The 56,940-nt window shown below is 46.2% G+C and carries 56 protein-coding genes and 2 tRNA genes (2 of these 58 running past the window's edge); 41 read left to right on the top strand and 17 right to left on the bottom strand.

Annotated elements, in window-relative coordinates:
* On the top strand, positions 1-522 hold the 3' portion of the coding sequence (locus ICN30_RS00835) for an alpha/beta fold hydrolase (RefSeq protein WP_216272621.1). Its footprint begins 372 nt before the window's first position; the window shows 522 of its 894 coding nt (coding positions 373-894); its start codon lies beyond the left edge, outside the window; the stop codon is at positions 520-522.
* 5 nt (positions 523-527) lie between these two features.
* Here ICN30_RS00835 and ppk2 read toward each other — a convergent pair whose 3' ends face one another.
* Together ppk2 and ICN30_RS00825 are read right to left on the bottom strand one after the other, a co-directional pair.
* Positions 528-1,301 (bottom strand): polyphosphate kinase 2, encoded by a 774-nt coding sequence (ppk2, locus tag ICN30_RS00830; RefSeq protein ID WP_370626567.1) that lies wholly within the window; start codon positions 1,299-1,301, stop codon positions 528-530.
* A gap of 27 nt (positions 1,302-1,328) precedes the next feature.
* A complete protein-coding gene (locus ICN30_RS00825; protein WP_216272620.1) occupies positions 1,329-1,616 on the bottom strand; it encodes a serine/threonine protein kinase in 288 nt (95 codons plus the stop codon).
* A 145-nt stretch (positions 1,617-1,761) separates the two neighbouring features.
* Here ICN30_RS00825 and ICN30_RS00820 point away from each other — a divergent pair, with 145 nt between their 5' ends.
* Positions 1,762-2,946 carry an MFS transporter gene (locus tag ICN30_RS00820; RefSeq protein WP_216272619.1) on the top strand — a complete coding sequence of 395 codons (1,185 nt, stop codon included), beginning with the start codon at positions 1,762-1,764 and terminating at the stop codon, positions 2,944-2,946.
* 43 nt (positions 2,947-2,989) lie between these two features.
* On the opposite strand, the gene ICN30_RS00815 is transcribed toward ICN30_RS00820, so the two are convergent.
* The 3 genes from ICN30_RS00815 to wrbA form a co-directional block, all read right to left on the bottom strand.
* Positions 2,990-3,175 (bottom strand): hypothetical protein, encoded by a 186-nt coding sequence (locus tag ICN30_RS00815; protein ID WP_015420997.1) that lies wholly within the window; start codon positions 3,173-3,175, stop codon positions 2,990-2,992.
* A 113-nt stretch (positions 3,176-3,288) separates the two neighbouring features.
* Positions 3,289-3,687: a DUF2069 domain-containing protein gene (locus ICN30_RS00810; protein ID WP_216272618.1), complete on the bottom strand. Its 399-nt coding sequence runs from the start codon at positions 3,685-3,687 to the stop codon at positions 3,289-3,291.
* A 9-nt stretch (positions 3,688-3,696) separates the two neighbouring features.
* On the bottom strand, positions 3,697-4,293 hold the full coding sequence (wrbA, locus tag ICN30_RS00805; RefSeq protein WP_216272617.1) for an NAD(P)H:quinone oxidoreductase: 597 nt from the start codon (positions 4,291-4,293) through the stop codon (positions 3,697-3,699).
* Between the two features lie 30 nt (positions 4,294-4,323).
* On the opposite strand from wrbA, the gene ICN30_RS00800 reads away from it, so the two are divergent.
* The 4 genes from ICN30_RS00800 to ICN30_RS00785 all read left to right on the top strand — a co-directional run bounded on the left by ICN30_RS00800 (position 4,324) and on the right by ICN30_RS00785 (position 8,048).
* Positions 4,324-5,172 carry a YihY family inner membrane protein gene (locus ICN30_RS00800; protein WP_216272616.1) on the top strand — a complete coding sequence of 283 codons (849 nt, stop codon included), beginning with the start codon at positions 4,324-4,326 and terminating at the stop codon, positions 5,170-5,172.
* A gap of 77 nt (positions 5,173-5,249) precedes the next feature.
* A complete protein-coding gene (locus ICN30_RS00795) occupies positions 5,250-5,705 on the top strand; it encodes a CBS domain-containing protein (RefSeq protein ID WP_216272615.1) in 456 nt (151 codons plus the stop codon).
* A 42-nt stretch (positions 5,706-5,747) separates the two neighbouring features.
* Complete coding sequence (aroC, locus tag ICN30_RS00790) at positions 5,748-6,863, top strand: chorismate synthase (RefSeq protein WP_216272614.1); 1,116 nt, start codon at positions 5,748-5,750, stop codon at positions 6,861-6,863.
* 27 nt (positions 6,864-6,890) lie between these two features.
* The gene (locus ICN30_RS00785; RefSeq protein ID WP_216272613.1) at positions 6,891-8,048 is read left to right on the top strand and encodes an MFS transporter; all 1,158 of its coding nucleotides are present in this window, start codon (positions 6,891-6,893) and stop codon (positions 8,046-8,048) included.
* A gap of 15 nt (positions 8,049-8,063) precedes the next feature.
* Here ICN30_RS00785 and ICN30_RS00780 read toward each other — a convergent pair whose 3' ends face one another.
* Complete coding sequence (locus tag ICN30_RS00780) at positions 8,064-9,734, bottom strand: electron transfer flavoprotein-ubiquinone oxidoreductase (protein ID WP_216272612.1); 1,671 nt, start codon at positions 9,732-9,734, stop codon at positions 8,064-8,066.
* Between the two features lie 205 nt (positions 9,735-9,939).
* On the opposite strand from ICN30_RS00780, the gene ICN30_RS00775 reads away from it, so the two are divergent.
* The 9 genes from ICN30_RS00775 to ICN30_RS00735 all read left to right on the top strand — a co-directional run bounded on the left by ICN30_RS00775 (position 9,940) and on the right by ICN30_RS00735 (position 23,996).
* A complete protein-coding gene (locus ICN30_RS00775) occupies positions 9,940-10,638 on the top strand; it encodes a CoA transferase subunit A (protein ID WP_216272611.1) in 699 nt (232 codons plus the stop codon).
* Between the two features lie 50 nt (positions 10,639-10,688).
* Entirely contained in the window at positions 10,689-11,339 is a 651-nt protein-coding gene (locus ICN30_RS00770; RefSeq protein WP_215334880.1) for a CoA transferase subunit B, read from the top strand.
* A gap of 65 nt (positions 11,340-11,404) precedes the next feature.
* Positions 11,405-13,225, top strand: coding sequence for an alpha/beta fold hydrolase (locus ICN30_RS11720; protein WP_216272610.1), 1,821 nt, complete (start codon positions 11,405-11,407; stop codon positions 13,223-13,225).
* A gap of 15 nt (positions 13,226-13,240) precedes the next feature.
* The gene (locus ICN30_RS00760) at positions 13,241-15,277 is read left to right on the top strand and encodes a bifunctional (p)ppGpp synthetase/guanosine-3',5'-bis(diphosphate) 3'-pyrophosphohydrolase (RefSeq protein ID WP_216272609.1); all 2,037 of its coding nucleotides are present in this window, start codon (positions 13,241-13,243) and stop codon (positions 15,275-15,277) included.
* A 219-nt stretch (positions 15,278-15,496) separates the two neighbouring features.
* Entirely contained in the window at positions 15,497-16,045 is a 549-nt protein-coding gene (locus ICN30_RS00755) for a hypothetical protein (protein WP_216229425.1), read from the top strand.
* Positions 16,038-18,827, top strand: coding sequence for a hypothetical protein (locus ICN30_RS00750; RefSeq protein WP_216272608.1), 2,790 nt, complete (start codon positions 16,038-16,040; stop codon positions 18,825-18,827). Before ICN30_RS00755 ends, ICN30_RS00750 begins: the two co-directional genes overlap by 8 nt.
* Before the next feature lie 2 nt (positions 18,828-18,829).
* A complete protein-coding gene (locus ICN30_RS00745; RefSeq protein WP_216272607.1) occupies positions 18,830-22,219 on the top strand; it encodes a tyrosine-type recombinase/integrase in 3,390 nt (1,129 codons plus the stop codon).
* Positions 22,220-22,380: 161 nt separating this feature from the next.
* Positions 22,381-22,719 carry a helix-turn-helix domain-containing protein gene (locus ICN30_RS00740; protein ID WP_216272606.1) on the top strand — a complete coding sequence of 113 codons (339 nt, stop codon included), beginning with the start codon at positions 22,381-22,383 and terminating at the stop codon, positions 22,717-22,719.
* Positions 22,716-23,996: a type II toxin-antitoxin system HipA family toxin gene (locus ICN30_RS00735; RefSeq protein WP_216272605.1), complete on the top strand. Its 1,281-nt coding sequence runs from the start codon at positions 22,716-22,718 to the stop codon at positions 23,994-23,996. Before ICN30_RS00740 ends, ICN30_RS00735 begins: the two co-directional genes overlap by 4 nt.
* A 340-nt stretch (positions 23,997-24,336) precedes the next feature.
* On the opposite strand, the gene ICN30_RS00730 is transcribed toward ICN30_RS00735, so the two are convergent.
* From ICN30_RS00730 to ICN30_RS00720, 3 genes are read right to left on the bottom strand one after another with little or no spacing between them, the layout of a single operon-like run.
* Complete coding sequence (locus ICN30_RS00730; protein ID WP_216272604.1) at positions 24,337-24,894, bottom strand: GIY-YIG nuclease family protein; 558 nt, start codon at positions 24,892-24,894, stop codon at positions 24,337-24,339.
* A 2-nt stretch (positions 24,895-24,896) separates the two neighbouring features.
* Positions 24,897-26,147: an Arm DNA-binding domain-containing protein gene (locus tag ICN30_RS00725; RefSeq protein WP_216272603.1), complete on the bottom strand. Its 1,251-nt coding sequence runs from the start codon at positions 26,145-26,147 to the stop codon at positions 24,897-24,899.
* Entirely contained in the window at positions 26,140-26,364 is a 225-nt protein-coding gene (locus ICN30_RS00720; protein ID WP_071539103.1) for a hypothetical protein, read from the bottom strand. The genes ICN30_RS00725 and ICN30_RS00720 overlap by 8 nt, the downstream gene beginning before the upstream one ends.
* A 141-nt stretch (positions 26,365-26,505) precedes the next feature.
* Between ICN30_RS00720 and ICN30_RS00715 the strand changes: the two genes are divergently transcribed.
* The 13 genes from ICN30_RS00715 (at position 26,506) to ICN30_RS00655 (ending at position 35,672) form a co-directional block, all read left to right on the top strand.
* On the top strand, positions 26,506-26,682 hold the full coding sequence (locus tag ICN30_RS00715) for a hypothetical protein (protein WP_216272602.1): 177 nt from the start codon (positions 26,506-26,508) through the stop codon (positions 26,680-26,682).
* Positions 26,683-26,994: 312 nt separating this feature from the next.
* Positions 26,995-27,071, top strand: a tRNA-Val gene (locus ICN30_RS00710).
* Positions 27,072-27,184: 113 nt separating this feature from the next.
* Positions 27,185-29,107: a threonine--tRNA ligase gene (gene thrS / locus ICN30_RS00705; protein WP_216272601.1), complete on the top strand. Its 1,923-nt coding sequence runs from the start codon at positions 27,185-27,187 to the stop codon at positions 29,105-29,107.
* Between the two features lie 42 nt (positions 29,108-29,149).
* Positions 29,150-29,674, top strand: a complete 525-nt coding sequence (gene infC / locus ICN30_RS00700; protein WP_215387895.1) for a translation initiation factor IF-3 — start codon at positions 29,150-29,152, stop codon at positions 29,672-29,674.
* A gap of 139 nt (positions 29,675-29,813) precedes the next feature.
* Positions 29,814-30,011, top strand: a complete 198-nt coding sequence (gene rpmI, locus ICN30_RS00695) for a 50S ribosomal protein L35 (protein ID WP_011902674.1) — start codon at positions 29,814-29,816, stop codon at positions 30,009-30,011.
* A 25-nt stretch (positions 30,012-30,036) separates the two neighbouring features.
* A complete protein-coding gene (rplT, locus tag ICN30_RS00690; protein ID WP_015421011.1) occupies positions 30,037-30,402 on the top strand; it encodes a 50S ribosomal protein L20 in 366 nt (121 codons plus the stop codon).
* A gap of 29 nt (positions 30,403-30,431) precedes the next feature.
* A complete protein-coding gene (gene pheS / locus ICN30_RS00685; protein WP_216272600.1) occupies positions 30,432-31,478 on the top strand; it encodes a phenylalanine--tRNA ligase subunit alpha in 1,047 nt (348 codons plus the stop codon).
* A gap of 31 nt (positions 31,479-31,509) precedes the next feature.
* Positions 31,510-33,966: a phenylalanine--tRNA ligase subunit beta gene (pheT, locus tag ICN30_RS00680; protein WP_216272599.1), complete on the top strand. Its 2,457-nt coding sequence runs from the start codon at positions 31,510-31,512 to the stop codon at positions 33,964-33,966.
* Between the two features lie 40 nt (positions 33,967-34,006).
* Positions 34,007-34,330, top strand: coding sequence for an integration host factor subunit alpha (locus ICN30_RS00675; protein ID WP_216272598.1), 324 nt, complete (start codon positions 34,007-34,009; stop codon positions 34,328-34,330).
* The gene (locus tag ICN30_RS00670) at positions 34,308-34,658 is read left to right on the top strand and encodes a MerR family transcriptional regulator (RefSeq protein WP_215303472.1); all 351 of its coding nucleotides are present in this window, start codon (positions 34,308-34,310) and stop codon (positions 34,656-34,658) included. The genes ICN30_RS00675 and ICN30_RS00670 overlap by 23 nt, the downstream gene beginning before the upstream one ends.
* A gap of 25 nt (positions 34,659-34,683) precedes the next feature.
* Positions 34,684-34,760, top strand: a tRNA-Pro gene (locus ICN30_RS00665).
* Between the two features lie 22 nt (positions 34,761-34,782).
* Positions 34,783-35,184, top strand: coding sequence for a PaaI family thioesterase (locus ICN30_RS00660; RefSeq protein WP_216229170.1), 402 nt, complete (start codon positions 34,783-34,785; stop codon positions 35,182-35,184).
* A 203-nt stretch (positions 35,185-35,387) separates the two neighbouring features.
* Entirely contained in the window at positions 35,388-35,672 is a 285-nt protein-coding gene (locus tag ICN30_RS00655; RefSeq protein WP_216272597.1) for an H-NS family nucleoid-associated regulatory protein, read from the top strand.
* An 89-nt stretch (positions 35,673-35,761) separates the two neighbouring features.
* Here the strand turns inward: ICN30_RS00655 and ICN30_RS00650 are convergent, their stop codons facing one another.
* Positions 35,762-36,463: an excisionase family DNA-binding protein gene (locus ICN30_RS00650; protein ID WP_216272596.1), complete on the bottom strand. Its 702-nt coding sequence runs from the start codon at positions 36,461-36,463 to the stop codon at positions 35,762-35,764.
* Between the two features lie 297 nt (positions 36,464-36,760).
* Here ICN30_RS00650 and ICN30_RS00645 point away from each other — a divergent pair, with 297 nt between their 5' ends.
* From ICN30_RS00645 to bamC, 9 genes are all read left to right on the top strand, one after another.
* The gene (locus ICN30_RS00645; protein ID WP_216272595.1) at positions 36,761-39,616 is read left to right on the top strand and encodes a 2-oxoglutarate dehydrogenase E1 component; all 2,856 of its coding nucleotides are present in this window, start codon (positions 36,761-36,763) and stop codon (positions 39,614-39,616) included.
* 43 nt (positions 39,617-39,659) lie between these two features.
* Positions 39,660-40,874: a 2-oxoglutarate dehydrogenase complex dihydrolipoyllysine-residue succinyltransferase gene (gene odhB, locus ICN30_RS00640; protein ID WP_216272594.1), complete on the top strand. Its 1,215-nt coding sequence runs from the start codon at positions 39,660-39,662 to the stop codon at positions 40,872-40,874.
* An 11-nt stretch (positions 40,875-40,885) separates the two neighbouring features.
* Positions 40,886-42,322, top strand: coding sequence for a dihydrolipoyl dehydrogenase (gene lpdA, locus ICN30_RS00635; protein ID WP_216272593.1), 1,437 nt, complete (start codon positions 40,886-40,888; stop codon positions 42,320-42,322).
* Positions 42,323-43,426, top strand: a complete 1,104-nt coding sequence (zapE, locus tag ICN30_RS00630; protein ID WP_216272592.1) for a cell division protein ZapE — start codon at positions 42,323-42,325, stop codon at positions 43,424-43,426.
* Positions 43,427-43,435: 9 nt separating this feature from the next.
* Positions 43,436-44,284 carry a 3',5'-nucleoside bisphosphate phosphatase gene (locus ICN30_RS00625; RefSeq protein ID WP_216272591.1) on the top strand — a complete coding sequence of 283 codons (849 nt, stop codon included), beginning with the start codon at positions 43,436-43,438 and terminating at the stop codon, positions 44,282-44,284.
* A 57-nt stretch (positions 44,285-44,341) separates the two neighbouring features.
* The gene (locus ICN30_RS00620; protein WP_216272590.1) at positions 44,342-45,544 is read left to right on the top strand and encodes a tryptophan--tRNA ligase; all 1,203 of its coding nucleotides are present in this window, start codon (positions 44,342-44,344) and stop codon (positions 45,542-45,544) included.
* 18 nt (positions 45,545-45,562) lie between these two features.
* Complete coding sequence (locus tag ICN30_RS00615; protein ID WP_216272788.1) at positions 45,563-46,117, top strand: bifunctional 2-polyprenyl-6-hydroxyphenol methylase/3-demethylubiquinol 3-O-methyltransferase UbiG; 555 nt, start codon at positions 45,563-45,565, stop codon at positions 46,115-46,117.
* 76 nt (positions 46,118-46,193) lie between these two features.
* Positions 46,194-47,066: a 4-hydroxy-tetrahydrodipicolinate synthase gene (gene dapA / locus ICN30_RS00610; protein WP_216272787.1), complete on the top strand. Its 873-nt coding sequence runs from the start codon at positions 46,194-46,196 to the stop codon at positions 47,064-47,066.
* The gene (bamC, locus tag ICN30_RS00605) at positions 47,063-48,211 is read left to right on the top strand and encodes an outer membrane protein assembly factor BamC (RefSeq protein ID WP_370626566.1); all 1,149 of its coding nucleotides are present in this window, start codon (positions 47,063-47,065) and stop codon (positions 48,209-48,211) included. Before dapA ends, bamC begins: the two co-directional genes overlap by 4 nt.
* A 71-nt stretch (positions 48,212-48,282) precedes the next feature.
* Here bamC and ICN30_RS00600 read toward each other — a convergent pair whose 3' ends face one another.
* Positions 48,283-48,453, bottom strand: coding sequence for a hypothetical protein (locus tag ICN30_RS00600; RefSeq protein ID WP_015421028.1), 171 nt, complete (start codon positions 48,451-48,453; stop codon positions 48,283-48,285).
* A gap of 115 nt (positions 48,454-48,568) precedes the next feature.
* Positions 48,569-49,795 carry a cupin domain-containing protein gene (locus ICN30_RS00595; protein ID WP_216272589.1) on the bottom strand — a complete coding sequence of 409 codons (1,227 nt, stop codon included), beginning with the start codon at positions 49,793-49,795 and terminating at the stop codon, positions 48,569-48,571.
* Positions 49,796-49,839: 44 nt separating this feature from the next.
* Between ICN30_RS00595 and ICN30_RS00590 the strand changes: the two genes are divergently transcribed.
* Positions 49,840-50,430: a peptidylprolyl isomerase gene (locus ICN30_RS00590; RefSeq protein WP_216272783.1), complete on the top strand. Its 591-nt coding sequence runs from the start codon at positions 49,840-49,842 to the stop codon at positions 50,428-50,430.
* Between the two features lie 11 nt (positions 50,431-50,441).
* On the opposite strand, the gene cysE is transcribed toward ICN30_RS00590, so the two are convergent.
* Both cysE and ICN30_RS00580 read right to left on the bottom strand, forming a co-directional pair.
* Complete coding sequence (gene cysE, locus ICN30_RS00585) at positions 50,442-51,209, bottom strand: serine O-acetyltransferase (protein WP_216272588.1); 768 nt, start codon at positions 51,207-51,209, stop codon at positions 50,442-50,444.
* 29 nt (positions 51,210-51,238) lie between these two features.
* Entirely contained in the window at positions 51,239-51,988 is a 750-nt protein-coding gene (locus tag ICN30_RS00580) for an RNA methyltransferase (RefSeq protein WP_216272587.1), read from the bottom strand.
* Positions 51,989-52,118: 130 nt separating this feature from the next.
* On the opposite strand from ICN30_RS00580, the gene ICN30_RS00575 reads away from it, so the two are divergent.
* On the top strand, positions 52,119-52,907 hold the full coding sequence (locus ICN30_RS00575; protein WP_216272586.1) for an inositol monophosphatase family protein: 789 nt from the start codon (positions 52,119-52,121) through the stop codon (positions 52,905-52,907).
* 13 nt (positions 52,908-52,920) lie between these two features.
* Here ICN30_RS00575 and ICN30_RS00570 read toward each other — a convergent pair whose 3' ends face one another.
* Genes ICN30_RS00570 through ICN30_RS00560 form a run of 3 tightly spaced genes read right to left on the bottom strand, consistent with a single transcriptional unit; the run spans position 52,921 to position 55,049 of the window.
* Positions 52,921-53,709, bottom strand: a complete 789-nt coding sequence (locus ICN30_RS00570; RefSeq protein ID WP_216272585.1) for a UDP-2,3-diacylglucosamine diphosphatase — start codon at positions 53,707-53,709, stop codon at positions 52,921-52,923.
* Positions 53,706-54,209, bottom strand: coding sequence for a peptidylprolyl isomerase (locus tag ICN30_RS00565; protein WP_216272584.1), 504 nt, complete (start codon positions 54,207-54,209; stop codon positions 53,706-53,708). Before ICN30_RS00565 ends, ICN30_RS00570 begins: the two co-directional genes overlap by 4 nt.
* Positions 54,210-54,254: 45 nt before the next feature.
* The gene (locus ICN30_RS00560) at positions 54,255-55,049 is read right to left on the bottom strand and encodes a lipopolysaccharide assembly protein LapB (RefSeq protein ID WP_216272583.1); all 795 of its coding nucleotides are present in this window, start codon (positions 55,047-55,049) and stop codon (positions 54,255-54,257) included.
* Positions 55,050-55,137: 88 nt separating this feature from the next.
* Between ICN30_RS00560 and cysS the strand changes: the two genes are divergently transcribed.
* Entirely contained in the window at positions 55,138-56,559 is a 1,422-nt protein-coding gene (gene cysS / locus ICN30_RS00555; RefSeq protein WP_216272582.1) for a cysteine--tRNA ligase, read from the top strand.
* Between the two features lie 29 nt (positions 56,560-56,588).
* On the top strand, positions 56,589-56,940 hold the 5' portion of the coding sequence (locus tag ICN30_RS00550) for a DNA-3-methyladenine glycosylase (protein WP_216272581.1). It continues 305 nt past the right edge of the window; 352 of the gene's 657 nt are visible here — the first part of the coding sequence; its start codon is at positions 56,589-56,591; its stop codon lies beyond the right edge, outside the window.

Below are 56,940 nucleotides of genomic sequence, written 5' to 3'. Positions count from 1 at the left end.
CCTGAAAGCGTGGAGCGTTTGATGGTGCTCGATATTTCTCCGACACTGACGATGTATGAGAACACGAGCATGGAATTTGCCAAAGGCTATTGGCATTGGTTTTTCTTAATCCAGCCTCATCCAATTCCAGAAACGCTTATTGGTGCCAATCCCGAGTTCTGGCTCAGAAATCACATGGGTAGACATGCTGGTACCGGAATTTTTGATGCGCAATCTTGGGCGGAGTATCTAGCGGGTGCAAGCAATCCAGAGTCCATGCATGCCATGTGCGAGGACTATCGTGCTGCAGCCACAATTGATTTAATTCATGATCGAGCCGATAGAGATGCCGGCAAAATGCTGGCGATGCCTCTGAGGGTTCTCTGGGGCGAGCATGGTTTAGTTGCTAAATGTTTCTCGCCCATTGAGGATTGGAAGAGGGTGGCGAAGACTGTTTCTGGAAAAAGTGTTCCGTCTGGTCACTACATTCCTGAGGAACTGCCGCAAGAGCTTCTTGCTGAAACGGAGCTATTCTTTATTTGATTGGGTCACTTGAACAGCTTGGGAAGTTTTTTGGATCCCACCGGCCAAGTTAAAACAATGTTTGGATCAATCTTGAGAATTTTCTTGTCTTTCTCTGGATAAGAAAATTTTGATAACAAATCCGCAATCAAATTGAGGTGCGCAAGCTTTTTATCGTTTGCATTAATGACGGTCCAAGGTGCATCTGATGAGCTAGTTTGCTTGAGCATTTTGTCTCGAGCATCTGAGTAAGCGCCCCACATCTTTTGAGCTTTCTGATCTATAGGGCTAATCTTCCACTGCTTCAGCGGATCTTTTGCTCGATCTTTGAGTCTTTTGGCTTGCTCTTCCTTAGATATATCTAGGTAGTACTTGACGATTTGAATATCAGCTCTTACGAGCAAGGATTCAAAATCATTCACTGTTGCCATGAATAATTTGTATTGCTCATCAGTGCAAAATCCCATTACTTTTTCAACGCCGGCACGGTTATACCAACTTCGATTAAAGAGGACGGTTTCACCGGCCGAGGGTAGCTGTGCAATGTATCGTTGAAAGTACCATTCATGCTCCTCAACAGAGGAGGGTGCTGCTAGAGCAACAACCTTGGTATCTCGGGGGCTTAAATTTTCAGTAATGCTTTTAATGCTTCCATCCTTGCCGGCAGTATCGCGTCCCTCAAAAATAACTAAGAGGCGCTTACCTTTTTGAATGATGTGGCGCTGGAGTTTGACTAATTCAATTTGAAGAAGTCGTAAGTCTGCCTCGTAAGTATGTTCTGATATTAAGGATTTACTCACGGGCAGCCTTTGCTAGGAAATTGACTATTAAGCGGTTTTAGCAGGAGCTACTTTTTTCGCCACAACCTTCTTTGCAGGCGCCTTTTTAGCGGGAGCTTTTTTGGCTACCACTTTCTTTGCTGGCGCTTTCTTGGCCACAGCTTTTTTAGCGGGCACCTTCTTCGCCGCAGCTTTTTTAGCTGGCGCTTTCTTTGCTGGTGCTTTTTTCTCCAGCTTATCCAATGCTTTTGCTAACTTATCGATCAACTTCTCTCTTTCGGCTTCGAGCTTGTCTAATTTTTTCAATAATTGCTTAACTAATTTTTTTTGACTCATGATGTATTCCTTTGGAGAGGGTGCTTATTATTAAATCTGTGTAATTGGCTTACGCCTACTCTTTGATGCTACGTTTTATTCGGTCGAGTTTCAAGCGATTGTGACAGTCAAGTGCATATTTAATTTGATGCTAAATTGAGTCAATATGTTCAAGACTTTATTTTCTCTTCCTCGAGCAGTCTGGCTCATTGGACTAATTAGTTTTGTCAATGACGCTGCCAGCGAGATGCTGTATCCCTTAATGCCTTTATATCTTGCCACCGTACTCATGGCTGGACCAAAAGCGCTGGGTTTGATAGAGGGGATTGCTGAAGCTACCTCCAGCATCTTTAAGTTAGTTTCTGGCGTCATTGTTGATCGGACTAAAAAGACAAAGCCCTGGATTGTGATCGGTTATTTCTTGGCCGGTATTGGTAGGCCTTTAATTGCAATCGCAAATTCTTGGACATGGGTTTTATGTATTCGATTTACGGATCGTCTTGGTAAGGGCTTGAGAAGCTCCCCGCGAGATGCATTATTAGCGGAGAGTGTTGCACCTAATCAACGTGGCATTACATTTGGGCTGCATCGTTCAATGGATAATGCGGGCGCTGTCTTTGGACCTTTAATGGCAGCATTTTTGCTTTCGATTCATGTGCCCTTAAGAGATATCTTTCTGTGGGCGATCATTCCTGGGGTTATTGCGGTGGCTTTAGCTCTTTGCCTTAAAGAGCCGCAGCGGGAGCAAGCTGTAGTCCAGCCATTCTCCTGGTCTCTACAAGGATTACCTCCACAATTTAAGCGTTATATTTTGGTTGCTGGTATTTTTGCTCTAGCAAACTCATCTGACATGTTTCTCTTATTGCGAGCCAGAGAGCTTGGTGTTCCCCAAGAGCAAATTCCATTGCTCTGGGCTGCCATCTCTCTGATAACAACTATTTTCGGAACTCCACTTTCATCCTTATCGGATCGATTTAGTCGTAAAAATTTCATTTTGATTGCTTGGAGTGCTTTCGCCTTCTTCTATATCGCAATGAGTTTTTCTGGCATTTCTTTGTGGATGCTGTGCGGGCTATTTGCAATCTATGGATTATTTAAGGCTGCGACAGAAGGTGTTGAGAAGGCGCTGGTGGCAGACTTGGCTCCAAAGGGAATGGCTGGTACAGCCTTTGGTTGGTTTAACCTCATCTCAGGATTGATGCTGCTCCCAGCCTCGTTGATATTTGGATGGCTTTATGAATCCTTTAACCCCAGTTATGCATTTCTGTTTTCAGGCTCATGCGCTGGCCTAGCTTTTCTAATGCTCGGCTTTTGGGTTTTTAGGGCCCCAGAAACACAAAACCCCAGATAAATACCTCATCTGGGGTGGTTGGAAAGCTAAAGGCTCTGCAGAGTTATTCCGGGTGGAAGTTATTACTAGCCATAAAGCTGATAGTGCGCTCAAAGCCCAAAATGCGGATATAACGCCAGGCGATATCGCGGTATTTGCTATCTAAATAGCCAATCGCGACTTCAGGTGTCCTTTTGGACAAGTCGATCTGTTGAATTGCACGGGCCCAACGTTTGAGTCTTGTTGACATATTTGCCACCTCCATGACCATACAACGCATGGAAAAGTGGCTGAGATGACAGGAATAAGTAATATTTTTGAAGAAATTAACAAAAACCAGTCAAATCGACCATTTTTAGCCCTCTAAGCCTGTTTTTCAGCCTCAGCCAGCTCTTTTTTTGCCGCTTTAGCACGTGCTTTGATGGGTTTGAGGTAGATCAGTAGGCAAACAAAGGCGACCGTTCCTAGGGTGGTTTCTAAGACGGCCATCCAGAAATTAGCCCCCGTTTCCAGAATCCGGACCAAGCCCTCGGTGATGTAGAGCAAGATCAGCATCGACGCCCACTGCATAGTGTAGACATTGCCTTTCCATAGCCCTGGAATGGCAAATAACAGGGGGATGGCTTTCAGAATGAGCCAGGAGCCACCAGGTCTGAGTGGGGAGATAAACCATTCCCAGGCTATGCAGAGAATGAATAGGTCAACAAAAGCTGCGGTAGCAATGAGCTGATATGGATTTTTGGAGAGCCAGCTTTTGAACATGAATTGCCTTTAAATAAGTTTGAGAGCTGTCAGTGCCAGGCGCTTGCCTTGAGCGATGGCTAAACGTTGCTCTTCGGCACTAATGGGTGCTCTGCCGTCAGCATGTGCAAGGTGAGTTACGCCGTAGGGACTGCCGCCGGTTGATGTGCTCATCAGATCGGGCTCGCTATACGGAATACCCATGATCATCATCCCGTGGTGAAGCAGGGGAATCATCATGGTGAGCAAGGTACTTTCTTGTCCGCCATGAAGGCTACCTGTGCTGGTAAAGACGCAAGCAGGCTTACCAACGAGAGCGCCGTTCATCCACTCAGAAGAGCTGCCATCCCAAAAGTATTTCATCGGGGCGGCCATATTGCCAAAGCGAGTAGGGGATCCAAGCGCTAAGCCAATACATTCTTTTAAATCGGAGTACTCAACATAAGGAGCACCATCAGCTGGAACAGCAGCCTCAGTAGATTCGCAAACGGTAGAGATGGCTGGGACGGTGCGAAGTCTCGCGTTAACGCCCGGAACACTTTCAATACCCTCGGCAATCAGGCGTGCCAAGTCTCGAGTGGCTCCGTAGCGTGAGTAGTACAAAACTAAAATGTCAGATTGGCTCATATTGTTCTCTTATCTCTTATGATATGGGCGATGCGCTTCATTCAGAATCCTCAATTATGGCTCTCTCTTGGAAAAGAGATATGGGAGCGCAATCGTGGCCAAAATCTGAAGCAGGTTGCAGCTAGTTTGGCCTTTACAACGACACTTTCCTTGGTTCCGATGTTAACGGTGGCTTCCATTCTGATTGGCTATCTACCCAGTGTAGTCAGGATTAAATACGCCTTTCAGGCCTGGTTGCTTGATACCTATATGCCTGGCGGGCTAAACCAGCAGGTCTTTAACTACTTGGATCAATTTTCAGCGCAGGCTAAAGGCCTCACCTTAATTGGTTTGCTTGGGCTGGTGATTACGACCATCATGACAATGGCAGTCATTGAGAGCGCTTTTAATCAGATCTTTCGCGTCACTCAGAGCAGACCCATTTTGAAGAAGATCGCGATCTACTCTGCAGCAACCATATTGGGCCCTATCTTGCTGGGTGTCGGAACCTACTTGAGCGGTCTTTTATTTAGTGCTGCTGAAGGTTGGACGGAGGCCTTGAGTTTTGGCTTGGGATTTATTGCAACGGTGGTGCCGGTGCTGCTGGCAATGTCAGTTTTCTCGGTGGCCTACAAAATTCTTCCGTATGCTCAAATTCAATGGCGTGATGCTCTCAGTGGCGCTTTATTCGCAGCGCTGACTTTTGAATTAATGAAATTCGGCTTTGGCCTGTTTTTAACGAATGTAGCCTTTTACAAAACGGTCTATGGTGCCTTTGCCATCTTCCCATTGGCACTCATTTGGATTTACCTGACATGGTGGATTACCTTGGCTGGCGCAGTCCTGGTTGCCAACCTCCCTAGTATTCGGAGTGGGGTGGTTAGGGTTATTCGTTACTGAAATCCCTCACTAGACCCTTGATTCCTTGGGGGCATAAGAATATATTGTTTAAATGAGAACTCATTGCTGGAGACCACATGAAAGTTTGTGACATATTGCGCGTTAAGGGCAGCACGCTATTTACAGTGGCGCCAGATACTGCTTTGCAAACCGCCGTCTTGGTGATGAGTGAACACGACATCGGCTCTTTGGTCGTGATGGAATACGACAAGCTCGTGGGCATCCTGACATTCCGCGAAGTCATTGCCGCATTGGCTAAACATCACGGTAAATTGGACGATCTCAAAGTGCAAAGCGTGATGAATGCCAAGCCGCTTACCTGCAATATGGAAACAGAGATTGATGAAGTGCGTCGCATGATGTTGGTTGACCATGCCCGTTATCTGCCGGTTATTGATCAAAAGATGCTGATGGGCGTGATTTCTTTCTACGACGTAGCTAAATCGGTAGTTGAGGCCCAAGACTTTGAGAACACTATGCTCAAGGCTTATATCCGTGACTGGCCAGAAGAGGCCGAAAAGGCATCCCCCTAAGCTGCCTAGCCTGATAGCCCTGACAAATGACATAATGTCGATATGTCAGGAAATACTTTAGGCCTTCTCTTTACTGTCACCACTTTTGGTGAATCCCATGGTCCCGCAATCGGCGCTGTTGTTGATGGCTGCCCTCCGGGAATGTCTTTATCTGAAGCTGATTTGCAGATTGACTTGGATCGTCGCAAACCAGGAACTTCGCGTCATGTGACTCAACGTCAAGAGGCAGACAAGGTTGAAATTCTGTCTGGCGTTTATGAAGGCAAAACTACCGGCGCGCCAATTGGATTGTTGATTCGAAATACCGATCAACGCAGCCAAGATTACGGCAACATCCTGCAAACATTTAGACCTGGTCATGCGGACTACGCATATCACTACAAATATGGTTTACGAGACCCTCGCGGCGGTGGACGCTCTTCAGCAAGATTGACTGCGCCTGTAGTGGCTGCAGCAGCAATTGCGAAGAAGTGGTTGAAAGAACAATATGGCACTGAGTTTTATGGCTACATGAGTCAGCTGGGTGAGATTGAGATTCCATTTAAAGATGCGGCGCTGATTGAGAGCAATCCTTTCTTTGCCGCGAATACCGATATCGTTCCTGAGTTAGAGGCTTACATGGATTCACTGCGTAAGGCAGGGGATTCTTGTGGGGCGAAGATTGAGGTGCGGGCGCGTAATGTGCCTATTGGATTGGGTGAGCCTTTATTTGATAAGTTGGATGCTGATATTGCGCATGCCATGATGGGTATCAATGCTGTTAAGGGTGTAGAGATTGGTGCTGGCTTTAAGTCGGTAGCACAACGCGGTAGCGAGCATGGTGATGAACTTCATCCAGATGGTTTTGCTAGTAACCATAGTGGCGGCACTTTAGGTGGCATCAGTAGCGGCCAAGATTTGCGTGTATCGATTGCAATCAAGCCTACCTCTAGCATCCTGAGTCCAAAACAATCGATTGATTTGGATGGCAAGCCTATTACTGTGCAAACCAAAGGCCGTCATGATCCTTGTGTCGGCATTCGGGCAACGCCGATTGCTGAAGCGATGCTAGCTTTGGTATTAATCGATCACGCTTTACGTCATCGCGCTCAATGTGGTGATGTGAAACATACTGTTCCGCCGATACCAGCGGCACGTCCCGGCTCTGCAACTGATTAATAAAAATATTCAGCTAAGAAAAAGAAAATGACACCTTCAGTGCGTTGGGCCTTCGGGTCCTTTTTCTTTTTATATTTTGCTTACGTTGGCTTAGTTTCTCCTTACGCCAGCCTCTTCTTTCTCGATCGAGGTTTTAGTGTCATTGAGATCGCAGTCTTAATGTCCATGCTGCAAATTACACGAATAGTCGGCCCATTCTCTTGGGGGTGGTTGTCTGACTATCTATCCGATCGTATTAGGATTATTCGCTTTTGCGCCTGCTTGGCCGCAGTCACTTTCTTATGCATCTTTTTTCTACATAGCTACATTGCATTCTTCATTTGGATGTTTGTACTCCACACCATCCTCAGCAGCCTGATGCCCTTGGGTGAGTCGGCCACGGTTCACGCATTATTTAAAGATAATTCATTTGATAAGCGCTATGGCCGTTTGCGTCTGTGGGGCTCAATTGGTTTTATCGCAATGGTTCTATTTGCTGGTGAGTTATTTCAGCGTAAAGGTATTGAGTTGTACCCCATAGTGGGCGCGGTGATTCTGATTTTCTTGGCATTAAACACCTTTCGTCTTCATGAGCCGAAGATGGAGCGTCGCAAGATGGTCAAGGGCGAACTCCTAATTGTTTTATTTAATCCTGATGTGCGCTGGTTCCTGCTCTCTGGATTTTTTATGATCTTTGCGCATGCCGCTTTATATGTGTTCTATTCACTTTACTTAGCGGATCTAGGCTATGACAAGTTCCAGATCGGTTTGTTCTGGGCTCTAGGTGTTGGCGCTGAAGTGATCTTCTTTTATTTCCAAAGCAAAGTCCTAAGCCGTTTGGATGCCGAAGTCGTTTTACAAATCGCCTTTGGTATTGGCGTATTCAGATTCATATTGATTGCTTTCTTCCCGGTAACCTGGGTATTAATTCTGGCTCAGCTAATGCATGCGGGCACTTTTGGCGCCCATCATAGTGCGGCCACAAAGCTACTACAACGCTGGTTTACTGGGCCACTGCAGGCACGAGGCCAAGCATTAATGGCGACAGTGTCTTATGGCTTAGGTGGAACGCTGGGTGGTTTAGTTGCCGGCTGGCTCTGGGAAGCAACTCAGCCACGTAATGTGTTTGTGATGGCCGCTTTAGCCTGTGGTCTAGCAGGCATGGCGATTGGAAAACTACGTCCTCGCCACTACCCAGCCAGATAATTAAACTAGCAATCCTTACATTGAACCGTAGTTAGGGCCGCCACCGCCTTCAGGAGTAATCCAAACAATGTTTTGACTTGGATCCTTAATATCACAAGTCTTGCAGTGCACACAGTTTTGCGAATTAATTTGCAGCTGTTCTTGACCATCTTTTTCTACATACTCATACACGCCAGCAGGGCAGTAACGTTGTTCTGGTCCTGCGTAGGTTTTGAGATTCAAATTCACCGGTACCGATGCATCTTTTAAGGTGAGATGGATGGGCTGATTCTCAGCATGATTCGTATTGGAGATAAATACCGATGAGAGGCGATCAAATGTAATCTTGCCATCGGGCTTTGGATAATCAATTGGTTGATGTTGTGCTGCTGGTTCAAGGCACTCATGATCTGCATGCTTTAAATGAATTGTCCAAGGCATGTTGCCGCCCAGAAGCTTTTGCTCTAAACCAACCATCAGGGTGCCGAGATAAAGTCCTTTGGACATCCATGGCTTAAAGTTGCGCGCCTGACTTAACTCAGTATGGAGCCAGCTATTTTTAAATGCATTTGGATAGGCAGCCAACACATCAGCAGAGCGATTCTCAGCAAGTGCGGCAACAGCAGCTTCAGCGGCAAGCATGCCAGTCTTAATAGCCGCATGACTTCCTTTGATGCGAGAGGCATTTAAGAAGCCAGCATCGCAACCAATCAATGCGCCACCGGGGAAAACAGTTTTAGGTAGGCTATTTAAGCCGCCAGCTGTGAGTGCGCGAGCACCATAGGCCAGACGTTTACCACCTTCAAAAGTTTCACGAATTTTTGGATGTAACTTATAGCGTTGAAACTCTTCAAACGGTGAGAGGTATGGGTTCTTATAGGAGAGGCCCACCACCAAGCCAACAGCAACTTTGTTATCACCCAAGTGATACAAGAATGAGCCGCCATAGGTATCGCTCTCTAAAGGCCAGCCTGCGGTATGAACTACTAGGCCTTGTTTACTCTTGGAAGGTTCAACTTCCCATAACTCTTTAATACCGATGCCGTAGCTTTGCGGATCAACATCTTTATCCAATGCAAATTTGCTAATGAGTTGTTTGCCTAAATGACCGCGTGAACCTTCGGCGAACAGGGTGTACTTAGCGCGCAATTCCATACCAAGTTGAAATTGATCGGTAGGTTGACCTTCTTTGTCCAAACCCATAGCACCTGTAATAACGCCACAAACTGCACCTTGGTCGTTGTATAGAATTTCTGCAGCTGGAAAGCCAGGAAAAATTTCTACACCGAGATTCTCGGCTTGTTGACCGAGCCAGCGAGTGACATTGGCTAAGCTAACAATATAGTTACCTTCATTCTTGAAGCAGTGGGGCAGCATCCAATTCGGAACTTGGAATGAGCTGTCTTTTGTCAGAAATAAAAACAGATCTTGACTGACTTCAGTATCGAGTGGCGCTCCTAGCTCTTTCCAGTTTGGGAAGAGTTCAGTAAGCGCCTTGGGATCCATTACTGCGCCTGACAGAATATGTGCGCCGATTTCAGAGCCCTTTTCGAGAACGCAGACGCTAATTTCTTTGCCAGATTCATTGGCTAGCTGTTTTGCTTTAATGGCTGCAGATAAGCCTGCGGGGCCACCACCTACGATGACAAGGTCGTAGTCCATAGATTCTCTGGGGCCAAACTGTTCGAGTAATTCCTGGGCAGTCATTTTATCTCTCCGCATTGCTTAAAAATAGGGTGCTTAAGGTATTTTGGGCGTTTTGAGCATTTCTGCCATTTATTTAGCCTCAAATCACACCCATAGTTTAGTTCTAAGCCAGAAAAACCAGGTTGGTGCCCAACGCTAATAGGCTTAGGAGGCTAAAGCGTTATGATTACTATTTTACCCTTTTTGGCAATATTAGGACGAATTTATGAATAAGACTTACCCATCAGCCGTGGATGCCCTGCGGGATATCTTGAAGGATGGCCAGAAGCTCGCAGTTGGCGGTTTTGGTTTGTGTGGTATTCCTGAAGCCCTGATTCAAGCGGTTAAGGATCTTGGCGCGCAAAATCTGACGGCGATTGCCAATAACGCTGGGGTAGATGGCTTTGGCTTGGGTTTGCTTTTGAACTCAAGGCAAGTGAAGAAGATGGTTGCATCTTATGTAGGCGAGAACAAAGAGTTTGAGCGTCAGTTTTTAGCTGGTGAGCTTGAGCTGGAATTTACTCCGCAAGGAACCTTGGCGGAAAAGTTGCGTGCTGGTGGTTGCGGTATTCCTGCTTTCTATACCAAAACAGGTGTTGGCACTTTGGTTGCTGAAGGCAAAGAAGAAAAAGAATTCGATGGCGAGCGCTACATCATGGAGCGCTCAATCGTTTCTGATATTTCTCTAGTGAAAGCATGGAAGGCTGATAAATCTGGCAATTTGGTTTATCGCTATACCGCTCGTAACTTCAACCCAGTTGTCGCAATGGCGGGCAAGATCACTGTTGCTGAAGTGGAAGAGATTGTGGAGAACGGCGAGTTAGATCCCGATCAGATCCATACGCCTGGTATCTACGTGCATCGCTTGGTGCTCAACACTACGCCTGAGAAGCGTATTGAGCAGCGCACATTGTCTGCAGCTTGATACCCATAGACGCTATATAAAAACAGTACAGAATATTTAGGAAGATTGATATGCCTTGGAATAGAGATGAAATGGCAGCACGTGCTGCTAAAGAATTAAAAGATGGCTACTACGTTAATTTAGGTATTGGTATGCCAACCTTGGTGGCCAACCATGTTCCTGAAGGAATGGAAGTGTGGCTCCAGTCTGAGAATGGTTTATTGGGTATTGGCCCGTTCCCAACTGAAGCAACGATTGATGCTGATTTAATTAATGCGGGCAAGCAAACAATTACTACTTTGCCAGGCTCTTCAATCTTTTCTTCTGCGGATTCCTTTGGAATGATTCGTGGCGGAAAAATTAACATCGCCATTTTGGGTGCAATGCAGGTGAGCGAGCATGGAGACTTGGCGAACTGGATGATTCCAGGCAAGATGGTTAAAGGCATGGGCGGCGCCATGGATTTGGTTGCTGGCGTAAAGCATGTAGTTGTCTTGATGGAGCACGTTGCCAAGAAGAAGGACGGCACAGAAGAAATCAAGATCTTGCCTAAGTGCACATTGCCATTAACTGGTGTGGGTGTAATTAGTCGCATCATCACCGACCTTTGTGTTCTTGATATCACGCCTAAGGGTTTGAAGTTGGTAGAGTTGGCTCCAGGCGTATCCAAGGAAGAGGTCGTGTCTAAAACAGGTGCCCCTGTTGACACATCAGGTTTCTAACCTTTTTCATCGGATAGTGAAATAATGGGGTCAATGACCCCATTTCTATTTCTAAAGAGCCTTTTATGAGTGCTGTTGATCATTCGCTTCATGCACATAAGCAGGGTGATGCTAAGCATTCCCATGCCAAGCAGGTATCCAATCAAAACCTCCTTCTCATTGCTTTAGTTCTGACATTGGGTTTTTCTGGTGTTGAGGGTGCCGCAGCTTATTTTGCGAATTCATTAGCCTTGATCTCAGATGCAGGTCACATGGTGACGGATGCAGCTGCATTAGGCTTGGCCTTACTGGCTCAAATTATTTCTCGTCGTCCACCATCGCCTAAGCATTCGTTTGGTTTCGGAAGGGCTGAAGCCTTGGCGGCATTTGTTAACAGCATTGCGATGTTGGCCCTAGTCGTTTGGATTATGGTTGAGGCAGTCAGTCGTTTTTATGATCCACATAAGGTTGATGGGCTAACGGTGACTGTAGTGGCCGCGATTGGCCTACTAATGAACATCGTCGTGGCTTGGGTGCTTTCACGCGATAAGAAAAGTGTTAATACTCGTGCTGCGTTGGTGCATGTCATGGGTGACTTATTGGGCTCTGTAGCCGCCCTGATTGCCGGTGTCGTGATTCAGTTAACTGGTTGGATGCCAATCGATGCAATTCTTTCTATCCTGGTTTCGCTGCTGATTTTGAAGTCTACCGTTTCCATCTTGCGTGAGTCTTATCACTTCTTGATGGAGGGTGTGCCGCTACATATTGACTATCTACAAGTAGGTAGTGATCTTAAAAAAGTTCCAGGTGTATTGGCTGTTCATGATTTACATGTGTGGGAAATGACGCCTAGCTTTCCAGCTTTGATTGGTCATATTGAAATCGAGCAGATGAATGAGTGGCCAGACATCATGGCGCGCATCAATACAATGCTATTGGACAAGCATGGTATTGATCATGTCACCCTGCAGCCAGAAGTTGCGGGTATGGTGGATGAGCATACTCACGACGAACACCTCAACGAAGAGATTAAGAAGCCGAATGTGACTCATCATGGCGATACCTTCTTTGTCACTTGCACCAGTCCTGATGGCCCACATCGTATGGCTTATCACGCCTGGGGTAATCCCAACAACCCAAAAGTATTAGTTTGTGTTCATGGCTTAACTCGCAGAGGTAGTGATTTCAAAACCCTTGCCGAGGCGATGAGTAATGATTACTACGTCGTCTGTCCAGATGTAGTCGGTCGAGGCGATTCTGACCGCCTTAAGAATCCTATGTTGTATGCCGTGCCTCAATACGTAGCTGACATGGCAAGCTTGATTAAGCAACTTGGCGTTACACAAGTAGATTGGTTTGGAACTTCCATGGGCGGCCTGATTGGCATGGTCTATGCCTCAATGCCCAAGAATCCAATCCGTCGCATGTTGATTAATGATGTCGGTCCACGCATTGAACCAGAGGCAATTAAGCGCTTAGGCTCTTACGTTGGTCAACCATTCACCTTCACTAATCGTGCAGATGCCTTGCAACGCCTAAATGAGATCTGCGCATCGTTTGGCAATCATGCACCCGAAGAGTGGGAAATTTATAACGGGCCGATGCTAGTCCAAAAGGATGGCCTTTGGGTTATGCACTATGACCCAGATATTTCTGTGCCGTTTGCCTCTGTTAATCCAATCATGGCAAAGGCAGGGGAGATGGCGATGTGGCATGCCTTTAAACAAATCCATATCCCGATGCTTATCGTTCGTGGCGGTGAATCGGATTTGCTCTCAGCTAAAACAGTGGCGGAGATGTGCAAAGTCAACCCATACATTCGTAGTATTGAAATTCCAGGGGTAGGGCATGCACCTGCTTTTGTGAAGCCAGAACAAGTAGCTCTAGCAAAAGAATTTTTTAGTTAAGGACTTCAGTCGCCCATGTCCAATGTTGGCAATGCATCTGAGAGCATCAAAATTGTTGATGGCTGGTATGGCGAGCCCTCAGAAAATCATGCCGCTGGCGTTCTTAGTATCCTTAAGCAGTTGCACCTTGATGAGGCTACGCTAACCGCTGCAACTAATATTGCGCGCACCCATGGCAAAGAGGCGCTGACTAAGCTCATCGGTGATGAGTCAGCCAAACTCCTGATTGGATATCGCGGCCTCAGGCAGGCTCAAGCTAAGTTAGTTCGCAATGATGGCGGTCTAAGTATTTCTGGTCAAGAAGAAATGCTTAGAAAGATGTTGCTCGCCTTTGGTGATGACTTGCGGGTTGTTCTCATCTATCTTGCCTCTCGCTTGCAAACACTGCGTTGGGTTACCCAAGAAAAGATGGAGATGCCAAAAGCTTGGGCGCAAGAGATTCTCAACATTGACGCCTCATTAGCTAATCGCCTTGGTATTTGGCAAATGAAATGGGAGATGGAGGACTTGGCGTTTCGAGTTCTTTCCCCCGAGGTCTATCGTGATATCGCCAAGATGTTGGATGGTAAGCGTATTGAACGTGAATCTTTTATTGAGCAGATTGTCAGAAAGCTCAAAGAAGAATTAAATGCCGCGCATATTCAAGGTGAAGTCCAGGGTCGCCCAAAGCACATCTACAGCATTTGGAAAAAGATGCAGGGTAAGTCACTCGACTTTGCCAATCTCTATGATGTCAGAGCATTTAGAGTGTTGGTTGAGGACGTTAAATCTTGCTATGCCATTTTAGGAATAGTGCATAACGTTTGGCAGCCAGTCCCACGCGAGTTCGATGATTACATTGCTAGGCCTAAACCCAACGGCTATCAATCTTTACATACCGTAGTGATGGACGAGCATGGTACCGCCTTTGAAATTCAGGTGCGCACTAATGAAATGCATCAACAAGCTGAGTATGGTTTGGCTGCGCACTGGCGCTATAAAGAGGGCGCTTATATTGGAGCTGCAACACCGCCAAAAAATAAACCCGCATCCAACGGCTCAAGCACGCCAAACCCAAATCATCAAACTGGCACACATAGTGCAGCAGTAGCCTATGAGCGTCAGATTGCTTGGGCTAGACAGCTCATCTCCTGGAAAGAAGATGCCTGGGAGCAATTGAAGCACCACGAGATTGATGACCATATTTATGTCCTAACCCCACTGGGTAAAGTCATTTCATTGGAGAAGGGCTCATCCCCCATCGACTTTGCATATGCCGTTCATACTGATCTTGGTCATCGCTGTCGTGGCGCTCGAGTCGACGGAGCGATGGTTCCTCTGGATACGCCTTTGCAGAACGGTCAGACCATTGAAATCATTGCGGTAAAGCATGGTGGCCCATCCCGCGATTGGATAAGCCCTAACCGCAACTACTTGCGCTCACAGCGTGCCCGTACTCGTGTGCGCACTTGGTTTAATGCTTTGGATGATGAAGAAGCAGGCGCTAAGCCTCCTGAAATCAAAACAGAATCGAAGGCTGAGACCAAGGTTGCTGCACCAGCCCCAGAGATTGTCCTAAGGCAAAGCACTCGCAAGCAGGGTCAAGCTGGTGATGTTTTGGTGGTTGGAGTGGATTCATTGCTGACGCAGTTAGCGCGATGCTGCAGACCGGTGCCACCGGATGCGATTGCGGGTTTTGTGACCCAAGGTCGGGGTGTGTCTATTCATCGTCGATCTTGTAAAACGTTTAGAGGTTTATTGGAGCGCGCTCCAGAGCGCGTGATTCAGACTGCTTGGAATGCAGCTTCTACAGAAGCCTTGCCTGCAGGTGATGCAAAACGGGTGTTTCCAGCAGATTTAGCGGTAACTGGTTTGGATCGTCCTGAGCTCATGCGCGAGTTGTTTGAAATCCTGACAAGGCAGGGCATTCACGTGATTGACTTGCGTAAATCAGCCAAGCGTGGCCTTGCTCAAATCCTATTGACTGTGGAAATTAAAGACTCAGAAGCCTTACGTTTAGTTCAAAACAGTCTCGAAGAGGTCAAAGGGGTGACTCAAGTGCGCCGCCGGTGATAAACTCTATGGCTATATAGGCTCGTAGCTCAGCTGGTTGCACCACCTTGACATAGTCGAGCTCATATTTAAAAAACAGCGTTTAAATGCTTTAAAATAAGGTTTTATACATATTAAGACATTTTAAAACTGACAAAAACATAAAAATAATAGTCAAAGACCATAGTGGATTTTCGGTAAATAGTGTGCTAAAAAGGGAACACCACCCAAATTGGTCTCATGACGAAAATCAAGCAAATTTCTCTTACCATCCAGCAAATCGAGCTTGAATCAGATTTTTCTGAGAATCAACCGTTTCTACAGCAGTTAGTTCAATCCCTAAATTCTGAAGCCCTTGAGACCTTGCTTGTTATGCACCCCATTGTCTTGTTTGAGGAGTCCTCGGCCGAATTCCTAGCTAACGGGGGAGGGGCAAAATATAAGGTAATTTGTGGAAAACCCCAACTTCTCCTAGCAAAAGCAATTTTGGGTCTGAAGACGAAGATCCCAGTTTGGCTTGTTGACGATGCCAAAACCTCAAAATTGGTTGAATTGACTCAAGATCTATTAATCCCATTGTTTTTCTCTGGAAACAGACCTAAAGAGTTGCGAGAGAGAGTTAGATCCTTCCCAAAGGATGAATTGGCCAAAATGGGCCCACCCCTTAACCTGCCTAAAAATTGGTCAAAGTTAATAGATTTAGCCTTTCAAGATCCCGATAAAAAAATAGAAGAGGTGCTCGGTTCGGCTAAGGCATTAAATATTGGGGAGTCGAGGGCTGGTGGATAACGAAGAGTTACCCCAGATTCTCGAGGGGAAGGGCCCCCGTAAATCCCCTGCAAGGGATGAGGACAATCGAACACCATTTCTGTCTGCCTTCTCAAAATATGATGGTTTTGAGGCTTTGCACCAGGTGGCCGAATGGTATCTCGATATCCCTAAATCTTTGGCTGGTCTTTGGCTAAACCTAGATAACTTGCCCGAAATTCTGGCTTGCGCAAAACAGTGGAGTTTGGGCCAAGGGCCAATTTACACCCATGATCTAGATGAGATTTTTCATCATTTAGGGCGGTGGATCGAGATTGTTCAAGCAGAGCGCCAATCCCCTGAGCTCCAAAAGATATACCTTTTAAGTAAGGTTGAAAGAAGATGGGGTCCAGAAGCTGGGGATGGTGAGGCGTCGAATAAGAAGCGGGTTTTGAAATCGATTGGCCCGCCATTTTGGGGGATTGAGGAGGAGCATCCCGTGTGGATGACTCTTTGGTACCGATCAGCTACACCTCCCACTGAGGCTATTTATACGGTGCGTGATCAGGTTTATCGAGGCTTGCAAGGCTTGTATCTAAGCTCCTATATGAGGCTGCGCCGCTCCCAGGAGGAAGCGCAGTCAAAGTATTTTTACGGTAGCGACCTCTATGCTCGCTTGCGGGACTCCGGACGCTTATTGCGCAAAATTCATTCTATTGAGCATGGTTTTTTACTAGAGCGCCTAAGCACGCATTGTTTTGCCTATAACAAGCCCAATGCGATGCATCAGGTGTTCTCGGATATTCACGCCAATCCTGAGGAATTATTCCGTCAGGAGTTTGCTGGGTTTGCCGATGTGGTCAATTTTGGGTATGTATTGAGGCATCCCAGTGAATTTGCAAAAAAATTAGTTGATACCTTTTCTCTTCCTGGTGATAGAAAAAAGATTCCCCAAAAAAAATTGACGGATTCAAGGATTTATGAGGATCACCATTTATTTTGGATTGCCCAAGGTTTTCCCGCCATCGCATCAAAGCGTAAGAGTAATACTCGGCCCCATATCGAATGGATTGGTCCAGAAGTGGATACAGTAGCGACTCTATTTGAGGAGGGCGCTCATCCCGGTGAGTATCTTGAGGCAGAAGAAATCTTTTTTGAGCCTGACGATTTTTTAGACCCAGCCTCCACCGATGGCGGCCCACGAGAGCTGCCTCCATTAAATACCCTTTACGCTGCAGCTAGAGCTAGGTATCGAATGGAAATCATGAGGGCACAATCTTTTCGTAACCGATTGGATCGTGCCAGAGTCCCGCTCTTTGTCAGGGTCATAGGCGTCTTGCAAAATCTTTACAGTCAAAGCTTGATGGATGCTGGTGACCAAGCCAAAGCCCTGCTTAATGAGACCGTCAAACTTTGCGCAGTAGCTTTATTTACTGGCCATAGCCTTAAAGAAGCGACCTCATTGCATTGTTTCACCTCTATTGAAGAGTTGCCATCTGAATGGAGGATTGCTTATTCAGATCAGTATCGTGTTTGGCTTCGACCATATCCAGTACCCGATAGAAATAAGAATGCCCGCATCATTTTTAGCGACTCTGTTGCGGTATCTCCCCGAATTGCCTTTTGGGACATATGGTCTGTGGGTCAATTACTTCCCAAGACTCGTAACAAGAAATGGTTCACCCAAACTGAGGCGGTCTATAAAAAAGTTTTTATTACGCAGATAGCACCCGCCTTAATTGAGGCGGGGGTTGATGAGGATTGGGTCGGGGTCGATAGCATTGGGGAGCTTTTGCCAAGCTGGTTCGAAGGTCTGGAAGAGGGGGAGTTGCTCAGAAACTGTGCTCTTTTTGGCAGAAGTAGCCCCCAGTCTGAGGTCCAGTCTCATTACGCCGCCCTTGATAGAGCGGTTTTGGATGATTACTACTGCAAGATCATGCGTAATCTCTGGAAGCAAATTCAAGTTGCTACGCCTGATGATAAAAAATTACTAAAAGATGGCTCACTAGTAAAGCCTCTCTTTTCTTTATCGAAGAATACTGCGCAGATTCCAAATAGTCTCACGGGCAATGATTGGGCTCCAAAAGTAGAGGGTATTAAAACGCTCTTAGAAATGCTGCGCGCTCAAATTGCCGATCATGATCAACAAGAGCCGCATCACTATCACAACCTGGTAGTGGCCTATACCGGCATTGCTCTAAGTATTGTTACGGCCTTTCGTAATGCCAATACTCCTATTTTGGATTTAGGTCTGATTGATCAGGAAACGGGCTTCTTGCATATGGAGGAGAAAGATCGGGACAACGGTTCGCATGCGCGCCTTGTATGGATTCCTGACGATGTACGTGCTTGTGTAAGCGCCTATTTGAATCACCTCAAAAGATTATGGGTAACCCTTTCCTTTCAAACCAGTCCAGAGCTCAAAGTCCCTGCGACGAAAAATCGCGACATCCGCATCTACGGCACCAAGTCATTTGCGCTGTCATTGCAAAGCTCGCTCTTTCTTTTTGAAGAAGTGGGCGGCATATGGCAACCCAAGGAATTCTCGGGCAGAAGATTGCAAGCGCTATTAGATTCCTTAAAGTTAGGTTCTTGGCCGATCCCCAATAATGGGCGCCATTTTTTAGCAACCACTTTGTTTAATGAGAAGCAGAAAAGTTTTGCAACGGTGATTAAAACGGTGATGGGCCACTGGCAACTCGGGGAATCTCCTTGGGGGCCTGATTCGGCGATGGATCCCTACTATCTGCGAGAGGCACTCAAAAGTCCATTTGAAAAATTATTGGGCAAAGAGGGTATTGATTTTCAGGTGATCGATTTTTAATCATGGCACGAGTCCAGATCTCTGATTTAGATCCCGATATTTGGGTGGGCTGGTCACATTTGGAGGGGTCGTATCCCAAATTATCGGATATAACTCATGCCGAGCAATCGATAGATTTAAGTGACTTAAGCGCGGACACGTTAAAAATCTTGTATCAGGTCCAGCAAAAAAATCCGCAAATTCTCAAGTGCAAACCTGGGACTCTCAAGTTGGACAAGTCCGCTATCAGAGCAATTCTTTTGGAGGTGAAGCACTCCGCAAAAGCTGACTCTGGTTTTAAAGTACGACGTCGATTTTTAGAGGTAATTGAGGCAGGCAATGCTCTGGGTCGTTTTGATATTCCTATTCCCTATGTGCCAGCGCCGCTGCCACCCATGCCGCCATCTCCCTTTACTCATGACAATATGCAAAAGCGAGCAAAGATTACCCCTTTGCTTGAGGCTTTCAATCGATCCTTAAAGGAGACTCGATGTACCGTAGGTTCGCAGGCTTGGTGGGGTCAAGTACTGCTCTCGGCCATGCTAAATGGCGCATTGGTGGATAGTGTTTTTCTGATGGAGCTCCTTAAATCTCTTGTGGAAGGAAAACATGATCCGCGGCTACGCTGGGTTTCTTTGTACCCCGTTAAAGGAAAAAACCCTCCCAAACATCCTGTATTACGGCGCTGGTTTATTGACCCAGTAACCCGTTTAATCTTAGTTAGCTCTAGCGATCAGCAAAAACTAGTGATGCCAGAGCTCAAACGGGTTTCTGATGGACAAAATGTTTATGGCTTGATTAGCGCTTACGCAAAACATCATGAGTTTTCAGATAAATTGCCGGGTGGAATCAAAGCCCTTTTGGATGGAGTAAGGGCACGGCTTCATTTGCATATGCCTCCTTGGCTAGTTCAATATGCAAGCGATCGCCTTGTGAGTACCTCGCTACCCGAGCATGTTTGGGACCGATTGATTCATCCTCCTGCCAAGTATTTCAGTAGCCTCACCAGCAGAGAGATGCCCGCCTTGGCAGGCCCCGTTTCTTTGGTGGGCGATTCAAGCGATGAGAGCCAAGAAGAAGGCGAAGAGGGTGAGCATGAACAAAGCAATATCCCGATGGAAAAAGATGATGCACTTCCAGTGCAGTTGCGAGAATTGGGTGGCGTATTAAATTCGAAACTAGATGAGCCTCAAAAAAGGGTAAAGGCCTGGTTGGCTGCCAATGATAGTGAGCTACTACCAAGTGTACGCATTCTGGGGTTATGGGCAGCGGAGTATCTTTTAGCCAAGGGTCGCGGACGAAGGGTTAAAAGACCGCGCACTACTTATCAAATGGTGAACTGCATTGCCGGGCGCTTAGTGGGGCAGCTGGGGCGACTGGATTTAACGAAGTTAGGTGATGAGGAAGCCTATCTCGAAGTCTATCAGGTTGCCCTAGAAGATACGCCCTCAAATGGTGTTCGCCGTATCGTGGGCCGCGCTCTTAAGTCACTACATCAGTATTTGGAATCTAAACATGGTGTAGTGCCATTAAGCGACCATGATATTTTTCGAGTAAGTGGCCGTGGTAATGCTGCTGTCGATGCCAATCTGATCAGTTTGGATTCTTGTCTTCAAATTTCTAATCACCTTGAGCAAGAAATTACAAAACTCTATGGGGGTTTGGTAGGGAAGAATGAAGCAGCGAGCGCTCTAGTCCAGCAACTTCAGGTTGTTCTGAGTTTGGGTTTTTTCTGTGGCTTGCGACGATCGGAAGTCTTGGGTTTGCAAATCCAAGATATCGACTTTATTGAAGGTGTCTCCATTACACAGGAGACCCCGCCTGAATTTTGGATTGAAATTTGTAAAAATGGATTGCGTGAACTTAAGTCACGCTCTGCTAATCGACTTTTGCCGGCTTTTGCTTTAATGCCTGCACATGCATTAATTGCAGTGCGTAATTTATGGGTGCTTCGCCGCAATCAAATCAGGGCAAGCGATAAAGCACAGAATCCCGATACCCATGATCCGCTCAAGGCGAGTACGGGGGCTGAGCCCTTGTTTAATCTATTTGTTAAAAATGGCAAGGCCAATGACAGAGACCCCAATTTAGAGCGCCTCACTAAAGCGCTTAAGCATTTAAATGATGATGAAGGGCTACGGTTTCATCATCTAAGACATAGTTTTGCCAACTGGCTTGCGGTGATGTTCTGGTTAGGCGAGCAGGGTAAAGGCGTTTTTTTGCCGCAATGGTTCTTGCCAACAGAGCATGATTCCAGAAGATTAATGATTTCTGCATCCGTGCGCCAATCATTGCTAGGATCGGCGCCAACCAATACGAGATCGATGCTTCAGATCAGTAGCTTGATGGGTCACGCAGGGCTTGATATCACGATGGGCTCATACATCCACCTGGCGGATTTTATTTTAGGGCGCATGGCCTATAGACTCACGCCCCAATTGGATATTGCTACTTTAGAGCCTCTAAGTGGTTACTCGACTTCATATCTATACGAAATCGAGAGAAAACTATCGGTTGCTACGCCTCCTCAGATTAGGCAGGGCGTTTATTTGGATTCCCTCTGCGATCGATTGTTGTTGGATGGCAAAAATATCGCCCCAGTTAAAAAGAAGTCGACAGTAAAATTTAACAAGTCATCAGCGGTAATTCCACCAAAGGAAATAACGGCAAAAACTTTGCAGGTTTTAGAGGTTCTGAATTTCATTGAATATGCAAAAACAGCACCATTGCCTGAGAATGAAGATTCTGAGTTGTACCCGTTGAAGTTGGCGTCAGATCGCTATGGCTATCGGTTGGAGGATTTGTATTTATGGATCCAGATGCTACCAAGTCTTCCTCAGGGGGTATTGCGTTCAAAAGGGGTGTTACTAACAAAACCCAAAGCCAATAGGCTAGTTGCCGATTTAGTTGGTAAGCCTGAACAATTCAGCATTGCTATGTCAACTTGTGAATTGCTGAAAAAGGTCTATCAAGGTGAAATGCCATGGCTTGGCAAGAAGTTAGCCTGTCAAAAGCGCGTTCAAGAATTGTTGAGTGACTTTCTTGAGCTTTGGATTGCGGGAACCCATCTTTCCATTGAGACCGACTCGTTGCCAAAAGCTAAGCGCTGGATCTGGTTTTTGCGTGAGTTAAAAATCGAGGAGGCAATAGTGATCGCCCATTCCCCATCCGTTGGCAAGGATTTTCCATCCGCTAAGCGCCAGCGGCAATATTGGGAAGACCAGCTTGAGATAAGTCAGGCCAGAGAGTTGGAGCCAAAAGATTCAGGTAGCACAAGGGGGAAGATTCGGGTAGATCTCGATTTAACTCAAATATCCAAGAAGAAGGGTGTTCCGCAACATGAGGGGATTGCCGCGATGTTTGGGGTCAGGGCGGCATTATCTCTTCTGGCTTTGGTTCGTGCACCTTTCTAGATTAGGCTTTTTCCCAAGTTTTAAAGGAGGGGTATCCGTGAATATGACTTTGGCAAGCTTAAGGCGGGGGTGGTACTTCTTGAACTGGCTTAATATTACATAGCTATATTTTCTATTAAAATAGTAAATAAAGCTAATAATATGATATATTTACTACTATTATGTATAATATAAAAGCCAAGTTTAAGACCAATTCTGAGCTTCAAGTAGAGCTTGGACAGCGTTTACGTCGCCTACGTTTACAGCGCAATATGCCAAGAGCAGAGTTGGCGGAAAAGGCAGGTGTTGCTGCAGGTTCCATCGCTAAAGCGGAGGCAGGCGAAGATATTCGTTTATCAACTTTGCTAGGATTACTGCGAGTATTGGGCGGCTTGGATCAAGTGCTTCAACTAATTCCGGTGTCGCAGGTATCGCCGCTAGATGCAGTTGATCTTGGGCATGAGCGCAAGAATGCAAGACGGTTTGGTAAGAAGGCAGCTACAACAAAGGATAAGCAATGAGTGTTCCCGCAATCTCAGTCAACCTTTGGGGACAAAGAGTCTGCGCTATCGCTGTAGATGCTAGCGGTCAACTGAATACACAGTTTGACCCACAGTTTCTGAAGTTGAATTTAGATATTGCACCGATTAATTTACCTATCGATGACTTACGTCAGAATCCTTCTCAAATACAACGATTTAACGATCTACCAGAGCGAACCTATCGAGGCTTGCCAGCATTTTTAGTCGACTCGTTGCCAGATGATTTTGGTAACGCCTTGGTTAATCAATACATGGCCTCAAAAGGTATTTTGCCAAGAGATGTGACTGTGTTGGATCGATTGGCCTATACAGGCAAAAGAGCAATGGGCGCATTTGAGTTTGTGCCAGCCACTAAAGATATTGTTAAAAATAAAGCTGCTTTAGAAATGTCCAATCTTGTCGAGATGGCAAGAAGGGCGCTAACGGGTAATTTGGAAGATACTCCCGAGGAATCTTTGCAAGACTTACTGTCAGTTGGCACTTCTGCTGGTGGCGCAAGAGCAAAAGCGGTAATTGCTTGGAATCCCAAAACTAATGAAGTATTTGGTGGTCAGTTTGATGCGCCACCGGGCTCAGAGCACTGGCTTTTAAAGTTTGATGGTGTGGGTGAGGATACTGAGCTTGGTTTATCAGAAGGCTACGGCAAGGTAGAGTATGCCTACTACTTGATGGCAAAAGCAGCTGGTATAGATATGGCTGAGTCCAAACTGTTTGAAGAAAATGGCCGCTCACATTTTATGACCAAGCGCTTCGATCGAGAGGGCAATCAAAAGATCTTTTATCAATCGTTATGTGGATTGATGGAAATGGATTTCAGACTAAAAGGCGTGCATGACTATCAGCAGTACTTAAGAGCAATCAATGCGCTCAGCTTAGGGCATGACGCTTTATCCCAGGCATTTAGACGTGTCGCTTTTAATATCATGGCTCGCAATTGTGATGACCATACTAAGAACTTTGGCTTCTTAATGGGTCCAGATGGCGTTTGGAAATTAGCACCTGCTTATGATGTGATGTATGCATATAACCCAAAAGGCGAATGGACTTATCAACATTTATGCGGCATTAATGGCAAGTTCGATGGACATACGAGAGCGGACTTACTGGCACTAGCAAAACAATTTGATATTAAAAAACCAGAATTGATATTAGATGATGTGAAAAGAGCTGTTAGCTCCTGGAGGTTGTTTGCTAAGGAAGTTGGGGTAAACGACAAATTAACGAACGAAGTTTGGTCTAATTTAAAGTTGCTGTAATTAGCCTATAGCAGCCTCGAAATAGATTTTAAGATTTGTAAGCCTCGCGTTTCACTCATTTCTTTGAGTGCTCCAAGTTTATTTTGGGTAAAAATAGCCTGCATCTTTGCAGGCTATTGATTTTTTTTCTAATTCTTGGCCCCTCGATCTTTGCTCGAACCGAGGGCAACGGATTACGACTGTAGGTGATGGGGGGGGGTGAAGTTTGGGTGGTTGAGGTAGGTCCGGGTGCAGCCAACATTCAAGCATTCTCTTTTAAGCCGCTTATTCTGTTCGCAAATAGCCTTTATTGTTCAAATATTATGAGTATTTGGTAGTCCGCCCCCATAGCTCTCCGATCTTATTTTTGGAATAAAGCCTCATTTCTTTGCCAATATTCAATAAATTGAGCTATATCTAAAAGTGCAATTGGAAAGATGGTTTCTTCAAATTGAGCATCAAAACGATGTATTACCTCTTTAAAACTCATGTCAACCAAAGTCTTGCCATGTTTATTACGAGAACGTTTATGTTGATGAATAAAAATAAACATCGCTTCGGCATAGTTCAATTGTTCTTGAGTTGCACCTGGTTTTAGTCCCAGAATGGAAAGCTTGGTCCAGTTGCGGCCCATCGTTTTTGTATGTCCTGAGCAGATACGTTTAAAGACATTCACGCTTTGGCCAATGTAGTAGATTCCGCCGGCTTGATTAAAGAGAAAGTAGATGGCTGGAACTGGGGGTAAATCTCTTCCAAGCAAATAAAGCGAGCGATAGTCAGGGCATGTATAACCTGCCGCTTTGATTTCATTAATAGAAAAGTCGATCAATCTTGTTTTGAGAAGATTGCGAAGAAATTCCTCGCCACGAAGTAGATATTCTTTGTCCTGTTGTGTCATTAGGTAATATGGGGTATTCATTTTTATCCTGGAAGTTGAGAGTTCAGTAGTTGCTCAAAAGCTGAGCCGTCTTTGCGGGTAAGGTTAGGTACATACCTTGAATAGGTAGTAAAAAGCATGCGAGTCGACGTGTGACCCATTTGCCGCGCAATCCACTCTGGGTTTTCACCTGAAGCTAGCCAAAGCGTTGCTGCTGTATGACGAGTTTGATAGGGTCGTCGTCGCTTAATGTTTAATTGCGTTAGCAGGGGGTGCCAGATGCGATTAGCAAAGTTGTGGCGACTAAAGGGGGTGCCATTGCTTGAGCAAAAGACGTATTCAGATTTAATGGATTCTGTAATTTTGCGTTGCTCGAGTAAGGCTTGAATAACCGGAGTAGATAAATCAATGGTTCGCTCGGATCCAGCGGTTTTGGTCGAATCAATTTCACCGCCTACCCAAGCTTGTTCAACAGTTAGGCTAGCGTTTTTTAAATCAACACTGGCCCAAGTAAGGCCAAGTAATTCAGAGGTGCGCATACCAGTAAAAAAAGCCGTGGTGAGATAGGGTTTATATTCCTTGGGGGCTGCCTCCAGGATTTGTCCAACCTCTAGTAGGGAGAAGGGCTCAATCTTTATCTTGGGGATCCGCAAGGGTTTAATGCCGCGAAAACCTATTTCAAATTCGTGGCGATCAGCTGCTTCAGTCAGAATTTGTTTCAAGATGTTCAGAATCCCATTGATCCGAGTGGCTGACAAGACCTTTCCATCTTCATTGGGCTTTGCAAGAAGTCCGCGATAAGACAGGATGTCGGCTTTGGAAATTTCGTGGACGCGTCTTCCGCGAAAGCGGGGTACAAGGTGCTTGACTAGAATGTCTTTTACTTTCCCCTGAGTGGAGCGCTTCCAACTAATTTGACGTTCAGTAAACCAAAGATCGGAAAATTCGGAGAAGCTAGGCATGCCATCAATATTGATGATTGCTTGTTTTGCGCCTGTATTGCGCATCTCGAGAGCAGCGACTTGTGCGCCAGCCAATAACTCTTCATTGGTAGTGGATGTAGTGCATGGAGCTGCGCTTTCAAATAAATCCGCACGTTTGCTATTGGGAAAGTATTTGCGATAGGAGAAGGTTTCTTCGTCTATCTCCTTTTGAATAGTCTTCATGATTGCTTCCAATCTAAAGATATTTGCCTTAGTGGGCTTGAGCTTGGTAAGTTCTTTGCAGCGGATGCCGCGATAGCGAAAATCAAAAAAGAGGGCATTGGACTCTGCTCGTGTGCGAATACTACCCATGGCACACACCTCCATTAGCCATTGGAATTTCTAAGGCTGTTTGTTTGAGGTAATCCGTTTGAATGGTTTCCCAGATGTACATAATGCGTCTGGATCCAGGTAGCCGCACGTAGTGGGTCCCTTCTATGAATACACGATCTTTTAGGTATTCATTAATGTAGCGAGCCTTATATGGAATATGGGCTGCCAATTCTGCTGCTTTCATGTATGTAGTCATATTTATTTCCCGAAGTTAACGTTATTTAAATTACTTTATTACTGTAATACAACTATATTGTATATGAAAACATTGAATTTGTCAATATGTATGACAAATGAGACAATATAAAAACAACAAATAATTCAAATGGGTGGTTTTATGAAATTAAGCGGCGAGAGCAAACAGTTGGCAGTCAGAGTTGATGAATCATTTTTGTCGGCCATTGACCAAAAACGCATTGAGCTATCCAAGGGAATGGGCTCTATTCCCAGTCGTTCGGATATTGTTCGAATTGCACTAGAGCAGTTTTTGCAAATCAACCCAGAGAGCAAATAAGTCTTACGATTTTTTTCTCACTCTATATATAGTATAGAGTGAGAAAAGTAGTGGAGTGGTGTTCATAGTTCATCTCGAGAAATTTATAGCTTGGGCCCAAAACTGTCCCAAAATGGGCCCAATTTGGGCCCAGACAAGTTTTTGAATATTCTTGAGGTGTTTGCAAATGGTGCAATTACTATATGCATGAGTGTGTTTACATCTCAAAGTGCCATACATCGATACACTCGCAATGCCATATAAATCATGGCTTGCAGGGTGATGGTAGTAATGCACAAGTGGTGGAGATCAATAGGGTAAAATAAACAGATTAGGCTCGTAGCTCAGCTGGTTAGAGCACCACCTTGACATGGTGGGGGTCGTTGGTTCGAGTCCAATCGAGCCTACCAACGAATAAAGACCCAAAAGTGCGCGGTTGCCGAAAAGCTCCCGCGCTTTCTTTTTGGTGGATGTTATGCAGTACATCAGTCAATCGACTGAATCTTAATAAGATGGGGTGGTCATGCTTGTAGTTACTCTGCCAGATGGATCTAAACGTGAGTTTGACGCTCCCGTCCGTGTTCTTGATGTTGCCCAAAGCATTGGTAGCGGTCTTGCCAAAGCAGCTCTTGGTGGCATTGTTGATGGCAAGATGGTTGATGCTAGCTTTGTTATCGACAAAGACAGTCACTTGGCCATCATTACCGATAAAAGCCCAGAAGCTCTCGAGATTGTTCGTCATTCCACAGCGCACTTGTTGGCCTACGCCGTTAAAGAACTCTTTCCAGAAGCGCAAGTCACTATTGGGCCTGTGATCGAAAACGGTTTCTATTACGACTTCTCATTTCATCGCGCATTCACACCAGAAGACTTGGTAGCGATTGAAAAGAAAATGGCTGAGCTGGCTAAAAAAGATGAGCCAGTGATTCGCACAGTGATGCCCCGTGATGAAGCGGTGAAGTTTTTTAAAGATCAAGGCGAAAACTACAAGGCAGAAATCATTTCTAGTATTCCGCAAGGTGAAGATGTTTCCTTGTATGCCGAAGGTAAGTTCACTGACTTATGTCGTGGACCCCATGTGCCATCCACTGGCAAGCTTAAGGTATTTAAGCTTCTGAGCGTTGCTGGCGCTTACTGGCGTGGCGATAGCAAGAACGAGATGCTGCAACGGATCTACGGTACAGCTTGGTTGAAAAAAGAAGATCAAGATGCGCATTTACATATGCTCGAAGAGGCTGAGAAGCGAGACCACCGTCGTCTCGGTAAGTTCTTAGACTTATTCCACTTTCAGCCTGAAGCACCCGGTTTAATTTTCTGGCATCCAAAAGGCTGGTCAATTTGGCAAGAAGTTGAGCAATACATGCGTCGCGTTTATCAGCGCGAAGGTTATCAAGAGGTCAAGGCTCCACAAATTCTCGATCGTGGATTGTGGGAGAAGTCTGGTCACTGGGATAACTACAAAGAAAACATGTTTACGACCGAGTCAGAGAATCGCGCTTATGCGTTAAAGCCGATGAACTGCCCGGGACACGTTCAGATTTTTAACTCAGGCTTACATAGTTATCGTGAGTTGCCATTACGTTATGGCGAGTTCGGTCAATGTCACCGCAATGAACCATCGGGCGCATTACACGGCCTGATGCGTGTACGTGGTTTCACGCAGGATGATGGCCATATTTTCTGTACTGAAGATCAGATTCAGTCAGAAGTAGCTGCATTTGATAAGGCTGTTCGTGAGGTTTATCAAGACTTTGGATTTACTGAAGTTGCCGTCAAGTTAGCTTTACGTCCGGCAAAGCGTGTTGGTGACGATGCGATTTGGGATAAGGCTGAGGCTGCCTTACGTGGCGCCTTGACTGCTTCAGGACAAGAATGGGAAGAATTGCCAGGCGAGGGTGCTTTTTATGGTCCTAAGATCGAATATCACCTCAAGGACTCGATTGGGCGTACTTGGCAGTGCGGCACGATTCAGGTGGATTTCTCGATGCCAGCCCGTTTAGGCGCCGAATATGTCACCGAAGAGAACGCTCGCAAGGCTCCTGTGATGCTTCACAGAGCAATTGTGGGCTCTTTAGAGCGTTTTATCGGTATTTTGATCGAAAACCACGCTGGAAACATGCCGGTTTGGCTTGCTCCGACCCAGGCTGTAGTCCTCAATATCTCGGATAATTCCGCTGCATACGCACAAAAAGTCCAGCAATCTCTGAAAAAACAAGGGTTTAGAGTCGAATCGGATTTGCGGAATGAGAAAATTACGTATAAAATACGCGAGCACGCATTACAGAAGCTCCCATTTTTGTTAGTTGTAGGGGATAAAGAAGCAGAAAGTAATTCGGTGGCCGTTCGTGCCCGTGGCGGAGTGGATTTAGGCGTAATGCCTCTTGATGCCTTCGTTGCCCGACTCCAGCAGGATATTTCCCAGAAAGTCGGACCCGAGCCTAGCTAGGGGTGGAATGGTTTTTATTGTTTTTTTAAAGGAATTAAGAAGATCGCTACTGATAAATCGCAGCGCATAAACCGGGAGATTACTGCTCCTGAAGTGCGTCTGATTGGACTGGATGGAGAACCCATCGGTGTAGTTAAGTTGAGTGAAGCCCTGGCTTTAGCAGAAGAGAAAGAGACCGATTTGGTTGAAATTGCTCCGACGGCTGTGCCACCTGTAGTCCGCATCATGGACTTCGGCAAATTCAAGTACCAAGAAGCCAAACGTTTGCATGAAGCTAAGCTCAAGCAAAAAGTGATTCAGGTGAAGGAAGTTAAATTCCGTCCCGGCACAGATGATGGTGACTATGGTGTGAAGCTACGCAATCTAATCCGCTTTTTAGAAGATGGCGATAAGACAAAGATTACGCTGCGGTTTCGGGGTCGTGAAATGGCCCACCAAGAAATCGGAGTCAGAATGTTGGAGCGTTTGAAGTCAGACCTGATTGAGTATGGTCAAGTAGAACAGTTTCCAAAGATGGAAGGTCGCCAGATGGTGATGGTATTGGCCCCCATTCGTAAGGCTAAGTAACAAACCAAATCGCAAGATTAGGTTTGTTGTTTAAGTAGGGAGGAGTCGCAAGACTCTGGTAGTTAGAAGTGCTTCTAGGTACAGGAAGCGTAACCGTCGGTTACCACCTAAGTCGCACATGCAGAAGAAGGGGTGCTTTATGCCCAAGATGAAGAGCAAGAGTAGCGCTAAAAAGCGCTTCACGGTTCGCGCAGGCGGAACGATCAAACGAGGTCAGGCTTTCAAACGCCACATCCTCACCAAGAAGACCACAAAGAACAAGCGTCATTTGCGTGGTTCCACAGAAGTTGCGAAGGCAGACGTTAAGTCAATTCGCTCCATGCTTCCATACGCTTAACCTCAGACTAGATTAGGAGAAATAAATGCCAAGAGTCAAACGTGGGGTTACAGCAAGAGCCCGTCATAAGAAAATCACCGATGCCGCAACAGGCTATCGTGGACGTCGTAAAAATGTATTCCGTATTGCTAAGCAAGCAGTTATGCGTGCTGGTCAATATGCATACCGCGACCGTCGCAATAAGAAACGTGTATTCCGCGCATTGTGGATTGCTCGTATCAACGCGGCAGTTCGTCAGCATGACATGACCTATAGCGTATTCATGAATGGTATGAAGAAAGCTGCGATCGAACTCGACCGCAAAGTGCTTTCTGATATGGCCATTGCTGACAAAGCAGCTTTTGCCGCTTTGGTTACTCGGATCAAATCCGTAGTAAGCGCTGCAGCTTAATTCTTAGTTTATTTAATAACTAAGCTGCAATGGTTTCTCTCGACCACATTGTCGAGGATGCTAAACGTGATTTCCTCGGAGCTGCCGATGCGGCAGCTCTAGAGGACGCGAAAGCCAAGTATCTCGGTAAGTCAGGTGTTCTCACTGAGCGTTTAAAAGCGCTTGGTGGAATGTCGCCTGATGAGCGCAAGAGTGCTGGCGCCCAAATTAATCAAATCAAAACTCAAGTAGAAGCTGCATTACAAGAGCGTCGCCAAGCATTGGCTGATGCGGTATTGATGCAACGTCTTGCCGCGGAATCAATTGATGTCTCTTTGCCTGGCCGTGGCCAAGCTGTAGGTAGCTTGCATCCTGTGATGCGAACCTGGGAGCGCGTTGAAGAGATCTTCCGCTCCATTGGTTTTGATGTAGCAGATGGCCCTGAAATTGAAACCGATTGGTTTAATTTCACCGCCTTAAATAGTCCTGAGAATCATCCTGCGCGTTCAATGCAGGACACCTTCTATATTGATGGCAAAGATTCCAATGGGAAGCCTTTGTTGCTACGCACTCATACCAGTCCGATTCAGGTTCGTTATGCGAGTGAGCATGTTAAGAAATATGCTCATGATGATGTGATGCCACCAATCAAAGTGATTGCACCGGGCAGAACATATCGTGTTGATAGCGATGCCACCCACTCACCGATGTTTCATCAGGTAGAGGGTTTATGGATTGCAGAGAGCGTTTCCTTTGCTGATCTCAAGGGTGTGTATACCGATTTCTTAAGAACCTTTTTTGAAACGAATGAATTACAAGTTCGTTTCCGCCCATCATATTTCCCATTCACTGAGCCTTCAGCTGAAATCGATATGGCCTTCGGTAGCGGCAAGTTAGCCGGCCGTTGGTTAGAGATTTCTGGAGCAGGGCAGGTTCATCCAAATGTATTGCGCAATATGGGCATTGATCCAGAGCGCTATACCGGTTTTGCTTTTGGCTCTGGCTTAGAGCGCTTGACGATGTTGCGTTATGGCGTTGATGATTTACGTCTTTTCTTTGAGAACGATCTCCGTTTCTTAGCGCAATTTCCGGCTTAATTCGCCAACTTTCTAATAGTAGATAGCGCATATGCAATTTTCTGAATCTTGGTTACGCCAATATGTAAACCCTTCGCTCGATAGCAATGCTTTAGGTCATGCAATGACTATGGCTGGCCTAGAGGTGGAAGAGCAGCATTCAGTAGCGCCCCCATTTACAAAGATTGTTGTTGCCCAAATCCTCTCAGCTGAGCAGCATCCTGATGCAGACCGCTTGCGTGTTTGTAAAGTTGATGCTGGCACTGGTCAAGAGTTGCAAATTGTTTGTGGTGCACCGAACGCACGCGCTGGCATCAAAATCCCTTGCGCTATGGTTGGCGCAGAATTGCCACCAGCCGAAGCAGGTGGTAAGCCATTCATGATCAAAGTAGGTAAGTTGCGCGGTGTAGAAAGCCAAGGCATGTTGTGCTCTGGTCGCGAGCTTGGTCTTGGTGATGATCACGAAGGCATTTTGGAGTTACCTGCAGATGCACCGGTAGGTGAAGATATTCGTCAGTATTTAAATCTGGACGACCAGATCTTTGTTATTAAATTGACGCCTAATAAAGCAGATTGTCTATCTTTGATGGGTATGGCTCGTGAGGTATCCGCTATTACTGGTGCCGCATTGTGTGCGCCTAAGTGGACTCCACCAGCCGTCAGCATTCAAGACAAACGCAAAGTTACCGTAGAGAACACAGAGCTTTGTGGGCGCTTTGCGGGTCGTGTTATTCACGGTGTCAATCCAAAAGCTAAAACACCAGATTGGATCATTCAACGACTTTGTAATGCTGGTCAAAGAAGCATTTCCGCTTTAGTGGATTTATCTAACTACGTCATGTTGGAAATGGGTCAGCCAACCCACGTATTTGATATTGATAAATTGCAGGGCGACATCACTGTTCGCTGGGCTAAAGCAGGCGAAACTCTTGAGTTATTAAATGGTCAGACTGTTACTTTGCAGGGCCCTGATTCTGCAGGTAAGTTGCAGGATGCTGGCGTGGTTGCGGATCAATCCGGTCCAGTAGCATTAGCCGGCATCATGGGTGGTAATCATTGCGCCGTGACTGACGATACTAAAAATATTTATGTTGAAGCGGCTTACTGGCAGCCATCAGCAATCCAGGGTCGTGCACGTCGCTTTAATTTCAGCACTGATGCTGCACATCGCTTTGAGCGTGGCGTTGATCCACAAAATACCGTTAATTGCCTAGAGTATCTAAGTTCTTTAATTATTGAAGTATGTGGTGGTCAAGCTGGCCCAGTTGATGATCAAGTATTAAATGTTCCAGAGCGCAAGCCAGTAAAAATGCGTTTGGCTAGGGCGGAAAAGGTGATCGGTATCCCTCTCACACAAGAGGTAGTTGCTGATGTATTTAAGCGTCTTGGTTTTGAATTCAAACAAGAGGGTGATGCATTTATCGTTACACCTCCTAGCTATCGCTTTGATATCGAAATCGAAGAAGATTTAATTGAAGAAGTCGCACGCATGTACGGCTTTGAAAATATTCCTGATGTACCGCCTATCTCGTCTTTGAAGATGAGCGCTAAAGCTGAGGCAAAACGTGGAGTGCATTTACTGCGCCAACGTTTGGCTTTGCAGGGGTATCAAGAGGCGGTGAATTTTGGATTTACCGATCTTGAGAGTGAGCAACGCTTAGCCGCCGCTACTGAAAAAGATTTAATTGCCGTACTCAATCCAATTGCTAGTCAGTATGGCGTGATGCGTAGCAATCTATGGGGTGGCTTACTAGGTAACCTCAAGTCAAATTTGAATCGTGGTGCTGGCCGTGTACGTTTATTTGAAACGGGTCGCGTATTTAAGCGTGATGCGAGCGTTCAAGAGGAAGCTGGCAAAGTAGCTGGTTTTCATCAGCCGCAGCAAGTTGGTGGTTTGGCTTATGGATCATTTGTCCCTGAGCAGTGGGCAAGCGCTGATCGTGCAGTTGATTTCTTTGACGTGAAGGGTGATCTGGAGCGTGTACTCGATCCCCTGCATTTCACAACTGAGTCAGCAGTTCATCCTGCGCTGCATCCTGGTCGTAGTGCACAGATTCAACTTGTAACCCCAGCTGGTAAAAAAAATATTGGCTGGATTGGTGAATTGCATCCTGGATTACAACAGGCCTATGAATTACCTCAGGCTCCAGTGTTGTTTGAAATGGACTTAGAAGCCATTCGCAACCTTGGAATTCCCCAGCCGGAAGAGTTAAGCAAATTCCCTGCTGTACAACGAGATTTGGCGGTAGTAGTGAAGCAGGCTGTTTCTGCGCAGACCTTGCTTGATGCGATGAACGCTAAAAAGCAAAACTTTGTAAAAGCGATTGAGCTCTTTGATGAGTTCAAGCCAAAAGCCGGCTCTAGCAGTATGGCTGACGATGAAAAGAGTTTGGCTTTCCGTGTGACTCTATTGAACCCACAAGAAACCCTGCAGGATGCACAAATTGAAGCGGTTATGACGGCTTTATTGTCATCGCTTGAGAAAAATTGCGCAGCTCGTCTGCGCTAGGTTTAATATTAGTAAAAGATATTACAAAGAGACTTCCGCCATGAATGATTTAGTTAGCAGCGATACCGTTACCAAGAATGAGCTCTCGGAAGCTCTCTTTGATCAAGTTGGCTTGAACAAGCGCGAGGCAAAAGACATGATTGATGCCTTCTTTGACCGCATTGGACAGTCTTTAGAGACTGGTGTAGAGGTAAAGATTTCTGGATTTGGTAATTTCCAATTGCGTAATAAATCTGCGCGTCCAGGTCGCAATCCTAAGACTGGTCAAATGATTCCGATTGCAGCCCGTCGCGTTGTTACTTTTCATGCAAGTCAAAAGCTCAAGGACGTAGTTGAGTCACATGCTCGAGAAAACAGCATTTGATGCTGGGTCGGCGCTGCTCAGTTCGCAGCTCCCCCCAATTCCCGCTAAACGTTATTTCACAATTGGTGAGGTATCGGACCTGTGCGGCGTTCGCTCCCATGTACTCCGTTACTGGGAACAAGAGTTCTCACAGCTAAGCCCTCAAAAGCGTCGAGGTAATCGTCGCTACTATCAACATCATGAGGTTGTCTTAATCCGCAAGATTAGGGCGCTTTTATATGAAGAGGGTTTCACCATTAGTGGCGCCCGCAATCGCCTTGATGAGGCTCGTGGTGAGCTTCGCTTGCGTGATGAATTGCAGGCTGTTCTGCAAATTCTCTCCAAATAGTTACTGATACAATTTTGTTTCTTGTCGGGGCGTAGCGCAGCCTGGTAGCGTACATGCATGGGGTGCATGTGGTCGGAGGTTCAAATCCTCTCGCCCCGACCATTCACTCAATTTCAAACTTCCCATGACATCTAGCTCAAACGACACAACTTACTTCGGCTTAACTATTCCTTTTTTGGCTCACTTAGGTGTTGTGCCTGAGTATGCCGAAGGCGGTAAATCACGTATTAGCTTAGTCATTAAGCCGGAGTTTGAGAATAGCTTTCACATTGCACATGGCGGAGTGGTTATGACTCTATTGGATTTTGCGATGGGGGCAGCGGCTCGTAGCACGATTGATCAGCCGCTTGGTGCCATGACTATTGATATGAGCGTGAGCTTCTTGCGTCCCAGCGTCGGCAAAATCGTAGTTGAGGGGAGTGTTCTCAAGTCCGGCAAAACCATTAATTATTGTGAAGCAGTAGTTTTAAATGAAGCTGGTGAGGTTACCGCTAAATCCAGTGGCACATTTATGCTGCGGAGATAGTGTTTATTTACCTATTATAAATATAGTATTTATAATGATTATGTTAATTATTCCACTATAAATACCCTAATTCGCTTATTTCTAAAGGGTTATTAGACTTAGTGAATATATATTCCGATTTATTAATATGTGTATATAATAACTATTCAGGAATAGCTAATCCTTAGTTATTCCATAAAATTAATATTCGGAGAAATTAATACATGTCTTCTTATAAAGAACTTTTAGCCCAACGTGAATTGTTGGATAAACAGATTAAAGAGGCGGTTTTGCGTGAAAAGGCTGATGGTATTGCCAAAGCCAAACTCATCATTGAACAATACGATTTAACAGCTTCAGACTTATTTAGCCGCAAGGCCGGTGCTCGTAGCTCTAGTGGTAAGGTTGCACCTAAGTACCGTAATCCATCTACTGGTGATACTTGGACGGGTCGCGGTAAGGCGCCAAAATGGATTGAAGGAAGAGATCGCACTAATTTCCTGATCTAATATATTGATTTAAAAAGATTTTTTTATTTAAAAAAGGCCGCTCAGCGCAAATTGGGAGGCCTTTAATTTTTTGGTGTAGACCCAAGGCTTCAGACGCACTTTCGATTGAGGGCTTGGATAAATATAGGCTCCAATAGGTCATGCCGATTTTTGCCTCCCAGCGTAGTCTCAAGCTCCGGATTAGTGGCTGGATAGCCAATAATGAGGGGATTTTGATCAATTAGGCCATTTTCAAGCTCTTCTTTGAGGGCATCTGGGTACTGGGACCTGACCCCAACTGTGTTTTCATCTGCTAAGCCCATTACGCCGGGATGAAGGCGTATAAATCCTTCATCTACTAAAATAGGAATGCGCTGTGTGTCCTTGTTTTTACTCAGGTAATGGATCAGGTGAACCTGCTCAACAGGCGGAATTAGGGCGTCAAGAAATATCAAATCAGGAGAGATTGATACTGCCTTCATGAGGCCCTCCAGGCTATCTACAGCCACCTCCATATCTACCTTTAACTGCCAACATTGAATGGATTCGATTAATTCATGGCTATTTTCAATTCTCCTGAATATCCCCATGGCAATACAGTTTTGGGTTGTTTTTTGCCGCATAGCTCTTTTACGACGAGCAAGCTGTTGATGTAAAGAGCTTGCCAGAATACGACGATGGCCTCCACGGGTCTTCCAGGCGATTAATTCTCCTAATTCAACCATTTTCTGGACAGTGCCAAGAGATACTTGTAATACTTTCGCGCTTTGACGAGTGCTTAGATATTCCAATTCTGGGGTAATAGCTTTCATATATCCTTAATCTCATTAATTCATTTGAAGATTTAGAGAATACGAATCAATCCCAGGGGAATCTGTCAGGAGCGGTTTAAATCAGAGTAGGAAAATTCTTATTCGGGGTCAAAATAGGGAAATACCCCTGACAAGCCCTAAATCAGGGAAAGCCCTTTATGAATCAATGGGTAATCGTGTTAAATTAGCACCGTTGTAAGAGTATTCGCACAGATCAATTCGCAAAGCGGTTTAGCCGTGGAGTGAATGGTTTTAACCACAGTTTTTATTCGGGAAACCCGATGAAAGGTGAGCATCATGATGCAGGATCAAAGAGATAACTCCTATCTCTTCGGTGGAAACGCCCCCTACGTAGAGGAACTCTACGAATCCTACTTGCACGATCCAGCTTCTGTAGCTGATCATTGGCGAGACTATTTTGATAATGTGAAGCAAATTCCAGCGGTCGACGGTTCCTCTCGAACTGATATTGCCCATGGACCTATTGTTGCTTCATTTGCAGAGCGCGCTAAGCAGGGCCCAATCAGAACGATTTCTGATTCCGCTGATTCGGAGTTGGGTCGCAAACGCGTTGCCGTTCAACAGCTTATTGCCGCGTATCGCAATGTTGGTAATCGCTGGGCGAACTTAGATCCATTGAAGCGCACAGAGCGCCAGGATATTCCTGAGTTGGATCCAGCTTTCTATGGCTTTACTGATGGCGATATGGATATCGTCTTCAATACAAGTAATACATTCTTTGGTAAGAATGAAATGTCTTTGCGCGATTTGCTGCAGGCATTGCGTGAAACTTACTGCGGCACTATCGGTGTCGAGTTTATGTTTATCGCTGACCAGAAGATTAAGAAGTGGTGGCAAGAAAAATTAGAGTCGATTCGTTCAACTCCGCAATTTAATGTGGACGAGAAACGTCAGATTTTGGATCGCGTTACTGCGGCTGAAGGCTTAGAGCGTTACCTTCAGGCCAAGTACGTTGGTCAAAAACGATTCTCACTTGAAGGTGGTGAAAGCTTTATTGCCTGTATGGACGAGTTGATTCGTGACTCAGGCAACAAGGGTGTTCAAGAGATCGTCATTGGTATGGCCCACCGCGGTCGTTTAAACGTTCTGGTAAATACCTTGGGCAAAATGCCTAAAGACTTGTTTGCTGAGTTTGAGCACAAGGGCCCAGAAACATTGCCTGCTGGTGACGTGAAATATCACCAGGGTTTCTCTAGCGATATCTCCACACCTGGCGGTCCAGTACATTTGTCATTGGCATTTAATCCATCCCATTTAGAAATCGTTAACCCAGTAGTAGAGGGTTCTGCACGTGCTCGTATGGAACGTCGTGGCGATATGCTCGGTCTCCAAGTGATGCCAGTCTTGGTTCACGGTGATGCGGCGATTGCTGGACAGGGCGTAATGCAAGAAACATTAGCGATGTCCGAGGTTCGTGGTTACTCCACGGGCGGCACAATGCACATCGTTATTAATAACCAAATTGGTTTCACAACTTCGGATCCGCGCGACTTGCGTTCTAGCTTGTATTGCACGGACATCATGAAGATTGTTGATGCTCCAGTATTGCACGTGAATGGCGACGATCCTGAGGCGGTGGTCTTGGCAACCAAGTTGGCTGTTGAGTTCCGCATGAAGTTTCATAAGGATGTTGCGATTGACATCATCTGCTTCCGTAAGCTTGGTCACAATGAGCAAGATACGCCTGCAATGACTCAGCCTTTGATGTACAAAATCATTGCTGCACACCCAGGCACACGTAAGTTATATGCCGATAGATTGGAAACTCAGGGTGTATTGCCTGCTGGTACTGGCGACCTCATGGTTAAAGAGTACCGCGCTGCAATGGATGAGGGTAAACAGACTTCTGATCCAGTATTAAGCAACTTCAAAGGTAAGTTCGCTGTTGACTGGTCCCCATTCTTAAATAAGAAATGGACTGACGAAGCTGATACAGCAATTCCGTTGACTGAGTGGAAGCGTTTAGCTGAAAAGATTTCAACCGTTCCTGAGGGCTTCAAGGCTCATCCATTGGTTGCTAAGGTTTACAACGATCGCGCAGCAATGGGACGTGGTGAAGTCAATATCGATTGGGGTATGGGCGAGCACATGGCTTTCGCATCTCTAGTTGCTAGCGGTTACCCAGTACGTTTATCTGGTGAAGATAGCGGACGTGGCACCTTTACTCACCGTCATGCGGTATTGCATGAGCAAAATCGTGAGAAATGGGATACCGGTACCTACATTGCGCTTCAGCATGTCACTAAAGATCAAGCGCCATTTGTGGTGATTGACTCGATTCTCTCTGAAGAGGCTGTACTTGGTTTTGAATATGGCTACGCAGCTGCTGAACCAAACACCTTAACTATCTGGGAAGCACAGTTCGGCGATTTCGCGAACGGTGCTCAAGTGGTAATTGATCAATTTATCGCTTCAGGAGAAGTGAAGTGGGGCCGTGCAAATGGCTTGGTCATGATGTTGCCGCACGGTTATGAAGGTCAAGGCCCTGAGCATTCATCTGCACGTTTAGAGCGCTTTATGCAGTTGTGCGCCGATACCAATATGCAGGTGATTCAACCTACCACTGCATCGCAAATCTTCCACGTATTGCGCCGTCAAATGATTCGTCAGTTCCGCAAACCGCTGATCTTGATGACACCAAAATCATTGCTGCGTAATAAAGAAGCTGCCTCACCATTAACTGAATTCACAAAGGGCGGTTTCCAAACTATCCTGCCAGAGCGTGATGAGTCTATTGATGGCAAGAAGGTAACTCGTTTGGTAATGTGTTCTGGTAAGGTCTATTACGACTTAGCTAAAACTCGTACCGAGAAGAAAATTGACGATGTTGCCATTATTCGCTTGGAGCAGTTGTATCCGTTCCCGCATAAAGCATTGACCGCTGAGTTGAAGAAGTATCCGAACCTGCAAGAGGTTGTGTGGTGTCAAGATGAGCCACAAAACCAAGGCGCTTGGTTCTTTGTTCAGCACAATATTTTGGAGAACATGTCTGAAGGTACGAAGTTGGCATATGCAGGTCGCCCAGCGTCTGCCTCTCCAGCTTGTGGATATGCCCATCTCCATCAAGAACAACAGAAATCTCTTCTAACTGCAGCATTCGCAAAACTAAAGGGTTATGTCATTACGAAGTAATCGTAGACGTCACTCAATATACAAACACTAAATAGGATTAATCATGGCTATTTTTGAAGTTAAAGTTCCCCAACTCTCCGAGTCAGTAGCAGAAGCTACTTTGTTGCAATGGAAAAAGAAAGTCGGCGATGCCGTCGGTCAAGATGAAATCTTGATTGAAATTGAAACTGACAAAGTAGTTCTGGAAGTTCCAGCACCATCTGCTGGTGTTATTACAGAGATCGTAGTTGCTGATGGTGGCACTGTAGTTGCCGAACAATTGATTGCGAAGATTGACAGCACGGCCGTTGCTTCAGCTGCTCCCGCTGCTGCTGCACCTGCACCTGCAGCAGCTCCCGCTGCCGCTCCAGCACCAGCTAAAGCTGCCCCTGCAGCCAAATCATCTGGCGCAGCTGCTGCACCTTCAGCAGCAAAAATTCTCGCAGAGAAAAATATCGATGCTGGTCAAGTTGCTGGATCTGGACGTGACGGTCGTATTACCAAAGGCGATGCATTAAATGCTTCCGCCGGCGGATCAACTGCCGCTGCTTTGCCAAGCGCACCAATTCCAATGGGTGATCGCCCAGAAGAGCGCGTACCAATGAGCCGCTTGCGTGCTCGTATTGCTGAGCGTTTGCTCGAGTCACAAGCAAACAATGCCATCTTGACTACATTCAATGAAGTCAACATGGCTCCAGTAATTGCAATGCGTAACAAGTACAAAGATCAGTTTGAGAAAGTTCACGGCGTGAAATTAGGTTTCATGTCTTTCTTCGTGAAAGCTGCTACTCATGCGCTGAAGAAATTCCCATTGTTGAATGCCTCTGTTGATGGCAACGATATCGTGTACCACGGTTACTTTGATATTGGTATTGCCGTAAGTTCACCACGCGGTTTGGTTGTTCCAATTCTCCGTGACGTTGATCAAATGAATTTGGCTGATATTGAGAAGAAGATTGCTGAGTTTGGCGTTAAAGCGCGCGAAGGTAAATTGTCATTAGAGGACCTAACTGGCGGCACATTCTCCATCTCTAATGGTGGTGTATTCGGCTCCATGCTGTCTACTCCAATTATTAATCCTCCACAGTCTGCGATCTTGGGTATTCATGCAACTAAAGAGCGTGCAGTGGTTGAGAATGGCCAAATCGTGATTCGTCCGATTAACTACTTGGCTTTGTCATATGACCATCGCATCATTGACGGTCGTGAGGCAGTTCTTGGTTTGGTAGCAATGAAGGATGCGTTGGAAGATCCTTCACGTCTTCTCCTTGATTTGTAAGAGGGAAGAATATGAGCCAATCATTTGACGTATTAGTTATCGGCGGTGGCCCTGGTGGCTACATCGCCGCAATCCGTGCAGCCCAACTGGGTTTCAAAGTTGCTTGCGCGGAATCTAACGCCTACGACGATCCAAAGGGTGAGCCACGCTTAGGCGGGACTTGCTTGAACGTCGGCTGTATTCCTTCCAAAGCTTTGCTTGCATCTTCTGAAGAGTTCGAGAAGATTAGTCATCACGTTGCTGACCACGGTATCACCGTTGGATCAGTGAAGCTAGACTCCGCAAAGATGATCGCTCGTAAAGATGCGATTGTGACAAAGATGACTGCCGGTATTCAATTCTTGTTCCGTAAAAACAAAATTACTTTGTTAAAAGGCCATGCTTCTTTTGAAGGTAAGGGCGCTGACGGCTATCAAGTCAAGATTGACGGTAAAGACAAAGAAGTGGTAACCGCCAAAAACGTGATCATTGCTACTGGATCTAAGGCGCGTCATTTGCCAGGGATTCCTGTCGACAACGTGTTGATTAGTGACAATGAAGGTGGCCTGAAGTTTGATTCCATTCCGAAGAAGTTAGGTGTCATTGGCGCTGGTGTGATTGGCTTAGAGTTGGGTTCTGTTTGGCGCCGTGTGGGCTCTGATGTAACCATTCTTGAGGCGCTCCCATCTTTCTTGGGTGCTTGCGATCAGGGCATTGCAAAAGAAGCGCAAAAGATCTTTACTAAGCAAGGCCTCAAAATCAATATGGGCGTCAAGATTGGTGAAGTTAAAGCCGACAAGAAGGGTGTTGTTGTTAACTACACCGATAGCGAAGGCAAAGCTCAGAAATTAGAGTGCGATCGTTTAATCGTTTCTGTTGGTCGCGTTCCTAATACCGAAAAATTAGGCCTCGATAAGATTGGCCTCAAAGTGGACGAGCGTGGCTTTATTCCGATTGATGATCACACTTGTGCAACGGCAGCGCCAGGCGTATATGCTGTTGGTGACGTTGTTCGTGGACCGATGTTGGCTCACAAAGCTGAAGATGAAGGCGTATTGGTTGCTGAAACTATCGCCGGTCAAAAGCCGCACATTGATTACAACTGCATTCCTTGGGTTATCTACACTGATCCAGAGATTGCATGGGTTGGCAAAACTGAAGAGCAGCTCAAACAGGCTGGCATTGCTTACAAAGCAGGTCAGTTCCCATTTGCTGCTAATGGTCGTGCATTAGGTATGGATCGTGCTGATGGTTTCGTTAAAGTATTGGCCGATGAAAAAACCGATGAAATCTTAGGTGTTCATATCATTGGGCCTAATGCTTCTGACTTAATTGCTGAAGCAGCCGTAGCAATGGAATTTAAAGCGGCAGCTGAAGATATTGCTCGTATCTGTCACCCACATCCAAGCTTGTCGGAAGTGGTTCGCGAAGCAGCATTGGCGACGGATAAACGTGCATTAAACATGTAATTGAAAGCATTAGAGTATTACCATCAAGAGTTAAAGGCGCGCGGGTATCAAAGTGATCCCGCGCAGCTTGCCGCCATTGAGCGCTTACAGCGCTGTGAAGATGAGTGGATTGCTTATAAAGAAATCCGCAGTAGTGGCTTAAAAAAGAAACTCTTTAAACCAAAACTTCCCCGTGGCGTCTATCTGTGGGGTGGAGTAGGCCGTGGCAAATCCTTTCTCATGGATTGCTTCTTTGCGGCTTCACCCTTAGAAAAAAAGATCCGTATTCACTTCCATGAGTTCATGCGCGAAGTGCATCGTGAGTTGCATGAGCTTTCTGGTTTGTCTGACCCATTGGATGAACTCTCCAAAAGAATTGCTAAGCGCTATCGACTGATTTGTTTTGACGAGTTTCATATCAACGATATTGCTGATGCCATGATTTTGTATCGCTTACTGAGCGCGTTATTTGAGGATCGCGTTCAGTTTGTTATGACTTCAAATTACCAGCCAAGCCAACTTTATCCGAATGGCTTACATCGAGATCGCTTATTGCCGGCCATTAAACTTTTGGAAGAAAAGCTAGACGTTATGAACGTTGACGCGGGTAATGACTATCGTCGTGTCCAGATGGCACAAGTTGAGGCTTACCTCACACCGGTTAATGCTGAAACCCATGCAACCCTAATGCAAATGTTTCAGACCTTGATAGGTAATCAAAATGAAACTGTCCGCCCAGTTTTACGGATTGAATCTCGAGAGCTAAGACCTCTGCATATGGCTGAAGGAGTGGTTTGGTTTGATTTCCAAACGCTATGCTGTGGCCCAAGGTCTCAAAATGACTATTTGGAGATTGCCAATCAGTTTCATACGGTAATTCTGTCTGGTGTGCCTTATATGCCCCCCAGAATGACCAATGAAGCCCGTCGCTTTATTTGGCTCATTGATGTCTTATATGACCATAAAATCAAATTAATCATCTCTGCAGAGGTCCCAGCGGTGGATTTGTATACCGAAGGTCAAATTACCAGCGAGTTCTCCAGAACGGTTTCTCGCTTGATCGAGATGCAATCCCGCGATTACCTCGATGCGCCTCGCCGGGTAATTGATACCAGCTTGACCTAAAATAGGGTCATGACCAGTAATTCCAGCCTAAACGCAGATTTACACTGCCATTCCGTTGTTTCCGATGGAACCTTAACGCCTGAGCAGCTGGCTGAGCGCGCCTATGCGAATGGTGTTCGTTTGTGGGCTTTAACTGATCACGACGAATTGGGTGGCCAAGAAAGAGCTCGGGCTGCCGCAAGTTCGCTTGGTATGGACTATCTTTCCGGAGTCGAGATTTCAGTGACCTGGATGGGGCAGACGATTCATATTGTTGGCTTAGGAATTGATGCCGCACATGCCGGAATTCTAGAGGGCTTACGCCGTACTCGCGAGGGTCGTGGTAATCGTGCTCAGCAGATGGCAGAACAATTATTAAAAGCCGGTATACCTGGTGCATACGAAGGTGCCTTACATTTCGCGGGTAATCATGAACTCATTTCTCGAACACACTTCGCACGTTTTTTAGTGGAGCAGGGCATCTGTCGTGATACCGATCAAGTATTTAAAAATTACTTAGTTGAAGATAAGCCTGGCTATGTACCTCATCTCTGGGCCACGCTTGATGATGCAGTTGCATGGATCAAAGGGGCGGGTGGTGCTGCTGTAATTGCGCATCCGGGGCGTTACAAGCTCAGCGCCATGCAAATGGATGAACTCTACAAGCACTTTAAAGAAATCGGCGGTATGGCCATTGAGGTGATTACTGGCAGCCATAGCCCGAATCAATATCAAACCTATGGCAAGATTGCTCAGCATTATGGATTTTTAGCTTCTCGAGGCTCTGATTTTCATGATCCTGAAGAGAGTTATATTGATCTCGGAACATTGCCACATTTGCCGGATCATTTAACTCCCGTATGGTCACTTTTTCACTAATCGATTTCTCCCATTTGCTTAACTAGTTTTAATTACCTTTAAAGAATAAAGATCAAGATGTTTGCAGAACGCGTTCTCTCTGGCATGCGACCAACTGGTAGCTTGCACCTCGGCCATTACCATGGTGTTTTAAAGAATTGGGTTCGCTTGCAGTCCGAGTATCCCTGCTACTTTTTTGTAGCAGACTGGCATGCCTTAACCACCCACTATGAAACCCCAGACGTTATTGAGCAATCTGTATGGGACATGGTGATTGACTGGTTGGCTTGTGGCGTTGATCCAAACCAAGCCACTTTATTTATCCAGAGCAAAGTGCCTGAGCATGCAGAGCTATTTTTGTTGCTATCGATGGGTACGCCTTTGGGATGGTTGGAACGTGTACCAACCTATAAAGATCAAATCGAAAAACTCAAAGAAAAAGATTTGCAGACCTACGGTTTCTTGGGCTACCCCTTGCTACAGGCTGCTGATATTTTGATGTATCGCGCACAATTTGTACCGGTAGGTGAAGACCAGGTACCTCACGTTGAGATGACGCGTGAAGTGGCGCGCCGTTTTAACTATCTTTATGGTCGCGAGCCTGGCTTTGAAGAGAAGGCGCTAGAGGCGGTTAAAAAATTAGGTAGTAAGCGCGCAAAGATGTACGCTGAATTACGTGTTGCGTTTCAGGAGCGGGGCGATGATGAGGCTTTGGAGCAAGCGAAAGCTTTGCTGCAAGAGGCACAGAGCCTCTCGATGGCCGACCGTGAAAGATTATTTGGTTTCTTGGAAGGCGCTCGCAAAATTATTCTGCCAGAGCCACAAGCATTGCTAACAACAGCATCACGCATGCCAGGCATTGATGGGCAGAAAATGTCCAAGTCTTATGGCAACATGATTAGCATTCGTGAAAATCCTGAAGATGTGATCAAGAAGATCAGGACAATGCCCACCGATCCAGCGCGGGTACGAAGAACCGACCCGGGTGATCCTGCGCGTTGCCCAGTATGGCAGTTACATACGGTGTATTCGAATGAAGAAACCAAGACTTGGGTTCAAAAAGAATGTCAGTCAGCGGGTATCGGATGCTTAGAGTGTAAGCAGCCTGTTATTGATGCCATTCTTGCTGAGCAGCAGCCCATGTTTGAGCGTGCCCAGAAATACCTGGATGACCCTAGCTTATTGCGCTCCATTATTGCTGATGGTAGTGATAAGGCGCGTAAGGTTGCTCAAGAAACTATGCGCGAGGTCCGAGAGTCTATGGGCTTGGCGTACGACTAAGGCCACCTTTTGACATCAATGCATGATGCTGTTGCAAGCGCCTCTCCTTGGGTAAGGCGTTTTGCTCCCACCATTCCAAAGAGTGGGGTAGTTCTGGACCTAGCTTGTGGGGCAGGCAGACATTCGGTTTTACTGGCATCTCAGGGCCACACTGTTTTGGCTGCTGACCGAGATATTTCTGCTTTTGGGTCTCTGAAACATGCCCTCATTCAAACCCAAGAGCTTGATCTCGAGAGCTCTGTCTGGCCCTTGCTAGGCAAGCAATTTTCAGGGATTGTGGTTACGAATTACCTTTATCGCCCATTTTTAGATGAATTGCCCAAAATGCTCTGCGAGGACGGTGTCTTGATTTATGAAACCTTTGCAGATGGGAATGCGAAATTTGGCAAGCCTTCCAACCCCGATTTCCTGCTAAAACCAGGCGAATTGCTTGCTTTGGCAGAGCGATCAGGCTTGAAAGTGATTGCCTTTGAGGATATTTACCTCGACCAACCTAAACCAGCCATGGTTCAGCGGATTTGTGCCGTAAAAGGCCATTTAAAAGGGTGCATTCCGTTACAATTTGGTGGTTAACATTCAGATAATTCAGACACATTCAGTGACTAATACAACACAATCCAAAGCTAGTAAAAAGCCTATCGCAGGTAGCATGCCTGCCATTGTGACGCCAATGTTCGAGGATGGAAGTCTGGATTTTCCGGCCTTACGTTCATTATTAGATTGGCATGTTGCCGAAGGTACGGATGGCATCGTCATTGTTGGTACGAGCGGTGAATCGCCTACGGTTTCTGTTGAAGAGCATTGTGAGTTAATTAAGACGACGGTCGAGCATATAGCTGGACGTATTCCAGTGATTGCTGGCACGGGTGGAAATTCAACTACAGAGGCAATTGAGTTAACTCAGTTTGCTAAGTCTGTTGGCGCTGATGCAAGCCTCCAAGTTGTTCCCTACTACAACAAACCAACACAAGAGGGCATGTACGCCCACTTTAAGAAAATTGCTGAATCAGTCGACTTACCTGTGATTCTTTATAACGTCCCAGGCAGAACTGTTGCGGATCTTGCCGGCGAAACTACTGTACGCCTAGCAGGCGTCCCTGGAATCATCGGAATTAAAGATGCTACCGGAAGCATTGAGCGTGGCACTTTATTATTAGCTGATCTCAAGCGTGCCGGCCACCAAGATTTCTCTGTTTTCTCAGGCGATGATCTGAGTGCTGCAATGCTCATGCTCATGGGTGGTAAAGGCAACATTTCCGTAACTGCGAATATTGCTCCACGTCTTATGCATGAACTATGTCAGGCCGCGATGTCTGATGATGTAGTGAAGACGCGCGCGATTCAATATCAATTACTGGCTGTTCATAAAGCCATGTTTACCGAGGCAAATCCAATTCCTGTGAAATGGGCTCTGCATGAAATGGGCAAAGTCACAGCTGGAATTCGTTTACCTTTAACCCCTTTGAGTGTTGCTTTGCGTGAACCTTTGAAGACTGCAATGAAACAGGCTGGCTTACTATGATGAATTTGATGCAAATCCTGCGCCAACATTGCGCAACTCTATTGATTATTTCTTTCGCTAGCGTTGCTTTGCTTGGCTGTAAATCTGTTGCAACCAATGACACCGTTGATTACAAGTCGGCCGGTGCGGTTCGTGGACCTAATTTGTCTTATCCGCCAGATCTCATTACCGCGCAAGCGGATCGCCGTTATATCGTTCAGGATGGTTCTGCCACCATGTCTGAATACAATGCTGCAGTTAAGAAGTCTGTGCAAACCCGCAAAAATGTAATGACTGGTATTCCAGGTATGCGTATTGCTCGCGATGGTGAGCGTCGTTGGTTGGTGGTGGAAAAGCCGGCACCAGAGCTTTATCCGCAAATTAAAGATTTTTGGCAAGAAAACGGTTTCTTGTTGGTCATTGACTCACCGTCAACTGGCATTATGGAAACGGATTGGGCTGAAAATCGTGCCAAGATTTCACAAGACTTTATTCGTAACATCGTTGGTGGCGCCTTAGATTCAATCTATGACACTGGTGAGCGCGATAAGTACAAGACCCGTCTTGAGGTTAGCAAGCCCGGTGAAACCGAGGTTTATATTACGCAACGTGGCGCCATTGAAAAATGTACAACAGATAGTACTGGTAACTGTATCTCCACGATTTGGACTGCACGGCCGAACGATCCTGAACTTGAAGCGGTATTCCTGGCTCGTTTGATGGAGCGCCTGGGCATGACGCAAGAAATGGCTAAGGCTCAAGTGGCGGCGCCTCTAGGTCCTAAGACACCAAAAGCAAAGTTGGTTCAAGAGGGTGTGAATACTGCGCATATTGAAATGGCTGCAGGCTTTGATCGCGCATGGCGTGATACGGGACTTGCTTTGGATCGCTCGAACTTTACTGTTGAAGACCGTAATCGTGCGAACGGTGTTTACTATGTTCGTTACGTTAATCCTAAGGATTTGGGCGATACCAAAGGATTCTTCTCCAACCTGTTTAGCAGCAAGGACGACTCTAGCTTGAAGGCCAAGAAGTACCTCGTAGTGATTAAATCAACTGGGGATAATTCTTCAAGCATCTATGTTCAAGATGCTGACGGTAAACCAGAAAATACTGCGGCCGGATTACAACTCTTAACTTTGCTTACAGAGCAGATGTCTCGCTAAGTCATCGGCCTTAAAAATACCAGCCAATAAAAAAGCCGCTTTTCAGCGGCTTTTTTTCTTCATGAAGAAGATTACTTCTTAGCGTCAGCAGCAGGTGCAGCTGGAGCAGCAGCAGGAGCGTCAGCAGCTGGAGCAGCAGCAGGAGCAGCAGGAGCAGCTTCTACAGGTTTTGCTTCTTCTTTTTTACCGCAAGCGGCCAAAGCGATTGCCAACATTGCTACGAGTGCGAGTGACTTCTTCATTTGTAATTTCCTCTTAAAAAATTATCATTAATAACCGGTTATTAATACTTAGAAAGTACAGGGTTACCCCCTAGGTACTTTCCAGCAATCATTATAGCCATCTCGCAATCCCGAGTTAAAAAACCAACCACCCAGCCTCAAATGCATCAAAAAGGCTATTATTTGCGTCAATTTTGCCCATAGAGCCCTTAAATTGCTTCTTGGCAGCAAGTGCGCGCCAGGCCTTTTTTGTCGCGCTAGCTTGTCCGGCAGTCACATCTTCGCCATTGCAATAAATCCTGGCGCCCAAGGCGAGAAGTCTTGTTTGGGGGTGTGGTTTTACAGCTCGCTTGGCAAGCTCAATACTAAATTCTTCGGGTGAAAAATCGTGCGCGCTTCCGTCAAAATAGGCCTGAGGTTTTGGCTCGCTGAGGTAGGCAGCAATTCCGGGTAGGAAAGTTTCTATCCGGTCCAGTTTTAAGCTATTTAATTTTTCCGCTACTTGTTTAATGAGTTCTTCCGGAAGTTGCTCGGCCTGTGAAGTAGCCGTTTGCTTGGGGTCAGCAAAGCGCTTTTCTAGCCCTGGAATCTCTTCAAGTGATTCTGCTAAACGCCATAAACCTTCCTGCAGTATTTCTTTATAGCTTTGAGCTCTAAATCCAACCGACCAGGTCTGACAACCTGCATCCAAGGCAATACCATCATGAGCAATATGCGGCGGTAGATAAAGCATATCGCCTGGCTCTAAATCCCACTCTTGTTCAGCTTGAAAGCGCTTCAAAATCTTCAATGGAAGATCGGGGTTCAGACTTAAATCCTTCTGCTCGGAAATGCGCCAACGTCTACGCCCCGACATTTGAATTAAAAATACGTCATAAGAATCAAAGTGCGGGCCAACGCCGCCACCAGGACCAGCAATGCTGATCATCAAATCATCTAAGCGTGCATCTGGAATAAATCGAAACCAAGAAAGAATTTTTGCTGCCGCAGGATGTCGTGCTTCCATTCCCTGAAGTAGTAGGGCCCAGTCGGGAGACTCAAGCGAAGGGATCGCTTTCTTCTTGAATGGACCATCTGTAAATGTCCAAGGTTTTGCTTTGATTAATCTAGATTCAACTGCGTCATTGCTTGATATTTTGAATAAGTCTTCAGCAGGTATTGCACTGTCCAGTGGTTCGCCCAGGCGCTTGGAAAGTTCAAAGGCGGGGATAGCGCCGCGGACTAAAAGTGGCTTTTTATGCCAATAGGATTTCATGAACTGCTGAGGGCTATTGCCCCCCAGAAGAGCCCATGGGCGATCTAGTGGAAGGTTTTGGGGTGCCTGTGGGGGATCGTAGGGCTTGCTCAAGTAAAATGCTGTCATATAAGTAAAAAGCTGTTTAAAACACAATGTTGAATGAATTACGCATGAAGATCGAAAAAAATACCGTTGTATCCCTGCGCTACAAATTAACCGATGCGCAAAACAATATTATCGAGGAACCAGATTCTCCGATGGTATACCTGCATGGTGGATATGAGGGTACTTTTCCTAAGATTGAAACCTTATTAGATGGCCAGGATGTGGGCTATGAGGCCAGTATTCAGCTTGAGCCCAGCGAGGCCTTCGGTGAGTACGATCCTGAGTTATTAAAAATCGAGCCACGCGCACGCTTTCCAGAGCCTTTGGAAGTGGGTATGCAGTTTGAGGGAGTTCCTGACGCTGAAGATGAGGGTGAATCTGCTGATGTAGATGATGAGCCCTTGATTTATACCGTTACCGATGTTGCAGACAGTCAAGTGGTTTTAGATGGAAACCATCCGCTTGCTGGAATGGCGCTGCGGTTCTGGGTTCAAGTAGAAGACATTCGCGCTGCTACTGATGAAGAGATTGAGAATCGCCATCCCGAGGGTGGCGAAGCGTTTGCATTCGGAATGCCTGATGATTCCGATGATGGTGATGATGAATTTACAGGAGATGTTTCCAAGCCTGGTAACTCATCACCGACCCTGCATTAGAGCCAATAGACTTACTCTTTAAGCCATTCTTTTAAAGCGCCTAGGTCACGCTTGGTGTCACTGGATTCGCTTGCATCAGATGCTGGTGTATTGCTCAATTTTGCGAGAGCCTTTTCTAGCAAGGCGATTTTGGCCTCTTGCTCAAGCGTGGCATCAATCAATCCTTTTAATGCCATAGACACTGGGTCATCTACATTCGGTGTTACGCCATAAGCAGAGAAGTATTCTTTGACCTTGCTGTCTGGTGTGCTGGCCTGCGGTAAATCTGGGTGCAAAATGCGCGCAGGAATTCCTACTGCAGTTGCCCCAGCCGGAATTTCTTTGAGTACTACGGCATTAGATCCAACGCGTGCACCGTCGCCTACGGTAAAGCCTCCTAGTACTTTTGCTCCCGCGCTAATAACGACCCCTTTACCTAAGGTGGGGTGACGCTTTACACCTTTGTACAGCGATGTTCCGCCCAAGGTGACGCCTTGATAAATGGTGCAATCATCTCCAATTTCGGTAGTCTCACCAATGACGATGCCTAGGCCGTGATCTAAAAATACTCGACGACCGATCTTCGCGCCAGGATGAATTTCAATACCAGTAACAAAGCGGGCTAGCATCGACAGAAGTCGTGCAATCCACTTCAGACCTAGGTTCCAAAGACCATGAGATACCCGATGAATCCATACCGCATGCAAACCTGGGTAGCAGGTAATCACCTCTAAGCGATTTCTAGCGGCAGGGTCACGAACAATGATGGAGTCGACTTGGTCGAAAAGCGAATTAAACATAGGACGATTTTAACGGGTAACGGCTGAATTTATTTTCTCAAAAGCATCTGCTTGGCAATCCCGCGCAGAAGATCGATTTCTTCTTTGTGGAGGCGAGCTCTTGCAAAGAGTGCTTGTAAGCGGGGCATGAGCTTCTTAGGATTGGCAGGGTCAAGATAGCCAATGGCCTCAAGCCCTTCACGCCAGTGCTCCAACATGGCAGCAACAGCGGCGGGATCGGCATAGTCAACTAGCTCGGTATTTGAGTCTGGGGGCGAAGACCCCAGATCATTAACCAAGGACTCTCTGAGTGTGAAGGCACAGACCATCATGGCTTGAGCGAGGTTCAATGAAGGGTAGAGCGGGTTGGCATCAAGCCATACCCGATGCGTACAAAGGGACAGATGATGGTTGTCTAGGCCAGTGCGCTCAGGGCCAAACAGGAGTGCAACCCGCTGATTGCCCGCAATAGCAGCCTGGATTAGGGGGCGAGCATCTTGCCAGTTCATGGCTGGTGGCCCAAATTCACGATCACGACTAGTTAAGCCTAGGACTAGGGCGCAGTCCTGAACCGCCGACTCTAGGGATGGGGATTCTTGGCTGGATTCCAGGATATCGCCAGCACCGCTTGCTAATGCAATGGCCTCAGGCGTTTGCGCAACCCCCGGAATCTTCGGTGAAATCAGGCGCAGATCACTAAACCCCATGGTTTTCAGTGCGCGAGCAGCTGAGCCCACATTCCCTGGGTGACTGGTTTCAACGAGAACCCAGCGTAATAGCTGTGCCTGAGCGGTATTCATATTGAAAAGATTTCTTTAGGGGCTTGGGAGTTCAAATGGGCAATCGTTTAGAATCAGGGTGTTAGCTCCTTATTGTCATGCAGTTTGCAATCTGGTGAGCTTGTTCTTATTTAATTTGTCCATCAATACTATGCATCCCATGTTAAATGTGGCCGTTAAGGCTGCCCGTCGTGCCGGAACCGTGATTAATAGAGCCTCTCTGAATTTAGAGCGACTCCAGGTTGACCGCAAACAACATAATGACTTTGTAACCGAGGTGGACAGACAGGCTGAAGCGGCCATTATTGAAACGCTCAGCGAGGCTTACCCATCTCACGGCTTTTTGGCTGAAGAGACTGGCGCTCAAAATGCAGATGCTGAAAACGTATGGACCATTGATCCGTTAGATGGCACAACAAACTTTATTCATGGTTTCCCGCAATATGCAGTTTCGATTGCATTGGCTGTTAATGGCGTAACACAGCAGGCAGTGGTCTATGACCCAACTCGTGATGAACTTTTTACTGCTACTCGCGGCGCAGGGGCGTATTTAGATCGTCGGCGTTTGCGCGTTGCCACTCAAGATCGTTTGGCTAATTCCTTGCTTGGCACTGGTTTCCCATATCGCGAAGATCAAGACTTAGAAAAGTATTTAAAAATCTTTGGCGACATGTCACGGCAATGTGCCGGTCTTCGTCGCCCTGGTGCTGCATCACTAGATTTGGCATATGTTGCAGCTGGCCGTTACGATGGATTTTTTGAGAGCGATCTCAAGCCATGGGATATGGCTGCAGGCGCTTTATTGATTACTGAGGCCGGTGGCTTAATTGGCAATTACCGTGGTGAAGAAGGATTCTTGCAAAGCGGTGAAGTGATGTGTGCAAACCCACGCATCTTTGCTCAGATGGTGCAGTGCCTATCCAAATATTCCACCTGTTAATTAGGCGGCAGTATTAATTTTTGATCAGATCGGCGTATCGAACGCCATCTTGATTAATGAGAAGTGCACTCGCACGTGGTCGCCCGCTTTCAGGGTGATCTAAATCCCAGTCTGATAAGACCCAGCGTTGCCATTCTTGGTCATATAGGCGCTCTTGATGGTGCTTGGGTAGATGGGTATGCCCATGGATCAATTGATCACCAGCCTGATCTCTCAGGACCGCAGCGCAGGCTGCCAAGGTGACATCAGTTTTAGCTTGCGCTACTTCAGGAGAAGAGCTCATAGCACGTTGATATTGCACGCCACTATTGCTACGTAAATGATTTGCAATGGAGCGACGCCAATTTAAAGGCAATCGTAGAAACAATTTTTGGATCCACGGTTTACGAACCCATCCGCGGAAAACTTGGTAGCCAATGTCTGCCGTGCACAGCGAGTCACCATGACAGAGAATATAGTTAGAGCCAGCAATATTGATTTTGCTCGGATCGGCCAAGAGAGTCATGCCTGTTTTACTTAAAAAATGCTTTCCAACTAAAAAATCACGATTACCATGAAGGTAATAGGTTTTTACTTTGGTGGAGAGTGTTGCGAGCGCATGCTTTACTTCCTGTTGGAAGGGGGAGTGCAGAGCTGCATCATCCCCAACCCAATACTCAAATAAATCACCTAAGATAAATACAGCCTCTACCTTAGGGGCATCCTTTTCACAAAAATCAAAGAATCTTTGCGCCGTCAAAGGCATTGACGGCGTGAGATGCAAATCCGAAATGAGTAGCGCGCTCGCGTATTGCGGAATCATTCCTCGAGAACGCTTGCCTTTTCAATTACGACGTCTTCAGTAGGAACATCTTGGTGAAATCCAGCATTTCCAGTTTTGACCTTGCGAATTGCATCGACTACATCAAGGCCATCAGTCACTTTGCCAAAAACAGCATAACCCCAGCCTTGAGCATTTGGAGCTGTATGGTTCAAGAAATCATTGTCGTTTACGTTAATGAAAAACTGAGCTGTTGCAGAGTGTGGATCGCTAGTGCGAGCCATAGCTACTGTGCCCCGTTCGTTCTTGAGGCCATTGTTTGCTTCGTTCTCAATTTTGGCGCCAGAAGATTTTTCTTTAAGGCCAGCAGTCATACCGCCGCCTTGAATCATGAAGTTATCGATCACGCGATGAAAAATAGTGCCATCGTAGTGACCGCTTTTCACGTACTGTAAAAAATTAGCAACGGTTTTTGGTGCTTTAACGGCATCCAATGAGAGAGTGATGTCACCCTTATTTGTTTTGAGTAGAACCTTAGCCATGATGAATTAACTTTCTAGTGAGTTAGTAGATAAAAACTGTAAAAATTATTTTGAGATTGGTGTAACTGGTGAAGTTACTTTTTTAGGTGGTTTCAGTATTTCCATTAATGCTTTTGCACGATTGGTGTACTGACGTTGATTCAGAACGGCATCTTTTGCCGCATTGTCATAGGCCTGCGCAGCAAGACGAATATAGACTTCGCCTAAGTTAGCTGAGGCAACCGTATAGCTTGGACGTAATTTCAAGGCGAGCTCAAGATAATCCCGCGCTTCAATCCAATTGCCTTGGTTTGCTGCTAGTGCGGCTAAGTTGTTATAAGGCTCAGGTAGCTCTGGAAATTGCTGGGTAATCTCTACCAAAGTTTTCTTGGCTGCTTCCCACTGACGCATTTCAATCTGCATGCGTGCTTTCACGTATCGGAGTTGAACGTTGCCTGGAGTTTTCTTGAGTTGCTGATTAATCTGATCGATGGCCTCGGGATATTTCTTGGCCTTAATCAGTTTTTCGATATTTGATGGGACGCCATTTTTAGTAACTGGATCCGGTTCAATGATCAAAAAGGACAGGAATGGAACCGCTACAGAGTCTGAGAGCTCAGAGTTAAATTGATCGTATCCAGCGTCATTGCCGGCAAGTCTTGGGGGGTCATTAGGACCATAAGAACCAAGATAGGGCGCTTGTGTGCCTTGAGCACTCGTAGAAGCGCTATTTACGGCCTTGATTTCGGCATCCGCCAGCTGTTGCCCGGGGGTGCTGCAGCCCGCAAGCAGTAAAACAGCAAAAAAAGTGCTCAAGCCACCCAAATGGGCTGGACGTAGTGAAAAAAGGTTAGCTGGCATAGGGGGGTGGGGTGAAAAACTGGCTCATTCGATATACTCAGCGCTCAGTCTAACAAATTGGCGCTACTTGCCCACCTTTATAGCCCCTATGCTGCAAATCTATAACACTCTCAGTCGTTCCAAACAGGCCTTTAAACCGATCGAGCCGGGCAAGGTGAAGATGTATGTCTGTGGAATGACGGTCTATGATTTTTGCCATATTGGCCATGCCCGGGTGATGATTGTGTTTGATATGGTGGTGCGCTGGTTGCGAGCCAGCGGCTATGAGGTTGTTTATGTCCGCAATATCACTGATATTGACGACAAGATCATCAATCGTGCGATTGAGAATGGCGAGCCCATCGCTGCACTGACACAGCGTTTTATTGACGCTATGCATGCTGACTCAGATGAGTTGGGTTTGATGCATCCTGATCATGAGCCCCGCGCAACAGATTACATAGCGCAAATGCAGGGGCTTATTGGCCGCTTGATTGAAAAAGAATTAGCCTACCAAGGCGAAGATGGTGATGTGAATTTCGCTGTTCGTTTATTTCCAGAATATGGTCGCCTTTCCGGTAAATCTTTAGACGAACTGAATGCAGGTGAGCGGGTCGCCGTAGGTGGCGGAAAACGTGATCCACTGGATTTTGTTCTGTGGAAAAGTGCAAAAGCGGAGGAGCCTGCCGATACGCGTTGGAAATCTCCCTGGGGTGAAGGTCGCCCTGGATGGCATATTGAATGCTCTGCTATGTCATGTGATTTGTTGGGCGAGCATTTTGATATTCATGGTGGTGGCGCTGATTTGCAATTTCCGCATCACGAGAATGAGATTGCTCAAAGCGAAGGTGCCCTATATGGCCAAGACCACAAAGCCAGTGATCAACCGTTTGTAAATTATTGGATGCACAACGGACACATTCGGGTGAATGAAGAAAAGATGTCCAAATCATTGGGTAATTTCTTCTTAATCCGTGATGTACTGAAAAACTTTGATCCTGAGGTTCTGCGTTTCTTTATGCTACGCGCTCACTATCGCAGTCCTATTAACTATAGCGATGCGCAACTCGAGGAAGCTCGCTCTGGCTTGGTTCGTCTATATACGGCCTTGGCCCAAGTGCCATTGAGCAATAAGCCCGTAGACCCCCATTCACCATGGGCTAAGCGCTTTGCTGATGCCATGAATGATGATTTCAATACGCCTGAGGCTATTGCGGCACTCTTTGATTTAGCGAGCGAGGTCAATCGTGCGCAGGGTGATGAGAAGGCGCAATTAGCAAATACTCTCAAAGGATTGGCTGGAACTCTTAATTTCTTGCAGCGTGATCCAACAGTATTTTTGCAAGAGGGATCTCGAGGCGGCGATGCGGGTTTGTCTGTTGCTGCAATTGAAGAGCAGATTGCCGCACGAGTAGCCGCAAAGCAAGCTAAAGATTTTGCTAAGGCAGATTTAATTCGTAAAACATTATTGGAGCAGGGCGTAGTATTGGAAGATAAACCCGGCGGCCTGACTGAATGGCGTAGAAGTTAAGTAATCCAATTTATGATTGAGAATGTATTTTGACTAAAGTTGTAGAGCAAGAAATTTTTGAAGAATCAGCCCCAGAGTATTGGGAGCAAGCTTGCGCTGAGTTAATCAAGCATGACCGTATTCTCAAAAAATTGATTCCTAAGCATGGTTCAGTTTTTTTGAGAACGCGTGGCGATGCTTTCACGACCCTGGCAAGGTCAATTGTTGGTCAGCAAATATCCGTGGCTGCAGCCCAGTCTGTGTGGAACCGGGTTTTATTAGCGTCTAAAAATAAAGTTACCCCGAAAAATATCCTTGCCTTAAGTATTGAAGAATTACGTGGAGCGGGCTTATCGGGTCGTAAAGTGGAATACATTCGCGACCTAGCCGATCATTTCGATT

It is taken from the genome of Polynucleobacter sp. 31A-FELB (genome assembly GCF_018882405.1).
Lineage (GTDB): Bacteria > Pseudomonadota > Gammaproteobacteria > Burkholderiales > Burkholderiaceae > Polynucleobacter.
Note: the sequence above shows the minus strand (reverse complement) of the source record. Positions and strands in the feature narration are given on the sequence as shown.

Bases quoted from the DNA above. Each gene is read 5' to 3' on its own strand.
- ICN30_RS00825 (WP_216272620.1), bottom strand. From the start codon at position 1,616: ATGAGTCAAAAAAAATTAGTTAAGCAATTATTGAAAAAATTAGACAAG.
- ICN30_RS00820 (WP_216272619.1), top strand. From the start codon at position 1,762: ATGTTCAAGACTTTATTTTCTCTTCCTCGAGCAGTCTGGCTCATTGGA.
- ICN30_RS00815 (WP_015420997.1), bottom strand. From the start codon at position 3,175: ATGTCAACAAGACTCAAACGTTGGGCCCGTGCAATTCAACAGATCGAC.
- ICN30_RS00810 (WP_216272618.1), bottom strand. From the start codon at position 3,687: ATGTTCAAAAGCTGGCTCTCCAAAAATCCATATCAGCTCATTGCTACC.
- wrbA (WP_216272617.1), bottom strand. From the start codon at position 4,293: ATGAGCCAATCTGACATTTTAGTTTTGTACTACTCACGCTACGGAGCC.
- ICN30_RS00800 (WP_216272616.1), top strand. From the start codon at position 4,324: ATGCGCTTCATTCAGAATCCTCAATTATGGCTCTCTCTTGGAAAAGAG.
- ICN30_RS00795 (WP_216272615.1), top strand. From the start codon at position 5,250: ATGAAAGTTTGTGACATATTGCGCGTTAAGGGCAGCACGCTATTTACA.
- aroC (WP_216272614.1), top strand. From the start codon at position 5,748: ATGTCAGGAAATACTTTAGGCCTTCTCTTTACTGTCACCACTTTTGGT.
- ICN30_RS00785 (WP_216272613.1), top strand. From the start codon at position 6,891: ATGACACCTTCAGTGCGTTGGGCCTTCGGGTCCTTTTTCTTTTTATAT.
- ICN30_RS00780 (WP_216272612.1), bottom strand. From the start codon at position 9,734: ATGACTGCCCAGGAATTACTCGAACAGTTTGGCCCCAGAGAATCTATG.
- ICN30_RS00775 (WP_216272611.1), top strand. From the start codon at position 9,940: ATGAATAAGACTTACCCATCAGCCGTGGATGCCCTGCGGGATATCTTG.
- ICN30_RS00770 (WP_215334880.1), top strand. From the start codon at position 10,689: ATGCCTTGGAATAGAGATGAAATGGCAGCACGTGCTGCTAAAGAATTA.
- ICN30_RS11720 (WP_216272610.1), top strand. From the start codon at position 11,405: ATGAGTGCTGTTGATCATTCGCTTCATGCACATAAGCAGGGTGATGCT.
- ICN30_RS00760 (WP_216272609.1), top strand. From the start codon at position 13,241: ATGTCCAATGTTGGCAATGCATCTGAGAGCATCAAAATTGTTGATGGC.
- ICN30_RS00755 (WP_216229425.1), top strand. From the start codon at position 15,497: ATGACGAAAATCAAGCAAATTTCTCTTACCATCCAGCAAATCGAGCTT.
- ICN30_RS00745 (WP_216272607.1), top strand. From the start codon at position 18,830: ATGGCACGAGTCCAGATCTCTGATTTAGATCCCGATATTTGGGTGGGC.
- ICN30_RS00740 (WP_216272606.1), top strand. From the start codon at position 22,381: ATGTATAATATAAAAGCCAAGTTTAAGACCAATTCTGAGCTTCAAGTA.
- ICN30_RS00735 (WP_216272605.1), top strand. From the start codon at position 22,716: ATGAGTGTTCCCGCAATCTCAGTCAACCTTTGGGGACAAAGAGTCTGC.
- ICN30_RS00730 (WP_216272604.1), bottom strand. From the start codon at position 24,894: ATGAATACCCCATATTACCTAATGACACAACAGGACAAAGAATATCTA.
- ICN30_RS00725 (WP_216272603.1), bottom strand. From the start codon at position 26,147: ATGGGTAGTATTCGCACACGAGCAGAGTCCAATGCCCTCTTTTTTGAT.
- ICN30_RS00720 (WP_071539103.1), bottom strand. From the start codon at position 26,364: ATGACTACATACATGAAAGCAGCAGAATTGGCAGCCCATATTCCATAT.
- ICN30_RS00715 (WP_216272602.1), top strand. From the start codon at position 26,506: ATGAAATTAAGCGGCGAGAGCAAACAGTTGGCAGTCAGAGTTGATGAA.
- thrS (WP_216272601.1), top strand. From the start codon at position 27,185: ATGCTTGTAGTTACTCTGCCAGATGGATCTAAACGTGAGTTTGACGCT.
- rpmI (WP_011902674.1), top strand. From the start codon at position 29,814: ATGCCCAAGATGAAGAGCAAGAGTAGCGCTAAAAAGCGCTTCACGGTT.
- rplT (WP_015421011.1), top strand. From the start codon at position 30,037: ATGCCAAGAGTCAAACGTGGGGTTACAGCAAGAGCCCGTCATAAGAAA.
- pheS (WP_216272600.1), top strand. From the start codon at position 30,432: ATGGTTTCTCTCGACCACATTGTCGAGGATGCTAAACGTGATTTCCTC.
- pheT (WP_216272599.1), top strand. From the start codon at position 31,510: ATGCAATTTTCTGAATCTTGGTTACGCCAATATGTAAACCCTTCGCTC.
- ICN30_RS00675 (WP_216272598.1), top strand. From the start codon at position 34,007: ATGAATGATTTAGTTAGCAGCGATACCGTTACCAAGAATGAGCTCTCG.
- ICN30_RS00670 (WP_215303472.1), top strand. From the start codon at position 34,308: ATGCTCGAGAAAACAGCATTTGATGCTGGGTCGGCGCTGCTCAGTTCG.
- ICN30_RS00660 (WP_216229170.1), top strand. From the start codon at position 34,783: ATGACATCTAGCTCAAACGACACAACTTACTTCGGCTTAACTATTCCT.
- ICN30_RS00655 (WP_216272597.1), top strand. From the start codon at position 35,388: ATGTCTTCTTATAAAGAACTTTTAGCCCAACGTGAATTGTTGGATAAA.
- ICN30_RS00650 (WP_216272596.1), bottom strand. From the start codon at position 36,463: ATGAAAGCTATTACCCCAGAATTGGAATATCTAAGCACTCGTCAAAGC.
- ICN30_RS00645 (WP_216272595.1), top strand. From the start codon at position 36,761: ATGATGCAGGATCAAAGAGATAACTCCTATCTCTTCGGTGGAAACGCC.
- odhB (WP_216272594.1), top strand. From the start codon at position 39,660: ATGGCTATTTTTGAAGTTAAAGTTCCCCAACTCTCCGAGTCAGTAGCA.
- lpdA (WP_216272593.1), top strand. From the start codon at position 40,886: ATGAGCCAATCATTTGACGTATTAGTTATCGGCGGTGGCCCTGGTGGC.
- ICN30_RS00625 (WP_216272591.1), top strand. From the start codon at position 43,436: ATGACCAGTAATTCCAGCCTAAACGCAGATTTACACTGCCATTCCGTT.
- ICN30_RS00620 (WP_216272590.1), top strand. From the start codon at position 44,342: ATGTTTGCAGAACGCGTTCTCTCTGGCATGCGACCAACTGGTAGCTTG.
- ICN30_RS00615 (WP_216272788.1), top strand. From the start codon at position 45,563: ATGCATGATGCTGTTGCAAGCGCCTCTCCTTGGGTAAGGCGTTTTGCT.
- dapA (WP_216272787.1), top strand. From the start codon at position 46,194: ATGCCTGCCATTGTGACGCCAATGTTCGAGGATGGAAGTCTGGATTTT.
- bamC (WP_370626566.1), top strand. From the start codon at position 47,063: ATGATGAATTTGATGCAAATCCTGCGCCAACATTGCGCAACTCTATTG.
- ICN30_RS00600 (WP_015421028.1), bottom strand. From the start codon at position 48,453: ATGAAGAAGTCACTCGCACTCGTAGCAATGTTGGCAATCGCTTTGGCC.
- ICN30_RS00595 (WP_216272589.1), bottom strand. From the start codon at position 49,795: ATGACAGCATTTTACTTGAGCAAGCCCTACGATCCCCCACAGGCACCC.
- ICN30_RS00590 (WP_216272783.1), top strand. From the start codon at position 49,840: ATGAAGATCGAAAAAAATACCGTTGTATCCCTGCGCTACAAATTAACC.
- cysE (WP_216272588.1), bottom strand. From the start codon at position 51,209: ATGTTTAATTCGCTTTTCGACCAAGTCGACTCCATCATTGTTCGTGAC.
- ICN30_RS00580 (WP_216272587.1), bottom strand. From the start codon at position 51,988: ATGAATACCGCTCAGGCACAGCTATTACGCTGGGTTCTCGTTGAAACC.
- ICN30_RS00575 (WP_216272586.1), top strand. From the start codon at position 52,119: ATGCATCCCATGTTAAATGTGGCCGTTAAGGCTGCCCGTCGTGCCGGA.
- ICN30_RS00570 (WP_216272585.1), bottom strand. From the start codon at position 53,709: ATGATTCCGCAATACGCGAGCGCGCTACTCATTTCGGATTTGCATCTC.
- ICN30_RS00565 (WP_216272584.1), bottom strand. From the start codon at position 54,209: ATGGCTAAGGTTCTACTCAAAACAAATAAGGGTGACATCACTCTCTCA.
- ICN30_RS00560 (WP_216272583.1), bottom strand. From the start codon at position 55,049: ATGCCAGCTAACCTTTTTTCACTACGTCCAGCCCATTTGGGTGGCTTG.
- cysS (WP_216272582.1), top strand. From the start codon at position 55,138: ATGCTGCAAATCTATAACACTCTCAGTCGTTCCAAACAGGCCTTTAAA.